Annotated in this window: 55 protein-coding genes (2 of these 55 running past the window's edge); 17 read left to right on the top strand and 38 right to left on the bottom strand. The window is 62.2% G+C overall.

The features are described 5' to 3' along the window. Together AC0Z2B_RS11225 and AC0Z2B_RS11220 are read left to right on the top strand one after the other, a co-directional pair. A protein-coding gene (locus AC0Z2B_RS11225; RefSeq protein WP_416421625.1) for a Tim44 domain-containing protein crosses the window boundary here: on the top strand, window positions 1-48 show its 3' portion. The gene continues 801 nt to the left of window position 1, outside the view; 48 of the gene's 849 nt are visible here — the last part of the coding sequence; the start codon falls outside the window, past its left edge; the stop codon is at window positions 46-48. 119 nt (window positions 49-167) lie between these two features. Continuing rightward, window positions 168-575, top strand: a complete 408-nt coding sequence (locus tag AC0Z2B_RS11220) for an SMI1/KNR4 family protein (RefSeq protein ID WP_416421626.1) — start codon at window positions 168-170, stop codon at window positions 573-575. Window positions 576-677: 102 nt separating this feature from the next. On the opposite strand, the gene AC0Z2B_RS11215 is transcribed toward AC0Z2B_RS11220, so the two are convergent. Next, complete coding sequence (locus AC0Z2B_RS11215) at window positions 678-2,435, bottom strand: cation:proton antiporter (RefSeq protein ID WP_476296677.1); 1,758 nt, start codon at window positions 2,433-2,435, stop codon at window positions 678-680. A gap of 187 nt (window positions 2,436-2,622) precedes the next feature. On the opposite strand from AC0Z2B_RS11215, the gene AC0Z2B_RS11210 reads away from it, so the two are divergent. Next, window positions 2,623-3,105, top strand: coding sequence for an acyl-CoA thioesterase (locus AC0Z2B_RS11210; RefSeq protein WP_476296675.1), 483 nt, complete (start codon window positions 2,623-2,625; stop codon window positions 3,103-3,105). Between the two features lie 134 nt (window positions 3,106-3,239). Beyond that, complete coding sequence (locus AC0Z2B_RS11205; protein ID WP_416421628.1) at window positions 3,240-3,725, top strand: acyl-CoA thioesterase; 486 nt, start codon at window positions 3,240-3,242, stop codon at window positions 3,723-3,725. Between the two features lie 111 nt (window positions 3,726-3,836). On the opposite strand, the gene pdxY is transcribed toward AC0Z2B_RS11205, so the two are convergent. After that, complete coding sequence (pdxY, locus tag AC0Z2B_RS11200) at window positions 3,837-4,709, bottom strand: pyridoxal kinase PdxY (RefSeq protein ID WP_476296673.1); 873 nt, start codon at window positions 4,707-4,709, stop codon at window positions 3,837-3,839. Between the two features lie 117 nt (window positions 4,710-4,826). Here pdxY and AC0Z2B_RS11195 point away from each other — a divergent pair, with 117 nt between their 5' ends. Further along, entirely contained in the window at window positions 4,827-5,216 is a 390-nt protein-coding gene (locus AC0Z2B_RS11195) for a DUF3301 domain-containing protein (RefSeq protein WP_416421630.1), read from the top strand. 36 nt (window positions 5,217-5,252) lie between these two features. Here the strand turns inward: AC0Z2B_RS11195 and AC0Z2B_RS11190 are convergent, their stop codons facing one another. Beyond that, entirely contained in the window at window positions 5,253-6,203 is a 951-nt protein-coding gene (locus AC0Z2B_RS11190; protein WP_476296747.1) for a CobW family GTP-binding protein, read from the bottom strand. Between the two features lie 28 nt (window positions 6,204-6,231). Between AC0Z2B_RS11190 and AC0Z2B_RS11185 the strand changes: the two genes are divergently transcribed. Next, a complete protein-coding gene (locus AC0Z2B_RS11185) occupies window positions 6,232-6,585 on the top strand; it encodes an NADH:ubiquinone oxidoreductase (protein WP_416421631.1) in 354 nt (117 codons plus the stop codon). On the opposite strand, the gene zigA is transcribed toward AC0Z2B_RS11185, so the two are convergent. The 3 genes from zigA to AC0Z2B_RS11170 all read right to left on the bottom strand — a co-directional run bounded on the left by zigA (window position 6,586) and on the right by AC0Z2B_RS11170 (window position 9,920). Beyond that, window positions 6,586-7,791, bottom strand: a complete 1,206-nt coding sequence (zigA, locus tag AC0Z2B_RS11180) for a zinc metallochaperone GTPase ZigA (RefSeq protein ID WP_476296671.1) — start codon at window positions 7,789-7,791, stop codon at window positions 6,586-6,588. A 101-nt stretch (window positions 7,792-7,892) separates the two neighbouring features. Then, window positions 7,893-9,137: an N-acetylmuramoyl-L-alanine amidase gene (locus AC0Z2B_RS11175; protein WP_476296669.1), complete on the bottom strand. Its 1,245-nt coding sequence runs from the start codon at window positions 9,135-9,137 to the stop codon at window positions 7,893-7,895. Window positions 9,138-9,392: 255 nt separating this feature from the next. Continuing rightward, entirely contained in the window at window positions 9,393-9,920 is a 528-nt protein-coding gene (locus AC0Z2B_RS11170; protein WP_475502543.1) for a DUF3617 domain-containing protein, read from the bottom strand. A gap of 146 nt (window positions 9,921-10,066) precedes the next feature. Between AC0Z2B_RS11170 and cls the strand changes: the two genes are divergently transcribed. After that, entirely contained in the window at window positions 10,067-11,506 is a 1,440-nt protein-coding gene (gene cls, locus AC0Z2B_RS11165) for a cardiolipin synthase (protein WP_476296667.1), read from the top strand. A 16-nt stretch (window positions 11,507-11,522) separates the two neighbouring features. On the opposite strand, the gene cfaB is transcribed toward cls, so the two are convergent. The 21 genes from cfaB to AC0Z2B_RS11060 all read right to left on the bottom strand — a co-directional run bounded on the left by cfaB (window position 11,523) and on the right by AC0Z2B_RS11060 (window position 31,679). Beyond that, window positions 11,523-12,707: a C17 cyclopropane fatty acid synthase CfaB gene (cfaB, locus tag AC0Z2B_RS11160; RefSeq protein WP_476296665.1), complete on the bottom strand. Its 1,185-nt coding sequence runs from the start codon at window positions 12,705-12,707 to the stop codon at window positions 11,523-11,525. 233 nt (window positions 12,708-12,940) lie between these two features. Then, window positions 12,941-14,776: a glutamine--fructose-6-phosphate transaminase (isomerizing) gene (gene glmS / locus AC0Z2B_RS11155; protein WP_476296663.1), complete on the bottom strand. Its 1,836-nt coding sequence runs from the start codon at window positions 14,774-14,776 to the stop codon at window positions 12,941-12,943. 11 nt (window positions 14,777-14,787) lie between these two features. Further along, complete coding sequence (locus tag AC0Z2B_RS11150) at window positions 14,788-15,555, bottom strand: DeoR/GlpR family DNA-binding transcription regulator (protein ID WP_476296661.1); 768 nt, start codon at window positions 15,553-15,555, stop codon at window positions 14,788-14,790. 200 nt (window positions 15,556-15,755) lie between these two features. Further along, window positions 15,756-17,123 (bottom strand): bifunctional UDP-N-acetylglucosamine diphosphorylase/glucosamine-1-phosphate N-acetyltransferase GlmU, encoded by a 1,368-nt coding sequence (glmU, locus tag AC0Z2B_RS11145; RefSeq protein WP_476296659.1) that lies wholly within the window; start codon window positions 17,121-17,123, stop codon window positions 15,756-15,758. A gap of 112 nt (window positions 17,124-17,235) precedes the next feature. Further along, on the bottom strand, window positions 17,236-17,661 hold the full coding sequence (locus tag AC0Z2B_RS11140; protein WP_416421642.1) for a F0F1 ATP synthase subunit epsilon: 426 nt from the start codon (window positions 17,659-17,661) through the stop codon (window positions 17,236-17,238). A 44-nt stretch (window positions 17,662-17,705) separates the two neighbouring features. Further along, a complete protein-coding gene (gene atpD, locus AC0Z2B_RS11135) occupies window positions 17,706-19,082 on the bottom strand; it encodes a F0F1 ATP synthase subunit beta (protein ID WP_027980916.1) in 1,377 nt (458 codons plus the stop codon). Window positions 19,083-19,109: 27 nt separating this feature from the next. Then, window positions 19,110-19,970, bottom strand: coding sequence for a F0F1 ATP synthase subunit gamma (gene atpG, locus AC0Z2B_RS11130; RefSeq protein WP_416421643.1), 861 nt, complete (start codon window positions 19,968-19,970; stop codon window positions 19,110-19,112). A gap of 50 nt (window positions 19,971-20,020) precedes the next feature. Next, window positions 20,021-21,565 (bottom strand): F0F1 ATP synthase subunit alpha, encoded by a 1,545-nt coding sequence (atpA, locus tag AC0Z2B_RS11125; RefSeq protein ID WP_416421644.1) that lies wholly within the window; start codon window positions 21,563-21,565, stop codon window positions 20,021-20,023. A 21-nt stretch (window positions 21,566-21,586) separates the two neighbouring features. After that, complete coding sequence (locus tag AC0Z2B_RS11120; protein ID WP_416421645.1) at window positions 21,587-22,123, bottom strand: F0F1 ATP synthase subunit delta; 537 nt, start codon at window positions 22,121-22,123, stop codon at window positions 21,587-21,589. Window positions 22,124-22,135: 12 nt separating this feature from the next. Further along, window positions 22,136-22,606, bottom strand: a complete 471-nt coding sequence (locus tag AC0Z2B_RS11115; protein WP_008367083.1) for a F0F1 ATP synthase subunit B — start codon at window positions 22,604-22,606, stop codon at window positions 22,136-22,138. Window positions 22,607-22,660: 54 nt separating this feature from the next. Continuing rightward, window positions 22,661-22,918 (bottom strand): F0F1 ATP synthase subunit C, encoded by a 258-nt coding sequence (atpE, locus tag AC0Z2B_RS11110; RefSeq protein ID WP_002555987.1) that lies wholly within the window; start codon window positions 22,916-22,918, stop codon window positions 22,661-22,663. Between the two features lie 146 nt (window positions 22,919-23,064). Further along, entirely contained in the window at window positions 23,065-23,934 is an 870-nt protein-coding gene (atpB, locus tag AC0Z2B_RS11105) for a F0F1 ATP synthase subunit A (RefSeq protein ID WP_027980922.1), read from the bottom strand. Between the two features lie 16 nt (window positions 23,935-23,950). Beyond that, window positions 23,951-24,358: a F0F1 ATP synthase subunit I gene (locus tag AC0Z2B_RS11100; RefSeq protein WP_027980923.1), complete on the bottom strand. Its 408-nt coding sequence runs from the start codon at window positions 24,356-24,358 to the stop codon at window positions 23,951-23,953. Window positions 24,359-24,505: 147 nt separating this feature from the next. Continuing rightward, window positions 24,506-25,378, bottom strand: a complete 873-nt coding sequence (locus tag AC0Z2B_RS11095; protein WP_416421646.1) for a ParB/RepB/Spo0J family partition protein — start codon at window positions 25,376-25,378, stop codon at window positions 24,506-24,508. A 9-nt stretch (window positions 25,379-25,387) separates the two neighbouring features. Further along, the gene (locus AC0Z2B_RS11090) at window positions 25,388-26,176 is read right to left on the bottom strand and encodes a ParA family protein (protein WP_416421647.1); all 789 of its coding nucleotides are present in this window, start codon (window positions 26,174-26,176) and stop codon (window positions 25,388-25,390) included. Window positions 26,177-26,194: 18 nt separating this feature from the next. After that, window positions 26,195-26,833 carry a 16S rRNA (guanine(527)-N(7))-methyltransferase RsmG gene (rsmG, locus tag AC0Z2B_RS11085; protein ID WP_416427507.1) on the bottom strand — a complete coding sequence of 213 codons (639 nt, stop codon included), beginning with the start codon at window positions 26,831-26,833 and terminating at the stop codon, window positions 26,195-26,197. 5 nt (window positions 26,834-26,838) lie between these two features. After that, window positions 26,839-28,731 carry a tRNA uridine-5-carboxymethylaminomethyl(34) synthesis enzyme MnmG gene (gene mnmG / locus AC0Z2B_RS11080; protein ID WP_476296655.1) on the bottom strand — a complete coding sequence of 631 codons (1,893 nt, stop codon included), beginning with the start codon at window positions 28,729-28,731 and terminating at the stop codon, window positions 26,839-26,841. Between the two features lie 484 nt (window positions 28,732-29,215). After that, window positions 29,216-29,896, bottom strand: a complete 681-nt coding sequence (gene msrA / locus AC0Z2B_RS11075) for a peptide-methionine (S)-S-oxide reductase MsrA (RefSeq protein ID WP_476296653.1) — start codon at window positions 29,894-29,896, stop codon at window positions 29,216-29,218. A 62-nt stretch (window positions 29,897-29,958) separates the two neighbouring features. Beyond that, window positions 29,959-30,234 (bottom strand): pentapeptide MXKDX repeat protein, encoded by a 276-nt coding sequence (locus tag AC0Z2B_RS11070; RefSeq protein WP_416421650.1) that lies wholly within the window; start codon window positions 30,232-30,234, stop codon window positions 29,959-29,961. A gap of 63 nt (window positions 30,235-30,297) precedes the next feature. Continuing rightward, complete coding sequence (locus tag AC0Z2B_RS11065) at window positions 30,298-31,059, bottom strand: molybdopterin-dependent oxidoreductase (protein WP_476296651.1); 762 nt, start codon at window positions 31,057-31,059, stop codon at window positions 30,298-30,300. After that, window positions 31,056-31,679: a cytochrome b/b6 domain-containing protein gene (locus tag AC0Z2B_RS11060; RefSeq protein ID WP_476296649.1), complete on the bottom strand. Its 624-nt coding sequence runs from the start codon at window positions 31,677-31,679 to the stop codon at window positions 31,056-31,058. The genes AC0Z2B_RS11065 and AC0Z2B_RS11060 overlap by 4 nt, the downstream gene beginning before the upstream one ends. A gap of 146 nt (window positions 31,680-31,825) precedes the next feature. On the opposite strand from AC0Z2B_RS11060, the gene AC0Z2B_RS11055 reads away from it, so the two are divergent. Continuing rightward, window positions 31,826-32,554 (top strand): response regulator transcription factor, encoded by a 729-nt coding sequence (locus AC0Z2B_RS11055; protein WP_476296647.1) that lies wholly within the window; start codon window positions 31,826-31,828, stop codon window positions 32,552-32,554. Continuing rightward, a complete protein-coding gene (locus AC0Z2B_RS11050) occupies window positions 32,551-34,011 on the top strand; it encodes a sensor histidine kinase (protein ID WP_476296645.1) in 1,461 nt (486 codons plus the stop codon). Before AC0Z2B_RS11055 ends, AC0Z2B_RS11050 begins: the two co-directional genes overlap by 4 nt. Window positions 34,012-34,014: 3 nt before the next feature. Here AC0Z2B_RS11050 and mnmE read toward each other — a convergent pair whose 3' ends face one another. The 5 genes from mnmE to rpmH all read right to left on the bottom strand — a co-directional run bounded on the left by mnmE (window position 34,015) and on the right by rpmH (window position 37,945). After that, entirely contained in the window at window positions 34,015-35,385 is a 1,371-nt protein-coding gene (mnmE, locus tag AC0Z2B_RS11045; RefSeq protein ID WP_416421655.1) for a tRNA uridine-5-carboxymethylaminomethyl(34) synthesis GTPase MnmE, read from the bottom strand. Between the two features lie 81 nt (window positions 35,386-35,466). Further along, complete coding sequence (gene yidC, locus AC0Z2B_RS11040; protein ID WP_476296643.1) at window positions 35,467-37,152, bottom strand: membrane protein insertase YidC; 1,686 nt, start codon at window positions 37,150-37,152, stop codon at window positions 35,467-35,469. 2 nt (window positions 37,153-37,154) lie between these two features. Then, window positions 37,155-37,400: a membrane protein insertion efficiency factor YidD gene (yidD, locus tag AC0Z2B_RS11035; RefSeq protein ID WP_416421657.1), complete on the bottom strand. Its 246-nt coding sequence runs from the start codon at window positions 37,398-37,400 to the stop codon at window positions 37,155-37,157. Further along, window positions 37,393-37,794, bottom strand: a complete 402-nt coding sequence (rnpA, locus tag AC0Z2B_RS11030) for a ribonuclease P protein component (RefSeq protein WP_476296641.1) — start codon at window positions 37,792-37,794, stop codon at window positions 37,393-37,395. The genes yidD and rnpA overlap by 8 nt, the downstream gene beginning before the upstream one ends. 16 nt (window positions 37,795-37,810) lie before the next feature. Next, entirely contained in the window at window positions 37,811-37,945 is a 135-nt protein-coding gene (gene rpmH / locus AC0Z2B_RS11025; RefSeq protein WP_003213577.1) for a 50S ribosomal protein L34, read from the bottom strand. Window positions 37,946-38,508: 563 nt separating this feature from the next. Between rpmH and dnaA the strand changes: the two genes are divergently transcribed. The 4 genes from dnaA to gyrB are packed head-to-tail and all read left to right on the top strand — an operon-like array spanning window position 38,509 to window position 44,711. Then, window positions 38,509-40,023 carry a chromosomal replication initiator protein DnaA gene (gene dnaA / locus AC0Z2B_RS11020; RefSeq protein ID WP_416421659.1) on the top strand — a complete coding sequence of 505 codons (1,515 nt, stop codon included), beginning with the start codon at window positions 38,509-38,511 and terminating at the stop codon, window positions 40,021-40,023. A 40-nt stretch (window positions 40,024-40,063) separates the two neighbouring features. Further along, the gene (gene dnaN, locus AC0Z2B_RS11015; protein WP_027980937.1) at window positions 40,064-41,167 is read left to right on the top strand and encodes a DNA polymerase III subunit beta; all 1,104 of its coding nucleotides are present in this window, start codon (window positions 40,064-40,066) and stop codon (window positions 41,165-41,167) included. An 18-nt stretch (window positions 41,168-41,185) separates the two neighbouring features. Further along, window positions 41,186-42,289, top strand: coding sequence for a DNA replication/repair protein RecF (gene recF, locus AC0Z2B_RS11010; RefSeq protein WP_476296639.1), 1,104 nt, complete (start codon window positions 41,186-41,188; stop codon window positions 42,287-42,289). A gap of 4 nt (window positions 42,290-42,293) precedes the next feature. Further along, window positions 42,294-44,711 carry a DNA topoisomerase (ATP-hydrolyzing) subunit B gene (gene gyrB / locus AC0Z2B_RS11005; RefSeq protein ID WP_416421662.1) on the top strand — a complete coding sequence of 806 codons (2,418 nt, stop codon included), beginning with the start codon at window positions 42,294-42,296 and terminating at the stop codon, window positions 44,709-44,711. 85 nt (window positions 44,712-44,796) lie between these two features. On the opposite strand, the gene AC0Z2B_RS11000 is transcribed toward gyrB, so the two are convergent. Further along, window positions 44,797-45,717 carry a LysR substrate-binding domain-containing protein gene (locus tag AC0Z2B_RS11000; protein ID WP_476296637.1) on the bottom strand — a complete coding sequence of 307 codons (921 nt, stop codon included), beginning with the start codon at window positions 45,715-45,717 and terminating at the stop codon, window positions 44,797-44,799. A gap of 163 nt (window positions 45,718-45,880) precedes the next feature. Here AC0Z2B_RS11000 and AC0Z2B_RS10995 point away from each other — a divergent pair, with 163 nt between their 5' ends. Both AC0Z2B_RS10995 and AC0Z2B_RS10990 read left to right on the top strand, forming a co-directional pair. Then, window positions 45,881-46,771, top strand: a complete 891-nt coding sequence (locus AC0Z2B_RS10995) for a TauD/TfdA family dioxygenase (protein ID WP_476296635.1) — start codon at window positions 45,881-45,883, stop codon at window positions 46,769-46,771. A 2-nt stretch (window positions 46,772-46,773) separates the two neighbouring features. Then, window positions 46,774-47,373 (top strand): LysE family translocator, encoded by a 600-nt coding sequence (locus AC0Z2B_RS10990; RefSeq protein ID WP_476296633.1) that lies wholly within the window; start codon window positions 46,774-46,776, stop codon window positions 47,371-47,373. A gap of 4 nt (window positions 47,374-47,377) precedes the next feature. Here AC0Z2B_RS10990 and AC0Z2B_RS10985 read toward each other — a convergent pair whose 3' ends face one another. Beyond that, window positions 47,378-48,268 (bottom strand): LysR family transcriptional regulator, encoded by an 891-nt coding sequence (locus AC0Z2B_RS10985; protein ID WP_476296631.1) that lies wholly within the window; start codon window positions 48,266-48,268, stop codon window positions 47,378-47,380. Window positions 48,269-48,385: 117 nt separating this feature from the next. On the opposite strand from AC0Z2B_RS10985, the gene AC0Z2B_RS10980 reads away from it, so the two are divergent. Both AC0Z2B_RS10980 and AC0Z2B_RS10975 read left to right on the top strand, forming a co-directional pair. After that, entirely contained in the window at window positions 48,386-50,035 is a 1,650-nt protein-coding gene (locus tag AC0Z2B_RS10980) for a GMC family oxidoreductase (RefSeq protein ID WP_476296629.1), read from the top strand. A gap of 96 nt (window positions 50,036-50,131) precedes the next feature. Beyond that, window positions 50,132-51,754 (top strand): MFS transporter, encoded by a 1,623-nt coding sequence (locus tag AC0Z2B_RS10975; RefSeq protein ID WP_476296627.1) that lies wholly within the window; start codon window positions 50,132-50,134, stop codon window positions 51,752-51,754. Between the two features lie 166 nt (window positions 51,755-51,920). Here AC0Z2B_RS10975 and AC0Z2B_RS10970 read toward each other — a convergent pair whose 3' ends face one another. From AC0Z2B_RS10970 to glyQ, 4 genes are all read right to left on the bottom strand, one after another. Beyond that, window positions 51,921-52,694, bottom strand: a complete 774-nt coding sequence (locus AC0Z2B_RS10970) for a lysophospholipid acyltransferase family protein (RefSeq protein ID WP_476296625.1) — start codon at window positions 52,692-52,694, stop codon at window positions 51,921-51,923. A gap of 112 nt (window positions 52,695-52,806) precedes the next feature. Further along, complete coding sequence (gmhB, locus tag AC0Z2B_RS10965; RefSeq protein ID WP_416421670.1) at window positions 52,807-53,340, bottom strand: D-glycero-beta-D-manno-heptose 1,7-bisphosphate 7-phosphatase; 534 nt, start codon at window positions 53,338-53,340, stop codon at window positions 52,807-52,809. Window positions 53,341-53,343: 3 nt separating this feature from the next. Then, a complete protein-coding gene (gene glyS / locus AC0Z2B_RS10960; protein WP_416421671.1) occupies window positions 53,344-55,398 on the bottom strand; it encodes a glycine--tRNA ligase subunit beta in 2,055 nt (684 codons plus the stop codon). After that, window positions 55,395-55,809 carry the end of a glycine--tRNA ligase subunit alpha gene (glyQ, locus tag AC0Z2B_RS10955; protein ID WP_008367129.1) on the bottom strand. Its footprint extends 533 nt past the window's final position, so the window shows 415 of its 948 coding nt (coding positions 534-948); its start codon lies off the right edge, out of view; it ends in the stop codon at window positions 55,395-55,397. Before glyQ ends, glyS begins: the two co-directional genes overlap by 4 nt.

Here is a 55,809-nt window from a genome sequence, read left to right as displayed (position 1 = left end):
GGCGACAACCAACCTTGGCTGATTGCCGGGATTCGCCAGAACGGCTGATCCACCGGTATTGCACGCCCGAACCCCGGCCCAGGCCGGGGTTTTTCATTTTTAACATTGCGAAAATATCCAGCTAATGTATAAACCGCACCGCGCAATTCGTTGAGAGGAAATACATCGTGGAAGAAGTGATCGAACAACTCCGGGAAGCCAATGAACCGGTACCCGTTCCACTCGAGTTGCCCGATGAGGACCAACTGGTCGAGGTTGAAGAGCAGCTGTTCATCAACATCCCGTTCGTCTTCAAGGAATTCCTGTTGACCGTCAGCGACGTGGTCTACGGCAGCCTCGAGCCCGTGACCGTCACCGACCCGCAGTCCCACACCTACCTGCCGGAAGTGGCGGCCAACGCCTGGGACGCCGGCGTGCCGCGCGACCTGATCCCTATCTGCCAGGACGGTGATGACTACTACTGCGTCGAGGAAGACGGCACCGTGGTGCTGTGGTCCGGCGAAGAAGAGCTGGTCACCGAGGAAAGCTGGGAGTCGGTGTGGCACTGGGCGCGGGACGTCTGGCTGGAAAGCTGATCCCCTTGTAGCCGCTGCCGAAGGCTGCGCTGGCCCGGTGCCCCACTGTAGATATCCAGTGTACTCGGAGCCCAGCGCAGCCTGGCGGCAGCGGCTACAGCGCTAGTGGCCGTCGGCGTTGTTGCCCAAGGTATCCAGCAACGCCACCTGCATGCGCGTGTGCACGCGTATGAACCAGCGCCATAGCACCGCCGCCACCGCCGCGGCCACCAGGCCCACCACTACCAGCAGCTCGCTGGTGGGCAGGATGCTGGCCGACAGCGCCGCCAGCAGCAGGAAAATCACCAGCAGCGACACCAGCGGGATCACCTCGGCGATCACCCGCCGCACCCGCTCGGTGTGCCTGCCCGCCATCTCCGGCTTCACTCCCATCTCCGCCAGCAACATCGACAGCGCCTTGAGCTTGCGGTAAGCAGCAATCAGGAACGCCAGGGACAGCAGCAGCGCCGCGCCCCAGATCAACGCGTTGTGCCAGCGTGCCTCGCTTACCCACGCCTGCAGGTGCACGGAGATAGGCTCGGCGAAATAGGCCGCGCTGAAGAAGATACCCATCACCAGCGCCAGGTTCACCCCCACCTGCAGCAGGATGCGCCGTATCAACGTCGCCAGCAGCGCGCCCTGCCCCTGGGGTTGAATGCTGCGCAGCCATTCGCCATAGAGGCCGAACACCCGCGCCATGCGCACTGGCACCCAGCCGGCGAGTTTTTCCGACAGCGGGTCGGCGGCGCGGATCAGGTAAGGGGTGGATAACGTGGTCAGCGCCGAGACGGCCACCGCCACTGGGTAGAGGAAATCGCTGGTCACCTGCAGGGTCATGCCCAGGGCGGCGATGATGAAGGAGAACTCGCCAATCTGTGACAGCCCCATGCCCACTCGCAACGAGGTGCGGCCGTCGTTGCCGGCGATGAAAGCGCCCAGGCCGCAGGAAATCATCTTGCCCAGCACCACGGCAACGGTGATGACGGCGATCGGCCAGGCGTACTGCACCAGGATGGCGGGGTCGATCATCAGGCCGATGGCGACGAAGAAGATAGCGCTGAACATGTCGCGGATCGGCTCTATCAGCCGCTCGATCTTCAACAGCTGCCGGGACTCGGCCATGATCGCGCCGATCAGGAAGGCGCCCAGCACCATGCTGTATTCCAGCTTCACCACCAGCAGGCAGAAGCCGAAGCACAGGCCCAGGACCGTCACCAGCAGCATCTCGTTGCTCTCGAATTTCGCCACGTAGGCCAGCAGCCGGGGCACCAGCAGGATGCCCACCACCAGCGCCACGATCATGAACAGCGACAGCTTGCCGACCGTGGAGAACACTTCGCCGGAGCTGACCGAACCGCTGACCGCTATGCCCGACAGCAGCGCGATGATGCCGATGCCCAGGATGTCCTCGACGATGAGCACGCCGAAGATCAGCTGCGCGAAGCGCTGGTTCTTCATCTTCAGGTCGTTCAGCGCCTTGACGATGATGGTGGTGGACGAAATCGCCAGGATGGCCCCCAGGAACAGCGAGTCCATGGCGCTCCAATCAAACCAGCGGCCAATCTCGTAGCCGATCCAGATCATCAGCACGATTTCCAAAAAGGCGGCGATGAACGCGGTGGCTCCGACCTTGAACAACTTACGCAGGCTGAACTCCAGGCCAAGGCAGAACATCAGGAAGATGACCCCCAGCTCGGCCAGGGTCTTGATGGTGTCTTCGTCGTGGATCAACCCGAACGGTGGAGTGTGGGGACCGATGACGAAGCCGGCGACGATGTAGCCCAGCACCACCGGTTGTCGCAGCCGGTGGAAAATTACCGTGACCACGCCGGCAATCAGCATGATGACTGCCAGGTCCTGGATGAAACTGATGGCATGCATGGGCTGATCTCCTTGATGGCGGCTGCGAATCCTCAGATTAACATCGGGAAACGATCGAACAGGCCGGCGCAACAAGTCGAAACAGATCCTCTGGAAAAACTGTCGGCGAGGCAGCTTTGCCCTCTGGCGAGCCACTGGACCGGGAGCTAGCGTTGGCGTCCCAATCGCCAACAAAGGCAGCACAATCATGGAAGATTTGCCCACTGAACTCAGCATCACCTTGCTGATGACCCCCAGCATGGCCAACTTCGCCGGCAACGTGCACGGCGGCACCATCCTCAAGTACCTGGACGAGGCAGCCTATGCCTGCGCCAGCCGCTATTCAGGCCTTTACGTGGTGACCCGCTCGGTAGACCATGTGGTGTTCCGCGAACCTGTTCGCGTTGGCGAGCTGGTCACCTTCCTGGCAGCGGTCAACCACACGGGCCGCACCTCCATCGAGGTAGGCATCAAAGTGATGACCGAGAACATCCGGGCACGCACGGTGCGTCACACCAACAGCTCCTTCTTCACCATGGTGGCGCTGGATGACGACCGCAAGCCCACCGCCGTGCCGGCGCTGCGCCCCGGCAACGAGGAACAGCGGCGCCGATATGCGCAAGCCTTGCAGCGGCGCAAGATTCGCCAGGAGATCGAGGAGCGCTATCGCCAGATCAAGGAAGGCGAGTAACCGCCCAGGCACGGATGGCTGGCTGTGACGCCAAGGCAATGGCCTGCGTCCCGACATAGATGGATTTGCCCAAGCGGGCAGCTGCCAACATAGGTGGCGCCCGTTAACTACAGCAACATTACCGTGAGCGCACTATGGAACCCGGAAACGCCCAGTTGTCGATGACTGTTCTGATGACCCCGGACATGGCCAACTTTTCAGGCAATGTGCACGGCGGCACTTTGCTCAAGTACCTCGACGAAGTCGCCTACGCCTGCGCCAGCCGCTATGCCGGCCGCTACGTGGTGACCCTGTCGGTGGACCAGGTGATTTTTCGCGAGCCGATTCACGTCGGCGAGCTGGTGACGTTCCTGGCGTCGGTGAACTACACCGGCAACACCTCCATGGAGGTGGGCATCAAGGTGGTCACCGAGAACATCCGTGAACGCTCGGTGCGCCACACCAACAGCTGCTTCTTCACCATGGTGGCCGTCGACGACCAGCGCAAGCCTGCCCAGGTGCCGCGCCTGGAGCCGCAGACCAGCGAAGAGAAACGCCGCTTCGTGCAGGCCCAGCAGCGCCGCCAGATCCGCCAGGAACTGGAAAAGCGCTACCAGGACATCAAGGACGACGGGCTGTAAAATTCTGTAGCCGCTGCCGCAGGCTGCGCTGGCCCTGCGGCTCACTGGGTATCTCCAGCACAGACAAAGGCCAGCGCAGCCTGGCGGCAGCGGCTACGGGGTCGTGACGCTTCAGAAGGCCAGGCGCTGCGCCTCGAAGCGCAGCCGTGGGTGCACGATGCGGTCCTGGGCCCGCACCAGCTCGAGTTCGTAGCTGGCGCAGGCCTGGGTTTCCAGCAGCACCTCATGCACGGCCGCAGCGGCGAACTCGAACGCCGCCACCTTGCTGTCACCCAGCAGCAGGCGCGCCAGGAACAACCCCGAGGTCAGGTCACCCACGCCTACCGGCTGGCGCGGGAAGGCCAGCAGCGGCCGGCGCAGGTGCCAGCTGCCTTCGGCGGTGACCAGCAGCATTTCGAAGTCCTCGGCAGCCTTGCCGGGGTACGCCAGGTGCTTGACCACCACGGCCTTGGGGCCGCGTTCCAACAGCGAGCGGGCCATGCCCACGCAATCTTCCAGCGACTGCGCCAGGCGGCCACAGAAGGTATTCAGCTCAAGCTGGTTAGGGCACACCAGGTCAGCCACGGCCACCGCTTCGTCGAGCAGGAACTCGCTGACCTCAGCGGGCACGATGCAGCCCTTCTCCGGGTGGCCCATGACCGGGTCGCACAGGTACAAGGCGTTGGGGTTGGCAGCCTTGACCTTGCGCACCACTTCCAGGATCGCCCGGCCCTGGGCAGCGCTGCCCAGGTAGCCGCTGAGCACGGCATCACAGTTGCCCAGCTCACCAATCGTCGCAATCCCTTCCACCAGTGCCGGAATTTGCGCTGGCGCCAACACTTCTCCGGCCCACTGGCCATACTGAGTGTGATTGGAGAACTGCACGGTGTTCAGTGGCCATACGTTGACCCCCACGCGTTGCATGGGGAACACCGCGGCGCCGTTGCCGGCATGGCCAAACACCACGTGCGACTGGATGGCGAGCAGGTGTGGAGTACGTTTCATGCAAATATCCCGCAGCGGTATCTGATTTTCGAGGGGCGCAGTATGGCGCCAAATACCGTCTGTACGACAGACCGACGTCGCAGTTAAGCTGGGCACACCTAGTTGGAGCATTCCTCGATGTTTACCCTCGGAAATCTGTTTGTGCTGATGGTGCTGGGCGCAGGCGCGGCCTGGCTGTGGCATAACCATGGCCTGCGCGAGCGGGCGCTGGAACGGGTCAAGCAGCATTGCGCCAAGCTGGACCTGGAATTGCTCGACGAGAACGTGGCATTCAAACGCTTCGGCTTCGTGCGCGATGCCAACGGCCGTCGCCGTTTTGCCCGTGTGTATAACTTTGAATTCACCGTGACCGGGGAGCAGCGTCACCCGGGCACCATCACCCAATTCGGCGGGCACGCAGTGCAGATCGAACTGGCGCCCTACCCGTTCGAGATCAAGACCCAGCCCACCGCCGAGGTCATCGAGATGGACCAGTGGCGGCAGGAGCACAAACGCTGGCGGCCTTGAGCTGCCGATGGCTGTGACGCGGCCTTGCGGCCGCTGCTACAGGCATTGCCTCAGGCCTTGCTCCAGGGCCTGTTCATCCTGCGCATGATCGAAGATCAACTCCACGCGCGAATCCTTGCGCCACTCGCTGGCGCGCCATTCCGGCACATTTTTATCCACAGCGTTGAATGACAGCCACCCACGGTCGCTGTGCACAACTCCTTTCGCCCGCCGCCAGGCCATTGTGGATAACCACATTTCCAGCTTCCGCGCATCGAACACCCGGTCCGGATGCCAGCGCCAGCCCATGCTCCAGCCCCCTTCGCCGTTATGCACAGCCCTGATCGGAACCTGCGGGTCTATCCACAGAAAAACCGGCTCCACGGGCGCTTTCGGCAGTTTATCCACAGCCCCAGAAAGCGTCTCGACTGTTCTCAATTCACTAATGGGCAGGTATCCAGCCTCTGTAAAATATATTGGAATATCAATAACTTGCGATTTTATCCACATTATTTTTTCCACAGCCAGCGCAGCTGACTTATTCACAACCACCAAGCCCATGCTGCCCAGCGCCTGCTGCTGGGCCTCCGGGAGAAGTTGTCCACAGGCCAGCGCCTGGCCGTCCAGCACCATGATCGGTGGTTGCACGGCCAGCACCCCGCGCCATGGCGCCTCGCGCAGCTGCGCCAGCAGTTGCAGCGGATGGCCCAGGCCCGAGGGTTCAATGAACAGCCGGTGCGGCTTGGCCTTGCGCAGCAGCCGGGCAAGGCCCACCTGGAACGGCGCGCCGTTGACGCAGCACAGGCAGCCTCCCGCCACCTCGCCCAGTGCGATACCATCGTCCGCGGTGCTCAACAACGCGGCGTCCAGGCCGACCTCGCCGAACTCGTTGATCAACACCGCCCAACGCTCCCCTGCAGGGCGCTGTGCCATCAGCTGGCGGATCAAGCTGGTCTTGCCGGCACCCAGGGGCCCGGCGATGACGTGAGTGGGTATGTTCTCAAGCATCATTGGTTTTCTTGAATGGAGGTAGTGGATGCGTCTTTGGGGTGTGCTGGCGCTAAGCCTCGCCAGCAGTCAGGTCTGGGCCCAGGCCTGCGTGGTGCACAGCCATGCCGAACGGCTCGACGTGAAGGTATGCCAGCAGAACCGCAACATACCGGAAAAAATGTTTCACGATGGTTTCTGCGAGCCGAACCTGCCGGGGCAGAAGGTCGAGGTGCAGTTCGTCGACCAGTGCCCGGCAGGTGCGTTTGGCGTGTGCAGCGACGCCCATGTGGACAATATGCCCTATCGCCAGGATATCCACTATTACGGCGTGGCCAGCGACGCCGCCTACCTCGAGCCGTTCTGCGAACAGAAGAGCCAGGGCACCTGGCTCAAGCCCTGATCAGGCCGCGTCTTCGTGCCAGGGGCCGAAGGGGTCGGGCAGCTGTTCCCAGGCGCCAGCGCCCAGGGCCATTTCCGCTTCGCTGAGCAGGCACTGGTCCAGCTCGGCGTTCAGGCGGGCGAAGTCCACGCCCTGGCCGATGAACACCAGCTCCTGGCGGCAGTCGCCGCTGTCGGCCTGCCAATGGGCCATGATCGATGCGGTGCTCTCGGCGTCCTGGGGCCAGTGGGCCTTGGGCACGAAACGCCACCAGCGCCCGGCGAAGCCATGGCGCACTAGCCCACCGGCCTGGGACCAGCTGCCAGCCTCCTGGGGTTTGCTGGCCAGCCAGAAGAAGCCCTTGGAACGCAGCAGCTTGCCGTTCTGCCACGGGCTGTTGAGCCAGTCGTAGAAGCGCTGCGGGTGGAACGGCCGGCGCGCGCGGTAGGCCCCCGAGCTGATGCCGTACTCATCACTCTCCGGCACGTGCTCCCCGCGCAGCTCTTTCAGCCAGCCCGGCGCCTGGCTGGCGCGCTCGAAGTCGAACAGCCCGGTGTCGAGGATCCGCCCCAGCGGCACCTGGCCCATCACCATGGGCAGGATCTGCGCCTGGGCGTTGAGACGCTTGAGGATGGCCATCAGCTCATCGCGGTCGGCGCTGCTGATCAGGTCAATCTTGCTGACGAGGATGACATCGGCGAACTCCACCTGCTCGATCAGCAGGTCGGTGATGGCCCGCTCGTCTTCCTCGCCCAGGGTCTCACCGCGGCTGGCCAGGCTTTCGGCGGCCTCGTAGTCGCGCAGGAAGTTCACCCCGTCCACGACCGTGACCATGGTGTCCAGGCGCGCCAGGTCGGCCAGGCTGCGACCCTGTTCATCACGGAAGGTGAAGGTCTCGGCCACCGGCAGCGGTTCGGAGATGCCGGTGGACTCGATCAGCAGGTAATCGAAACGGCCCTCGTCGGCCAGGCGCGCCACTTCTTCCAGCAGGTCTTCGCGCAGGGTGCAGCAGATGCAGCCGTTGCTCATCTCCACCAGCTTTTCTTCGGCGCGGTTGAGGCTCACATCACGCTGCACCTCGGTGCCGTCGATGTTGATCTCGCTCATGTCATTGACGATGACGGCCACGCGCAGGTTGTCGCGGTTGCGCAGCACGTGGTTGAGCAGGGTGCTCTTGCCCGCGCCCAGGAAGCCTGACAGCACGGTGACGGGAAGACGATGGGGCATGGTTCGATTCCTCAAGGCGCCTGGTCTTGTGGAATGAACTGCCAGGCTATCCTGTAATGTTATAGTATAACATTACAGGATAGCCAATACCGATTGTCTCCTCAGACGACGCGCTGGGCGTTCTGCTCCTGTTTCCAGGCAATGAAGGAGTCGCTGGGTGGATTTTTCTGGAAATAGGTGTTGATGCCGGCAAACAAGCGGTCGGCGACGGCCTGCTGGTGGCGCGCGGTCACCAGGCGCTGGGCATCGCTGGCATTGGAGATGAAGCCGGTCTCCACCAGGATGGACGGCACGTCCGGGGACTTCAGCACCGCGAAGCCTGCTTGCTCCACGCGGTTCTGGTGCAGGGTGGTGATGTCGGCCAGGCTGCCCAGCACCGTGTGGCCCAGTTGCAGGCTGGCGGCGATGGTGGCGTTCATCGACATGTCGATGATCACGTTGGCCAGCATCGGGTCCTTGTCCTTGAGATTGAGCAGGCTGGCGGCGCCGATCAGGTCCGCGCCGTTCTCGCGGTCAGCCATCATGCGTGCGGTGGCCGAGGTGGCACCGTTTTCGGACAGGGCGAATACCGAGGCACCCGACGCGGTGAGGCGCGGCGCCGCATCGGCGTGCACCGAGATGAACATGTCGGCGTTGCGCTGACGCGCGAAGTCCACGCGTTTGCGCAGCGGCACATAGAAGTCGTCGTTGCGCACCAGGTGCACGGTGTAGCCGTTCTCGCGCTTGAGGCGGCGCGCCAGCAACTGGGCGATGGACAGCACCACGTCTTTCTCGCGCTCGCCCTTGCCGCCGATGGCACCCGGGTCCTTGCCACCGTGGCCAGGGTCGACCACCACCACGATGTCACGCTTGGGGTGCGGGCCTCGGCTGGCCACAGCCTTCGGCGCCTCGACCGGCTCAGGCTCGGGTGCCGGCGCGCTGGCCAGCACCGCCGGCGCGGCAACATGGTTGCCCTGAACCAGGTCCAGCACCAGCCGGTGGCCCTGGCCCGCCTGCGGGCCCAACAGGAACGCGTTAGCCTGCATGGGCGCATTGAGGTCGAAGACGATGCGGGTGTCGCCGTGGCCGAACGGCCCGGAACGAATGGCCCGCACGCTGGTGCCAGCCAGGTTCAAGTGGCCCAGATCGCCGCTGAGCTGGGCGCCGGCCACGTCGACGATGAGGCGGTCGGGGGCCTGCAAGGTAAAGGTCTTGAATTGCACCGGACCGCTCAAGTCGAACACTACGCGCAGCTTGTCGTTGCTGCGCCACAAGCGTGCGTCGCGCACCAGCGCCGCGGAGGCGCCAAGTGGCAGTGCCAGCGTCGTGCTGGCCAGGATGAAGGTGAGCAGTTGGCGTCTATGCATGGCGGATCTTCATCAAAGGAAGTTACAATTTTCGCATCGTTATAATATAACACGCGGAATGTCGCCCAAGATGAAATAGCGCAGGCACAGGGTCCGCATGGTGGCGACTCTAAACCGGGCTCGCAATGCAGATTATGAAATTTTTTACATCTGAGTGTTCCACGTGGAACCTTGTAGCAGCGGCCGCCAGGCCGCGTCCCAGGCGCCTCGGTTGGCAGCCCTGGCGGTGACGCAGCCTTCGGCAGCTGCTACGGGTCAGGGGCGGGGGCGTACGGTGCCGCAGTCGTTGCCCAGCCATACGGCGCGGGTTTCCATGCTGCCTTTCTGCTGGGTGCCGGTGGCGTTGAACGTGCCGCTGACCTTGGTCAGGAACTCACGCTGGCTGAGGAAGGTGGCCTGGCCACTACCCTGGGCCTTGGGGCAGCTGAAGCGGAAGTCCCAGACGTTGCCATGGCGGGCGGTGATCTGCTGGGTGCAGCCCGACTGCGGGTCCTGCAGCGGTATGTTGTCGGACTGCACCTGCGCCTGGGTCAGGCAGCTGCGAATGCCCTTGCCGCCCACGCTGATGCCCTGCTTGGCCATGGCCTGCTCGACCATGGCTTTCTGTTCCGGCGCCAGCATCTGCATCTGCCCCAGCATCACGTTGAGGTCAGGCAAAGCGCTACCGTCCACCTGCATGTTGCTGGTGGTCAGCTCCCACAAGCCTGGTTGAAGCATTTGCGCCTGCACGAGGGGCGCCGACAGACACAGGGCCAAAGCCACGGCCGGCAAACGAATCTTCATGGATAACTCCTGGGGTGGGCCAGTCTTGGCTGGCTGATGATACTTGGATGCGGGTTTGCCGATTGCGTTGCATGCTGAATTATTTCGAGACAACCCGGGCTGAACGTGGTCTGTTAAGCACAACGCATTCGGGAGCATCGCTGCGCATGGATTATCACAGCCCCTGGTTTTTTGGCTACCTGTTTGGCCTGGTCCACCTGCTCGGCGTCATCGCCGCCATTCATGCGGTGTTCACTGTCCGCACCGCGCAGGGCTCGATCGCCTGGGCGCTGTCACTGGTCTTCGTGCCCTACCTGACCCTGATTCCCTACCTGGTGTTCGGCCGCAGTACCTTCGATGCCTATATCGAAGCACGCCGCCAAGCCAACCGGGAAATGCACAAGGCCATTGCCGACCTGGACTGGCGGCCCTGGGTGGAAGAAGCGCTGACCGCGCGCAACTCCAGTTCCTACGCTTCGCTGCGAGCCATGCCCAAGCTGGGACGCATGCCGTGCCTGGCCAACAACCAGGTCAGCCTGCTGGTCAACGGCAAGGCCACTTTCGACGCTATCTTTGCCGCCATTCGCGAGGCGCGCGAAGTGGTGCTGGTGCAATTCTTCATCATCCACGACGACCAGATCGGCCGCGAGCTGCAGGCGCTATTGCTGGAGAAAGCCGCTCAGGGCGTGAAAGTCTACGTGCTGTACGACAGCGTCGGCAGCCACGCCCTGCCCCACGAATACAGCGACGTGCTGCGCAAAGGCGGCGTGAAGATCCGTGCGTTCGCCACCCGCAGCGGCTGGCTCAACCGCTTCCAGGTGAACTTCCGCAACCACCGCAAGATCGTCGTGGTAGATGGCGTGGTGGGCTTCATCGGCGGCCATAACGTCGGTGACGAGTACCTGGGCGGCAACCCCAAGCTGTCGCCGTGGCGCGATACCCACATCCGTATCACCGGCCCGGTGGTGGCTTGCCTGCAGGAGTCCTTCGCCGAAGACTGGTTCTGGGCCTCGCGCAAACTGCCACCTTTGATCCTGCCCGACACCTATGAAGACGGCGGCGTGCTGTGCCAGGTGCTGGCCAGCGGCCCCGCGGACCCACAGGAAACCTGCTCGCTGTTCTTCGTCGAAGCCATCCATGCCGCGACCGAGCGGGTGTGGATCACCAGCCCCTACTACATTCCCGACGAGGCGGTGTTCGCAGCCCTGCGCCTGGCGGTGCTGCGCGGGGTGGACGTGCGCATCCTGCTGCCGTCGCGCCCGGACCATAAGGTGGTGTACGCCGCCTCCAGCCTGTTCGCCTTCGAGGCAGTGCGCGCCGGTGTGCGCATGTTCCGCTACGGGCCAGGCTTCCTGCACCAGAAGGTGGTGCTGGTGGACAACGAGATCAGCGCCATCGGCAGTGCCAACATGGACAACCGCTCGTTCCGGCTGAATTTCGAAATCATGCTGCTGACGGTGGACAGCGCGTTCGCAGGCCAGGTGGCGGAGATGCTTGAGGCGGACTTTGCCCTGTCACGAGAGATCACCGTGGAAGACAGCCGCCACACGCACCAACTGCAGAAGCTGGGCATGCGCATCGCCAGGTTGATTTCACCCATCCTGTGATGCGCACGCCCAGGGGTCAGCGGTACAGATCCTCACGTGTCCATGGCAGGCCGTGGGTGCCGTCGGAATAGGCTTTCACCGAGAGGATCTGGTGGATGTTGATCCAGCCACGGGCAAACGCATAAGAGCAGCCGGCCAGGTACAGGCGCCAGATGCGCAGTGCCTGCTCCGGCACCATGGCCGCCGCCTTGTCGAGGTTGGCCTCCAGGCGCTTGCTCCAGAAGTCCAGCGTCTTGGCGTAATGCAGGCGCAGGCTTTCCACGTCCACCACCTCGAAGCCAGCCTCGCTGATGCGCGCCGACATCATGGCCATGTGCGGCAGCTCGCCATGGGGGAACACGTAGCGCTCGATGAACTCCCCTGCCCCACGCCCGACCGGCCGGCCGTCGGTGTGCTTGGCGGTGATGCCGTGGTTCATCACCAGGCCGCCTTCGCGCACGGCGCCGAACAGGCGCTCGCAGTAGACCTGCAAGTTGGCGTGGCCAACGTGCTCGAACATGCCCACGCTGACCACCTTGTCGAAACGGCCGTCCTGCGGCAGGTCGCGGTAGTCCAGCAACTGCAGCTCCACCAGGTGGTCGAGGCCCTCGGCCTTGACCCGCTCGCGCGCCAGCTTCAGCTGTTCCTTGCTCAGGGTAATGCCGAATACCTTGGCGCCGTACTCGCGCGCGGCATAGCGTGCCAGGCCACCCCAGCCGCAGCCCACGTCCAGCAGATAGTCGCCGGCCTGCAGGCGCAACTTACGGCACAGGTGCTCGAACTTGGCGTGCTGGGCCTGCTCCAGGGTCTCGGTGCCGGTCTGGAAATAGGCACAGGAATAGGCCATGTCCTGGTCCAGCCATAGCTGGTAGAACTCGTTGGACAGGTCGTAGTGGTAAGAGATGGCAGCGGCGTCGGTGTCCTTGTCGTGGACGGTGCGAATCGGCTGATCGCCGTCATCGTCATCCACCAGGGCTTGGCTAAGCTCGTCACATACCCGGATTACCTCACCGATCGAACCTTCCATTTCCAGCTTGCCCTCGACGAAGGCAGTACCCAGGAGATCAAGGCTGGGGTGAGTGAACTGAGTCACCAGCTGTGGGTCTTTCACCACGATAGTGACACTGGGCGCGGGGCCCAGGTTGAACTCATGACCATCCCAGAGTCTCAGGCGCAGCGGGAGCTGAAGATTCTGTAAGGCCGGTGGTAATTGCGCGAGCATGTGTTTAACCCCCCTAAGTCAGACTTCTCTGAAATTAGGGTAGTCCAGAATTTGGCGCTGTCATGGGGTTCACTACTATGGTCTTAGACCATGCTGCGGATTTTGGTAGGTTTTCTTACGTTACACTTTGTTTCGCAACCCCTTGTAGCAGCGGCCGCCAGGCCGCGTCCCTGGCACCACAATTCGCGTGGCCAAGGGGACGCGGCCTTTGGCCGCTGCTACGGGGAATGCAGTTATTCCACGGTGACCGATTTCGCCAGGTTGCGCGGCTGGTCGACGTCGGTGCCTTTCAGCACGGCCACGTAGTACGACAGCAGCTGCAGCGGAATGGTGTAGAGGATGGGCGCCAGCGCATCGAGGATGTGCGGCATGGCGATCACGTGGGTGCCAGGCCCATCGCGGAACTCGGCCTGGGCGTCGGCGAAGACGATCAGCTCACCGCCGCGGGCGCGCACTTCCTGCAGGTTGGACTTGAGCTTCTCCAGCAGTTCGTTGTTCGGCGCCACGGTGACGATCGGCATGTCCTTGTCCACCAGCGCCAGCGGGCCGTGCTTCAGCTCGCCTGCCGGGTAGGCTTCGGCGTGGATGTAGGAGATTTCCTTGAGCTTGAGCGCGCCTTCCATCGCTACCGGGAACTGTGCGCCACGCCCCAGGAACAGCGTGTGGTGTTTCTCGGCGAACAGCTGGGCAACCTTCTCCACCGTGCTGTCCATGGCCAGGGCTTCACCCAGGCGGGTTGGCAGGCGGCGCAGTTCTTCTACCAGCTCGGCTTCGACGCCGGCTTCCAGGGTGCCACGTACTTGGCCCAGGGACAGGGTCAGCAGCATCAGCGCCACCAGCTGGGTGGTGAAGGCCTTGGTGGAAGCCACGCCGATTTCCGGGCCGGCCTGGGTCAGCAGGGTCAGGTCCGACTCACGCACCAGCGAGCTGATGCCGACGTTGCAGATAGCCAGGCTGCCGAGGAAACCCAGCTCCTTGGCGTTGCGCAGCGCGGCCAGGGTGTCAGCGGTTTCACCGGACTGCGAGATGGACACGAACAGGGTGTCAGGCTGCACCACCACGCGGCGGTAGCGGAACTCGCTGGCTACTTCCACCTGGCAGGGAATGCCCGCCAGGCCTTCGATCCAGTAACGCGCAACCATGCCGGCGTGGTAGCTGGTGCCACAGGCGACGATCTGCACGTTGCGCACCTTGGCGAACAGCTCGGCAGCTTGCGGGCCGAACGCTTGCACCAGCACCTGCTCCTGGCCCAGGCGGCCTTCCAGGGTGCGTTGCACCACTTTAGGCTGCTCGTGGATTTCCTTGAGCATGAAGTGACGGAACTCGCCCTTGTCGGCGGCTTCGGCGCCTTCGTGGTATTGCACGGTGTCGCGCTGCACTGGCTGGCCATCGGCGTTCCAGATGCGCACGGCTTCGCGAGTGATCTCGGCGATATCGCCCTCTTCCAGGTACATGAAGCGGTCGGTGACCTGGCGCAGGGCCAGTTGGTCGGACGCCAGGAAGTTTTCCCCCAAGCCCAGGCCGATGACCAGCGGGCTGCCGCTGCGCGCGGCTACCAGGCGGTCAGGCTGTTTCAGGCTGATGGCAGCCAGGCCATAGGCACCGTGCAGTTCCTTCACCGTGGCCTTGAGGGCATCGGTCAAGTCCGGCAGGGTCTTGAGGTGGTGGTGCAGCAGGTGCGCGATCACTTCGGTGTCGGTGTCCGAGCTGAACACATAGCCCATGCCTTTCAGGCGGTCGCGCAGCGCCTCGTGGTTTTCGATGATGCCGTTGTGCACCACCGCCACGTCGTCGCTGGAGAAATGCGGGTGGGCGTTGCGCTCGCTGGGCGCGCCATGGGTGGCCCAGCGGGTGTGGGCAATGCCCAACTGGCCGGCCAGCGGGTCGGCGGCCAGCGCGGCTTCAAGCTCGGCGACCTTGCCCACGCGGCGGCGGCGCTGCAGCGAACCGGTGTTGGTGTACAGCGCCACGCCGGCACTGTCGTAGCCACGGTACTCCAGGCGCTTCAGGCCTTCGAGCAGGATGGCGGTGATATTACGCTCGGCGATGGCGCCAACGATTCCACACATGGGTTGTTCTCCTAGCTTGCGGCGGCGCAGATGAGGTTGATACCGCGGGCCTGAATCTGTTCGCGTGCCGCGACGGGCAGGCGATCATCGGTAATAAGGGTATGGACACTGCTCCAAGGCAGTTCCAGGTTGGGGATCTTGCGGCCGACCTTGTCGGACTCCACCATCACGATCACTTCACGCGCCACGTCCGCCATCACCCGGCTCAAGCCGAGCAGTTCATTGAAGGTGGTGGTGCCACGCTCCAGGTCGATGCCGTCGGCCCCGATGAACAGTTGGTCGAAATCGTAGGAACGCAGCACCTGCTCGGCGACCTGGCCCTGGAAGGATTCCGAGTGCGGGTCCCAGGTGCCGCCGGTCATCAACAGCACCGGCTCGTGCTCCAGTTCGCTGAGGGCGTTGGCCACGTGCAACGAGTTGGTCATCACCACCAGGCCGGGCTGGTGGCCAAGCTCGGGGATCATCGCGGCGGTGGTGCTGCCGCTGTCGATGATGATGCGCGCATGCTCGCGAATCTTATCCACAGCCGCGCGGGCAATGGCCTGCTTGTGGATAGAAACGCTTTGGGCACTCTCGGCCATCATTTCCTGCGGCACCGGCACCGCCCCGCCATAGCGGCGCAGCAGCAGCCCATTGGTTTCCAGGGCGGCCAGGTCCTTGCGAATGGTGACTTCGGAAGTTTCGAAGCGACGGGCCAAGGCGTCGACGCTCACCTCGCCCTGTTCATTGAGCAAGGCGAGGATGTTGTGGCGGCGCTGGGGCGTGTTGCGTTTCGACATGGTGGCTTTTAAGTTTCGATTCGAAAGATAACGGAAGCAATCAAAACCTATCGGCGGGTTTTCGTCAAGTGAACAGTGGTTCAGGCTGACGGTGGGGAATTCATCTCAAACGCCAAAAGCCCCGCACGCTCACGTAGCAGCCGCCGAAGGCTGCGTCCGGAACGATGCGGGGCGCGTGGGACGCGGCCTCACGGCCGCTGCTACAGCTTCTTGATTTTCACCGGCCGCTTCCAGCCATCAATATTGCGCTGGCGCGCACGCCCTACCGCGAGTTGAGCTTCCTCCACATCCTGGGTAATGGTCGAGCCCGCCGCAGTGGTGGCACCCGCCTTGATATCCACAGGCGCCACCAACGAGTTGTTGGTGCCGATGAACGCATCCTCGCCAATGACGGTGCGCCACTTGTTGGCACCGTCGTAGTTGCAGGTGATCACGCCCGCACCGATGTTGCTGCGAGCACCAATGTCGGCATCGCCCAGGTAGGCCAGGTGGCCAGCCTTGGCGCCTTCGCCCATATGGGCGTTCTTCAGTTCGACGAAGTTACCCACATGGGCGCCCTGGTCCATCACGGTGCCCGGGCGCAGGCGCGCGAACGGGCCGGCGTCGCTGCCCTCGCCCATCACTGCACCGTCCAGGTGGGTGTTGGCCTTGAGGGTCACGCCTTTACGCAGGGTGCTGTCCTTGATGTAGCAGTTCGGGCCGATGACCACGTCGTCCTCGATGACCACCTTGCCTTCGAGGATGACGTTGACGTCGATCAGCACGTCGCGGCCCACGGTGACTTCACCGCGCACGTCGAAACGCGCCGGGTCGCGCAGGGTCACGCCCTGGGCCATCAGGCGGCGGCCTTCGCGCAGTTGGTAGTGGCGCTCGAGCTCCGACAGCTGGCGACGATCGTTGGCGCCCTGCACTTCCATGGCATCCAGCGGTTGCTCGGTGGCCACCACCAGGCCATCGCCCACGGCCATGGCAATCACGTCGGTGAGGTAGTACTCGCCCTGGGCGTTGTTGTTGGACAACCGCCCCAGCCACTCGGCCAGGCGCTTGCCCGGCACCGCGAGGATGCCGGTGTTGCCTTCCTTGATAGCACGCTGTGCTTCGCTGGCGTCCTTGTGTTCGACGATGGCGCTGACCTTGCCGGCGCCGTCACGCACGATGCGGCCGTAGCCGGTGGGGTCGTCAAGGTTCACGGTCAGCAGGCCCAACTGGTCCGGGGTGACCAGCGCCAGCAGCCGTTGCAGGGTCTCGACTTCGATCAGCGGCACATCACCGTAGAGGATCAAGACGGTTTCAGCGGTGATGGCCGGCACGGCCTGGGCCACGGCGTGGCCGGTGCCCAGTTGCTGTGACTGCAGCACGAAATTCAGGTCCGGCGCCGCCAGGCGTTCGCGCACCAGCTCCGCGCCATGGCCGATGACCACATGGATGCCTTGCGGCGCAAGCTGCCGGGCGCTGTGGATAACATGGCCGAGCATGGAGTTGCCCGCCACCGGGTGCAGGACCTTGGGGATGGCCGAACGCATGCGGGTGCCCTGGCCTGCGGCGAGAATGACGATATCGAGAGACATTGAGTGGCTACCAATCCGGGCTGGTCGGCGAACGCGACCGGGAGATAAAAAGCGGAAAAAGAAAAAGGGTAGCCGAGGCTACCCTTTTTCTCAATCGCTCAAAAGTTGCGGCTTATTTGCCGAACTTCTTGCGGATCTGCTGAACGGTACGCAGCTGCGCAGTGGCCTCGGCCAGGCGTGCAGCAGCAGCGCCGTAGTCGAAGTCCGCGCCTTGCTCGTTCAGGGCCTTCTGGGCAGCCTTGACGGCTTCCTGAGCAGAGGCTTCATCCAGGTCGGCAGCGCGCTGCACGGTGTCGGCCAGGACCTTCACCATGTTCGGCTGAACCTCGAGGAAACCACCGGAGATGTAATACACCTCCTCGTCTCCACCCTGCTTGATCAAGCGGATCGGACCTGGCTTCAGATTGGTGAGCAACGGTGCGTGGCCCAGGGCAACGCCCAGGTCACCCAGTTCACCGTGTGCAATCACCATCTCGACCAGACCGGAGAAGATTTCCCCTTCCGCGCTGACGATATCGCAATGGACTGTCATAGCCATCTGCTTGCCTCAACCTGATTAGCGCCCGTTGCCGGGCGCCAGGATTACAGTTTCTTGGCTTTCTCGATCGCTTCTTCGATGCCGCCGACCATGTAGAACGCTTGTTCTGGCAGGTGGTCGTAGTCACCGTTGAGGATGCCTTTGAAGCCAGCAATGGTGTCTTTCAGGGAAACGTATTTGCCCGATGCACCAGTGAAGACTTCAGCCACGAAGAACGGCTGCGACAGGAAGCGCTGAATCTTACGAGCGCGGGTAACGAGTTGCTTGTCGGATTCCGACAGCTCGTCCATACCCAGGATCGCGATGATGTCTTTCAGCTCTTTGTAGCGCTGCAGCACGTACTGAACGCCACGAGCGGTGTCGTAGTGTTCCTGGCCGATGACCAGTGGGTCCAGCTGGCGCGAAGTCGAGTCCAGTGGATCGACCGCTGGGTAGATACCCAGGGAGGCGATGTCACGGGACAGTACGACGGTGGCGTCCAAGTGGGCGAACGTGGTGGCTGGCGACGGGTCAGTCAGGTCGTCCGCAGGTACGTATACGGCTTGTACCGAGGTGATCGAGCCGGACTTGGTCGAAGTGATGCGCTCTTGCAGAGTGCCCATCTCTTCAGCCAGGGTCGGCTGGTAACCTACGGCCGATGGCATACGACCCAGCAGTGCCGAAACTTCGGTACCGGCCAGGGTGTAACGGTAGATGTTGTCGACGAACAGCAGAACGTCGTTACCTTCGTCACGGAATTTCTCGGCCATGGTCAGGCCGGTCAGCGCTACGCGCAGACGGTTGCCTGGTGGCTCGTTCATTTGACCGTAGACCAGGGCAACCTTGTCCAGAACGTTGGAGTCCTTCATCTCGTGATAGAAGTCGTTACCTTCACGAGTACGCTCACCCACACCGGCGAACACGGAGTAACCGCTGTGTTCCATCGCGATGTTACGGATCAGTTCCATCATGTTTACGGTCTTGCCTACACCGGCACCACCGAACAGACCAACTTTACCGCCTTTGGCGAACGGGCAGACCAGGTCGATAACCTTGATGCCAGTTTCCAGCAGGTCGTTGCCGCCTGCTTGTTCAGCGAACGAAGGAGCCGGCTGGTGGATACCACGGCGCTCTTCTTCACCGATCGGGCCGGCTTCGTCGATTGGGTTGCCCAGGACGTCCATGATACGGCCCAGGGTCGCTTTACCGACGGGTACCGAGATAGGCGCCTTGGTGTCGACAACGTCCAGGCCGCGTTTCAGGCCTTCGGTCGAACCCATTGCAATAGTACGAACCACGCCGTCGCCCAGCTGCTGCTGAACTTCCAGAGTGGTTGGCGCGCCTTGAACATTCAGCGCGCTGTAGATGCTCGGTACGCTGTCACGTGGAAATTCCACGTCGATGACGGCGCCGATGATTTGAACGATACGTCCGCTACTCATAGCAGGATCCTCTGAATATTTGAACCGTTAAACCGCGGCAGCGCCGCCGACGATTTCCGAGATCTCTTGGGTGATCGCAGCCTGACGCGCCTTGTTGTAGACCAGCTGCAATTCGCTGATCAGGTCGCCGGCGTTGTCGGTGGCGTTCTTCATCGCGATCATCCGCGCAGCTTGTTCAGCCGCGTTGTTCTCAACCACCGCCTGGTAGACCTGCGACTCCACGTAGCGAACCATCAAGCCGTCCAGCAGCTCCTTGGCGTCGGGTTCGTAGAGGTAGTCCCAGTGGTGCTTGAGCTCTTGATCCGGGGTTGCGACCAACGGAATCAATTGCTCGACCGTTGGCTTTTGCGTCATGGTATTCACGAACTTGTTGGACACCACGGACAGGCGATCAATACGGCCATCCAGGTAGGCATCCAGCATCACCTTGACGCTGCCGATCAGATCATTGATCGATGGCTCTTCGCCCAGGTGGCTGATCGCTGCAACGACGTTGCCGCCAAAGCTGCGGAAGAATGCCGCACCCTTGCTGCCAACCACGCACAGATCGATCTCGACGCCGCGCTCGCGGTTTACCGCCATGTCCTTGACCAGGGCCTTGAACAGGTTGGTATTCAAGCCGCCGCACAGACCACGGTCACTGCTCACTACCACATAACCTACGCGCTTTACTTCGCGTTCGATCATGAAGGGGTGGCGGTATTCCGGGTTGGCGTTGGCCAGATGACCAATCACCTGGCGGATATGCTCCGCGTAAGGACGGCTGGCTGCCATGCGCATTTGAGCCTTGCGCATTTTGCTGACCGCCACTTTTTCCATGGCGCTGGTAATTTTTTGCGTGCTTTTGATGCTCGCAATCTTACTGCGAATCTCTTTTGCGCCTGCCATGTAACACCTATCAGGTTAGCAAGCGGGAGCCTCGCGGCTCCCGCTGCGGCTTACCAGGTTTGGGTGGCCTTGAACTTCTCGATACCGGCTTTGATGCCAGCGTCGATTTCGTCATTGAAGTCACCCTTCACGTTGATCTTCGCCATCAAATCGGCGTGATCGCGGTTGAAGTAAGCAATCAGGGCCTGCTCGAAGCTACCGATCTTGGCGATTTCGACGTCAGTCAGGAAACCACGCTCAGCGGCGTACAGCGACAGCGCCATGTCCGCGATGGACATAGGAGCGTATTGCTTCTGCTTCATCAGCTCGGTAACGCGCTGACCGTGCTCCAGTTGCTTGCGGGTGGCTTCGTCCAGGTCAGAAGCGAACTGGGCGAATGCAGCCAGTTCACGGTACTGAGCCAGAGCGGTACGGATGCCACCGGACAGCTTCTTGATGATCTTGGTCTGAGCGGCACCACCCACACGGGATACCGAAACACCGGCGTTCACTGCAGGGCGGATGCCCGAGTTGAACATGGCCGATTCCAGGAAGATCTGACCGTCGGTGATGGAAATCACGTTGGTCGGAACGAACGCGGAAACGTCGCCAGCCTGGGTTTCGATGATCGGCAGTGCGGTCAGGGAACCGGTCTTGCCAGTCACTGCACCGTTGGTGAACTTCTCTACGTACTCTTCCGAAACGCGCGATGCACGCTCCAGCAGACGGGAGTGGAGATAGAACACGTCACCTGGGTAGGCTTCACGGCCTGGTGGACGGCGCAGCAGCAGGGAAATCTGGCGGTAGGCCACTGCTTGCTTCGACAGATCGTCATAGACGATCAGCGCGTCTTCACCGCGGTCGCGGAAGAATTCACCCATGGTGCAGCCGGAGTACGGCGCCAGGTATTGCAGTGCGGCGGATTCCGAAGCGCTGGCGGCAACAACGATGGTGTTGGCCAGGGCGCCGTTCTCTTCCAGCTTGCGCACGATGTTGGCGATGGTCGATTGTTTCTGACCGATTGCCACGTACACGCAGAAGATGCCGCTGTTTTTCTGGTTGATGATCGCGTCGATCGCCATGGCGGTCTTGCCGATCTGGCGGTCACCGATGATCAGCTCACGCTGGCCACGGCCGACAGGGATCATGGCGTCAACCGACTTGTAGCCAGTCTGTACAGGCTGGTCTACCGACTTACGCCAGATCACGCCCGGTGCAACTTTCTCGACCGCGTCGGTCTCGGTGTTGCCCAGTGGACCTTTGCCGTCAACAGGGTTACCCAGTGCGTCGACGACGCGACCCAGCAGTTCCTTACCAACCGGAACCTGCAGGACGCGGCCAGTGCACTTGGCGCTCATGCCTTCGGCCAGGGACTGGTAAGCACCGAGGATAACGGCACCTACGGAGTCCTGCTCCAGGTTGAGGGCCATGCCGAAGACGCCGCCCGGAAACTCGATCATCTCGCCGTACATGACGTCGGCCAGACCGTGAATCCGCACGATACCGTCAGATACGCTGACGACAGTGCCTTCGTTACGGGCTTGGGAGGTCACATCGAGCTTTTCGATGCGGCCCTTGATAATTTCACTTATTTCGGAAGGATTGAGTTGCTGCATTGCTCTGCTGCCCCTTCAAACTCAAGATTTCAATGCTTCGGCCAGCTGCGCGAGTTTGCCACGCACTGAACCATCGATTACCAGGTCGCCAGCGCGAATGACAACACCCCCGATGAGGGAGGCATCTTGCGCGGCGTGCAGTCGCACTTCTCGGCCGAGCCGTGCACTGAGAACCTTGGCGAGTTTGTCTTGCTGTTCGTCGTTCAATGCAAAAGCACTGGTTACTTCCACGTCCACGGATTTCTCGAGCTCGGCCTTGTACAGGTCGAACTGAGCGGCGATCTCCGGCAACAGCAGGAGACGGTCGTTTTCCGCGACAACATGAATGAAATTCTGTGCCTGGCTATCAAACTTTTCACCGCACACTTCAATGAAAGTGGCGGCCTTTTGTGCGCTCGTCAGTCGCGGGGCCTTGAGCAGGCGCTGCATGGTGTCGTCTTCCGACACCGCAGCAGCCAGGCCGAGCATGGCTGACCAATTGGCCAGTTGCTGGTGGGCCTGGGCATGCTCGAAGGCTGCCTTAGCGTAAGGTCGGGCCAACGTGGTCAGTTCTGCCATGATCGCCCTCGCTTAGATTTCTGCAGCCAGTTTGTTAACCAGCTCCGCGTGCGCGTTTTGATCGATTGTGGCGCCCAGGATCTTCTCGGCACCGCCTACGGCCAGAGCACCCACTTGGGCACGCAGCGCGTCTTTGACACCGTTCAGTTCCTGCTCGATCTCGGCCTGAGCCTGAGCCTTCACGCGATCAGCTTCGACACGGGCCTGTTCACGGGCCTCGTCGACGATCTGAGCGCCGCGTTTCTTGGCTTGCTCAATGATTTCGGCTGCCTGAGCTTTAGCATCGCGCAGTTGCTGACCCGCTTTGTCTTGGGCCAGCTCCAGGTCGCGAGCTGCTCGTTGTGCAGCGTCCAGTCCATCCGCGATCTTCTTCTGACGTTCTTGCAAAGCCGCGATGACCGGAGGCCACACGAACTTCATGCAAAACAGTACAAAAATGAAGAACGCAACGGACTGGCCAATCAGGGTTGCATTAATGTTCACGCCAACACCTCGCTCGTTCTTTGTTCACACCAATCAGCTCGAAGGTTCGAGAGATTAGCCAGCGAGTTGACCAACGAAGGGGTTCGCGAAGGTGAAGAACAGAGCGATACCAACACCGATCATGGTTACGGCGTCGAGCAGACCGGCAACGATGAACATTTTAACTTGCAGCATTGGAACCATTTCTGGCTGGCGAGCTGCGCCTTCCAGGAATTTGCCGCCCAGCAGGCCGAAGCCGATAGCAGTACCCAGAGCGCCCAGGCCGATCAGCAGAGCAACAGCGATAGCGGTTAGACCAACTACAGTTTCCATCTTTCCTCCCGACTTTTACGTCGTATTGGTTAGGTTTTTTAGATTAAAGCGGTAAAACAAATCGTTTTTGCAGCAGCCCCGGCAGACTCCCCCCAAGGGCACCCTTCCACCGGGGTGGAAGGGTCATCAGACACGCCAGGCGGGTCTTAATGGTTCTCTTCGTGCGCCATCGACAGGTAGACGATGGTCAGCATCATGAAGATAAAGGCCTGCAGGGTGATGATCAGGATGTGGAACACAGCCCACGCCCACTGCAGTACAACGCCCAGACCGCTCAGCCACAGCAGACCGCTGCCGAACATCACTGCGATCAGGATGAACACCAGCTCGCCGGCATACATGTTGCCGAACAGTCGCAGGGCCAGAGAGATTGGCTTGGCGATCAGGGTCACGAATTCAAGCAGGAAGTTGACCGGGATCAGGATGATCTGAACCAGCATGTTCTTGCTGCTGAACGGGTGCAGGGTCAGTTCGCCCAGGAAGCCACCGATGCCCTTGATCTTGATGCTGTAGAAAATGATCAGCGCGAACACCGACAGGGCCATGCCCAGGGTGGCGTTCGGGTCAGTGGTGGACACTGCGCGGAACGGAATCTCGTGATCGCCAGAGATAGCGGCGGCCAGATGAGGAATCCAGTCGACCGGGATCAGGTCGATGGCGTTCATCAGGAACACCCAGGCGAAAATGGTCAGTGCCAGGGGAGCGATCACGGCGCTACGGCCGTGGAAGCTGTCCTTGACGCTGCCGTCGACGAACTCTACCAGCACTTCGACGAAGTTCTGCAGCGCGCCAGGCTGGCCGGAAGTCGCCTTTTTCGCCGCCATGCGGAAAATCAGGACGAAAATCAGGCCCAGGGCCACAGACCAGCCGAGGGTGTCGACGTGGAATGCCCAAAAGCCCATTTCCTTGGCTTGTGCTGCGGAGTGGGCAAAGCCCCAGCCGCCGTCTGGTAGTTGACCGAAGGTCAAGTTCTGCAAGTGGTGCTGGATATAGCCCGAAGCGGTTTCTGCTGCCATGGTTGCCTCAAACGCCCTAAGGTCTCGAAAGTCTTGTTTTCATCAGCAGGGGTGCGAACCAGCTGACCAGTTGGGTCAGCACGAAGACACCGAATACTGCCAACGGCGCCAATGGCTTCACTCCTGCAAACGTCAGCGCGAACAGCACTGCCGTCAAAATCAATTTGCCTGCCTCGCCAGCGTAGAACGACCGGACGATGGCTTGCGCGGCTCGGGCTCCGGTAAACCGGAACGCCTTGTGAGCAAAATACAAATTCGGCAACCAGGCAATCAGTCCCCCGAGGAGGCCTGAATATCCAGTGACTGCCCCGCGCCACTGCCACAACGCCAAGGCTGCCAACAGAAACACGACACATTGAGCCAGCAATACCGGAAATACCGCCAAGCGATGGAAGGGCAGGCGGTTTGGCGTGCGGGTTTCCATCACAATTGCTCCTCGTGAGTCGGCTCGCCAAAATCAGTGACTTGGCATAATTTGTGCCGACAAAATGCGCGCAGAGTATAGGGGCGGTTCAGCCCCTATTCAACTGCTCGGTAGTGATTTCCGACTGCGCGCTACAGAAGGATTGTTTCAGCGAATGTGGGCGAGCACGCCCTGAAGCTCATCCAGGGAGTTGTAACGGATCACCAGCTGGCCCTTGCCCTTCTGCCCGTGGCGTATCTGCACATCAGAGCCCAGACGCTCTGCCAGGCGCTGCTCAAGGCGGGTTATGTCCGGATCAGGTTTGCTCGATTCGACCGGCTCAGGCTTGCCGCTGAGCCATTGGCGAACCAGTGCCTCGGTTTGGCGCACGGTGAGGCCACGTGCGACAACATGTCGCGCCCCCTCAACCTGCTGTTCATCCGGCAGACCGAGCAGAGCACGGGCGTGGCCCATCTCCAGGTCGCCGTGGGCGAGCATGGTCTTGATGACTTCGGGCAGCGTGATCAGGCGCAGCAGGTTGGCCACGGTGACCCGCGACTTGCCCACCGCATCGGCGACCTGTTGCTGGGTCAGCTGGAATTCCTGCTGCAGGCGCTGCAACGCGATGGCTTCTTCCACCGGGTTGAGGTCTTCGCGCTGGATGTTCTCGATCAGCGCCATGGCGATGGCCGCTTCATCGGGCACGTCGCGGACCATGGCCGGGATGGTGTCCATGCCGGCCTGCTGGCTCGCGCGCCAGCGGCGTTCACCGGCGATGATCTCGAAACGGTTGTTGCCGATCGGACGCACCACGATCGGCTGCATCACGCCCTGGCTCTTGATCGAGTGGGCGAGTTCTTCCAGCGCCTGCGGGTCCATGTCCCGGCGTGGCTGGTATTTGCCGCGCTGGATCACGTCCAGGGGCAGGTGCTGCAATTCTCTCTGGTCGACCTTGACGGCCTGTTCTTCCAGTGCGCTGACGGTAGGCCCGCTAAGCAGGGCATCCAGTCCACGTCCGAGACCACGTTTCTTCACGGCCATGTGGATTCCTTAGGCTTTTTCAGCGCGAGTTTGGCGGCGCTGGCGACGAACCATCTCGCCCGCCAGGGCCAGGTAGGCCAGCGCACCACGCGATTGCTTGTCGTAGGCCAGTGCCGGCATGCCGAAGCTCGGCGCCTCTGCCAGGCGTACGTTGCGCGGGATCACCGTGTCGTACAGCTGGTCGCCGAAGTGCTCCTTGAGCTGCGCGGACACATCGTTGATCAGGCTCAGGCGCGGGTCGTACATGGTCCGCAGCAGGCCTTCGATCTTCAGTTCCGGGTTCAGCAGCTCGGCGATGCGCTTGATGTTATCCACAAGGTCGCTCAAGCCTTCCAGGGCGAAGTACTCGCACTGCATGGGGATGATCACGCCATCGGACGCCACCAGGGCGTTGAGGGTGAGCATGGACAGCGACGGCGGGCAGTCGATCAGGATGTAGTCGTAGCTTTCGCGGATAGGCGCCAGCGCGGTACGCAGGCGGCTCTCCTTCATCTGCATTTCCAGCAGCACCACTTCGGCCGCGGTGAGGTCGCGGTTGGCCGGCAGCAGCTGGTAGCCGCCGTGTTCGGAGAAGTGCATGGCCTGGTTCAGGTCGCACTCGCCGATCAACAGGTCGTAGACCGAGTTTTCCAGGCCGTGCTTATCCACACCGCTACCCATGGTGGCGTTGCCCTGTGGATCGAGGTCGATCAGCAGCACGCGGCGCTTGGTCGCGACCAGCGATGCTGCGAGGTTGATGCAGGTGGTGGTCTTGCCCACACCACCTTTCTGGTTCGCTATCGCGAATACCTTAGCCATTCTTGCGTGTGTTCCCAATCATGCCGTGCGGCGCAGTATCAGCAGATGACGTTGGCCTTGGCAACCCGGTACGGTCAAGGCCTGTGCGCTTTCGAGGTGAAAATCTGCCGGTAATGCTACCAGCTCATCGGCAGGATGCAGCCCTTTCATTGCCAACCAGCGCGTATTCGTGTCGCCCAGGTGGCGTGTCCAGTTGCTGAAGTCTTCCAGGCTGCTGAAAGCCCGCGAAATAATTCCGTTGAACGGCAGCTCGGGCTGGAACGCTTCGACCCGGCTGTGGATAACCTGCAGGTTGTCCAGCTTCAGCTCCAGCTTGACCTGGGTGATGAAGCGGGTCTTCTTGCCGTTGCTGTCCAGGCAGGTGATTTTCTTTTCCGGGAACAGGATGGCCAGCGGCACGCCAGGCATGCCGCCACCGCTGCCCACGTCCAGCCAGCGCTCGCCTTCACCGATGTGGGCGATCACGCTGAGGCTGTCCAGCAGGTGGCGCGACACCATCTCGTCGGGGTTGCGCACGGCGGTCAGGTTGTAGGCCTTGTTCCACTTGATCAACAGGGCCAGGTAGGCCAGCAGCTGATCGTGCTGGGCCTGGCTCAGTTCGACGCCCAGTTCCCGTGCCCCTTGGGCCAATTCCTGCGAGTGGTGTGGGGTGACCATAGAACTCAAGCGCTTTGCTCCAACTCACGGCCAGCGCCGCGTTTTTTCAAATGAATCATCAACAGGGAAATCGCCGCCGGGGTCACGCCCGGGATGCGCGAAGCCTGGCCCAGGGTCTCGGGCCGAGTTATCCCCAGCTTGCCCTGGATTTCCTTGGACAGGCCGGAAATCGCAGCGTAGTCGATATCCACAGGCAGCTTGGTGTTTTCGCTGGCGCGCAGGCGGGCGATCTCGTCCTGTTGACGGTCGATGTAGCCGGCGTACTTGGCCTTGATCTCGACCTGTTCGGCCACGGTCGGATCAACGGCACCTTCACCGGTCACCTCGATCAGGCCGTTGTAGTCGATTTCCGGGCGAGTCAGCAGGCTCATCAGGTTGTATTCGTGGCCCAGTGGCGTGCCGAATTTCTCGGCAATGGCATCACCGCGCTCGGTGCCCGGGCGAACCCAGGTACTTTTCAGCCGCTGTTCTTCCAGCTCGATGGCTTCGCGCTTGGCGCAGAAGGCCGCCCAGCGGGCGTCGTCGACCAGGCCCAGTTCGCGACCTTTCTCGGTCAGGCGCAGGTCGGCGTTGTCTTCGCGCAGGATCAGCCGGTATTCGGCGCGCGAGGTGAACATGCGGTACGGCTCCTGGGTACCCAGGGTAATCAGGTCGTCGACCAGCACGCCGATGTACGCCTCGTCGCGGCGCGGGCACCAGGCATCACGGCCCTGGGCACGCAGCGCGGCGTTGGTCCCGGCCAGCAGGCCTTGGGCACCGGCTTCTTCGTAACCCGTGGTGCCGTTGATCTGGCCCGCGAAGAACAGGCCGCCGATGACCTTGGTCTCCAGGCTGTACTTCAGGTCGCGCGGGTCGAAGTAGTCGTATTCGATGGCGTAGCCAGGGCGAACGATGTGGGCGTTTTCCATGCCGCGGATCGAACGCACGATCTGCAGTTGCACGTCGAAAGGCAGCGACGTCGAGATGCCGTTCGGATACAGCTCATGGGTGGTCAGGCCTTCCGGCTCGATGAACACCTGATGGCTTTCCTTGTCGGCAAACCGATGGATCTTGTCTTCGATGGACGGGCAGTAACGCGGGCCGACGCCTTCGATCACGCCCGAATACATGGGCGAGCGGTCGAGGTTGGCGGCGATGATCTCGTGGGTACGGGCGTTGGTGTGGGTGATCCAGCAGCTGACCTGGCGTGGGTGCAGTTCCTTGGAGCCCATGAACGACATGACCGGAATCGGCGTGTCGCCAGGTTGCTCGGTCATTACCGAGAAATCTACCGAACGGCCATCGATGCGCGGCGGCGTACCGGTTTTCAGGCGGCCCACGCGCAGTGGGAATTCACGCAGCCGACGCGCCAGCGCGGTGGAGGGTGGGTCCCCTGCGCGGCCGCCCGAGTAATTTTCCAGGCCGATGTGGATAAGTCCGGCCAGGAAGGTACCGGCGGTCAATACCACGGAGTCGGCAAAGAAACGCAGGCCCATCTGGGTAACCACGCCACGCACCTGGTCCTGCTCGACGATCAGGTCGTCGCACGACTGCTGGAATATCCACAGGTTGGGCTGGTTTTCCAGGATTTCGCGTACCGCTGCCTTGTACAGGATGCGGTCGGCCTGTGCCCGGGTGGCACGCACGGCCGGGCCCTTGCGGTTGTTCAACACGCGGAACTGAATGCCGCCCTTATCGGTGGCCAGCGCCATGGCGCCGCCGAGCGCATCGATCTCTTTGACCAGATGGCTCTTGCCGATGCCGCCAATCGCGGGGTTGCAGCTCATTTGCCCGAGGGTTTCCACGTTATGTGTCAACAGCAGGGTTTTTGCGCCCATGCGTGCTGACGCAAGCGCAGCCTCGGTTCCGGCATGGCCGCCGCCGATGACGATCACTTCAAAACGGGAAGGGAAATCCACCACGCACCTCGTGCCTGTTCATTGATGGGTAATTGGGATAGCTCACCAGTATAGGGACTTACCCCCCTCTATAGGAACCTTTTGCACAAAATTTAACCAGCTGGGGATGAGCGGCAGGATCGGGATCTAAAAATAAAAAAAGAGAAAGAAATTTATTAAAGCTTTGTTTTTATGTTTATTCTTATGCACCGCCCTATCTGTGGATAAAGTTCTACAGCCCTTTAACGGCGTACTGTACAGAGAAATTGAACCCTGTGGTCATGTGGCCATGAGGCCCTTGGATAAGCGCTTTAAACCTGTGGATGAAAACACCACTTACCCACAGGGCCGGTTGTCACCAGCTTTGAGGCGTGCTTATCACCAGAGCTGAAGCGGGGTTTTCCACAGGGCTTATTTCGGGGTTGTTGATAGATTTGCGTGACCGCCGGGCACAAAAAAGCCGCCCGAAGGCGGCTGGTATTTCATCCACAGGTGGATAACCGGGCTAGCGGCTGACCAGCACCGGGTCTTCGCGGTAGCGATTGGCGAACAGCTTGGCCAGGTTGGCGATTTTTGGCTGGTCGTTGACCATGATGTAGAAGCTGCCAGGGTTCTGCACCAGGTAGTCCTGGTGGTAGGCCTCGGCCGGGAAGAAGCCATTGAGGTTTTCCACCGTGGTGGCCAGCGGTTTGCCAAAGGCGTGGGCCGCATCCAGCTGGGCGATGTAGGCCTGGGCCACCTGACGTTGCTCGGCATCGGCGACAAAGATGGTGGAACGGTACTGGGTGCCGCTGTCCGGGCCCTGGCGGTTGAGCTGGGTCGGGTCGTGGGCTACCGAGAAGTAGATCTGCAGCAGTTGCCCGTAGGTGATCTGCGTGGGGTCATAGGTCACCTTTACCGACTCGGCGTGGCCAGTCTCGCCCGAGCCCACCTCTTCATAGTGGGCGGTACGCGCCAGCCCACCGGCATAGCCGGACACCGCCTGGCTCACCCCTTTCACATGTTCGAATACGCCCTGCACGCCCCAGAAGCAGCCGCCGGCGAATACCGCGGTCTCGCTGTGGACAGTTTTTGTGCTCTCATCGACCTTGGGTGGGTCGATCACCACGGCCGACTCCGCCGCCTGGGCACAGGCGGCTGTGGACAAGATGGCGGCGGCCAGCACGCTACGGAAAATCGCTTTCATCGCAGTCTCCAACGAAGGGGCGCCAGCCGGGGTGTGGATAACCGCGCCGGCGCCCCGTCAGCTCACTGATCCTTGCTCATGGAATCCTTGCTCATCCCGTCCTTGGACATGCTGTCTTTCTTCATTGCATCCTTTTTCATGCTGTCCTTGGTCATGGCATCCTTCTTCATGGTGGTGTCTTTCTTCATGCTGTCCTTGCTCATGGCGTCCTTGGACATCGAGCCGCTGGACATGCTGTCGTTGCTCATGGAACCGCTGCTCATGGTGTCTGCCGCGTAGGCGCCAGCAGTGCCCAGTGCCAGGCACATGGTCAGTACGACTGTGGATATTTTTTTCATGGTAGTGCTCCTTGTCGCGTGGGTTGAAAGCACCGCGGATGCCGTGCTGTGGATAACGAGCCGTCAGCTGCCGCCGAACCAGTTGTAGCCCTGGTCCTCCCAGTAGCCGCCGGGGTAGGTGTTGGTGACGAAGATCGCCTGGATATGCTTGGGGTTCTTGTAGCCAAGCTTGGTGGGCATGCGCAGCTTCATCGGGAAGCCGTACTGGCGCGGCAGGGTCTGGCCGTCGTAGGTCAACGCCAGCAGCGTCTGCGGGTGCAGGGCGGTGGCCATGTCGATGCTGGTGTAATAGTCGTCGGCGCATTTGAAGCCGACAAAGCGGGCGCTGGTGTCGGCGCCTACCCGCTGCAGGAAATCGCTGAAACGCACGCCGCCCCAGCGGCCGATGGCGCTCCAGCCTTCCACGCAGATATGCCGGGTGATCTGGTCGACCTGGGCCATGGCATGCAGCTCCTCAAGGCGCCAGCTGCGCTTGTCCGCCACAAGGCCGGTGACCTCCAGGCGGTAGCTCGCCGCTTCCACGCTGGGGGCTTCGTCCTCGCCGTAGAACGCGTTGAACGGGAATGGCCGGGTGATCATTGCCTCGTCATACACCGGCGCCAGCGCCTTGGGGTCGAACAGCCAGCCCTGGACCCGGTCGTTGAAGCGCGACATACCCGCCAATGCGCTTTCCACGTGCTTGTCGTCGCTGATGTTACAGCCGCTAAGCATGGCTACCCCGCCCAGGGTCAGGCTGCGCACCAGGAATTTGCGCCGGCTGAGGTCATGGATACGCGGCGCCAGCAGCTTGCGGGCTTCATCGAGGATGGACTTATCCACAGTCATGATGCCTTGCCCCCTTTGCCGGTAATCATCAGCAGCAGGGTGCGCGGCACCACGGCTACCATCACCAGGTGCACCGCCACGAAGGCCATCAGCAGGGCCATGGCGATGAAATGCACGCGGCGTGCGGCTTCGTAGCCGCCCAGCAACTCGCGTAGCAGGCCGAACTGCACGGACTTCCACAGCACCAGCCCGGACATTATCAACAGGGCGACATCGACAATCGCGAACAGATAGGCCAGCCGTTGCACCTGGTTGTAGTGGCTGAGGTCATCATGGGCGAGCTTGCCGCGCAGTGCTGTGGATAAATCCCTCAGCACGCCACGGGGCGACAGTGGAAAGAAGCGCGTGAACAAACGGCCGGTGGCAATGTTAAGCATCAGGAACAACACGCCGTTGAGAAACAGCAGCCACATCCCCGCGAAATGCCATTGCAGGGCCCCGCCCAGCCAACCGCCCAGGGTCAGGGCAGCCGGGAAGCTGAAGTCGAAGAACGGCGAGGCGTTGAAGATGCGCCAGCCGCTGGTGACCATGACCAGCACCGCCAGCGCGTTCAACCAATGGGTCAGGCGCAGCCAGCCGGGGTGGCTGGAATAACGCTGCAGGGTTGCTGTGCGGGCCATGGCGGGCTCCAGGTAGCAAAGGTGATGGGAGCCATTGTTGGTGGCGCCCGGTCGCCAAGTCCTCACGCAGAGTTAAATTAAATGTGATAACTGCGGCGCGGTTTTTTCGCCACAATGAGCTATCAGCTGCCTGGGGATAACTGCATATGGAACGGCCAAAACGCGTGCTCATCGTCGAGGACGACGCCCACATCGCCGATTTGCTGCGCCTGCACCTGCGCGACGAAGGCTACGTGGTGGAACACGCCGCCGACGGCAACCTGGGGGTGCGCATGCTTGAGGAGGGCCAGTGGGATGCCCTGGTGCTCGACCTGATGCTGCCGGGCATCGACGGCCTGGAAATCTGCAAGCGCGCCCGGGCCATGGCGCGCTACACGCCGATCATCATCACCAGCGCGCGGTCCAGCGAGATGCACCGCATCCTTGGTTTGGAACTGGGCGCCGACGACTACCTGGCCAAGCCGTTCTCGATGCTCGAACTGGTGGCGCGGGTGCGTGCCCTGCTGCGCCGCACCGATGCCATGGCGCGCAACGCACGGCTGGAATCGGGCCTGTTGATAACTCATGGCTTGAGCATCGACCCGGTAGCCCGGGAAATCAGCCTCGACGGCAAGGCCCTGGGCCTGACGCCACGGGAGTTCGACCTGCTGTATTTCTTCGCTCGCCACCCCGACCAGGTGTTTTCGCGCATGGACCTGCTCAACGAGGTGTGGGGTTATCAACATGATGGCTATGAACACACGGTAAATACCCACATCAACCGCCTGCGCACCAAGATCGAGGAAGACCCGGCAGCCCCGCGGCGCATCCTCACGGTGTGGGGGCGCGGCTACAAGTTCGCCGCCATGCCGGCGGCTGCGGAGGCCACCTCGTGAAGTTCCTGTCCCTCAGCCAGCGCCTGTCGCTGGTATTCGCTGCACTGCTGCTGGCGTGCAGCGGCGTGGCCATCTGGCTGCAGATCAGCGCCAGCACGCGGCATGAGCAGGAAGTGGTGCAGCGCCTGTCCAGCGGCCTGGCGGCGCACATCGCCGGCACCGCGCAGCTCATGGATGCCAGCGGCTGGCGCCCGGAGGCGGTGCATGAGCTGTTCGACAAGCTGATGGCGGTGAACCCCTCGGTCGAACTGTACTTGCTGTCCAGGGACGGCAGAATCGTCGGCAACGGCGCCCCGGACGATAACCTCAAGCGCAAGACCGTGGATCTTGGCCCTGTGCATAAGTTTCTGGAGGGGGCGGCGCTGCCTGTGCTGGGCCAGGACCCGCGCAACCTGGCTGTGGATAAAGTATTCAGCGCCGCACCGGTGCAGGTGGGTGGCCGCGACGGTGGGTATGTGTACGTGGTGCTGCAGGGCGAAGCGCACGATGCCCTGGCTGCCGCACTCGCCCGGGACTCAACGTTGCGCGTGGCCCTGTGGACAATGTGTTTCATGGTAGTGCTGAGCCTGATCATGGGCCTGGTGGCGTTCCGGCTCATCACGCGGCCGTTGAAAGCACTGACGCAGACTGTGCGTGAGTTCGACGCCAACGGCCACAAAGCTGCGGCCCTCACCGCCCAGCCTGTGGATAAAGGTGACGAGATTGGCGTGCTCAGCGCAGCGTTCGCCCAGATGGGCCAGCGCATCGCCGAGCAATGGCAGGAATTGACCCGCCAGGACCAGCAGCGCCGCGACCTGGTGGCCAACATTTCCCATGACCTGCGCACCCCCCTGACCTCGTTGCACGGGTATTTGGAAACATTGCGAATCAAAGATGAGAGCCTCAGCGCCGACGAGCGCCGCCATTACCTGGACGTGGCACTGGGGCAAAGCCGCAAGGTGGGACGGCTGGCGCAGGAGTTGTTCGAGCTGGCGCGGCTGGAGTCAGGGCTGGTTCATCCACAGGCAGAGACCTTTGCCCTGCCCGACCTGGTGCAGGATGTGTTGCAGAAGTTCGAACTGGCGGCCGAGGCGCGCCAGCAACGCCTGGAAGTGGACATGCCCCAGGCCCTGCCGGCAGTGAATGCCGACCTGGGGATGATCGAACGGGTGCTGACCAACCTGCTGGACAACGCCATCCGCCACAACCCACCCGGCACACGGATTATCGTGCGTCTGTTGGGCCAGGCGGCGGAAGTCCAGGTGGCGATCATCGACACCGGTAAGGGCATCGCCCCTGAATTGCGTGCCGGGCTGTTCACCCGCGCCTCGGCCATGTCGCGCAGCTCGCCGGAAAGCGGCGGGCTGGGGCTGATTATCGTCAAGCGCATGCTGCAGCTGCATGGCAGTGATATCCAGCTGGGCGCGGGCACGCCCAGTGGCACGGTGATGAGCTTTCAGTTATCCACAGCGCAGTGACGGTTACTTCCCGATACAAAAACTCGAGAAGATCCGGCCCAGCAGGTCGTCGGAGCTGAAGGCACCGGTGATCTCACCCAGGGAATGCTGGGCCTGGCGCAAATCCTCGGCCAGCAGTTCACCGGCGCCCGCCAGGGTCAGCTGGCTACGGCCGTGCTCCAGGGCCTGGCTGGCGTGGCGCAGGGCGTCCAGGTGCCGGCGGCGGGCGCTGAAGCTGCTTTCGGCGGTCTGTTCATACCCCATGCACGCCTTCAGGTGCTCGCGCAGCAGGTCCAGGCCCTGGCCTTCGTCCTTGGCGCTGAGGCTGATGGTCACGTGGCCATCGGCGCTTTGCTGCATATCCACAGCCTCACCGGTGAGGTCAGCCTTGTTGCGAATCAGCGTGACCTTGGCCATGTCCGGGCGGGTTTCGAGAAATTCCGGCCACAACGCGAACGGGTCATTGGCTTCGGGGGCGCTGGCGTCCACCACCAGCAGCACGCGGTCAGCCTCGCCGATGGCCTTGAGCGCCCGTTCCACGCCAATCTTTTCCACCTGGTCGTCGGTGTCACGCAGGCCTGCGGTGTCCACCACGTGCAACGGCATGCCGTCGATGTGGATATGTTCGCGCAAGATATCCCGGGTGGTGCCGGCGATGTCGGTGACGATGGCCGCTTCGCGGCCTGCCAGCAGGTTCAGCAGGCTGGACTTGCCAGCGTTCGGGCGGCCAGCGATGACCACCGTCATGCCGTCGCGCAGCAATGCGCCCTGCCCCGCTTCGCGCATCACTGTGGACAAGTTGTCGCGCACGTCGTCGAGCATGCTCAGCACATGACCATCGGCGAGGAAGTCGATTTCCTCCTCCGGGAAATCGATGGCCGCCTCCACGTAGATACGCAGGGCGATGAGTTTCTCGGTGAGGTTGTCCACACGGCGGGAAAACGCACCCTGCAGGGAGCGCACGGCGTTGCGCGCGGCCTGGGCAGAGCTGGCCTCGATCAGGTCGGCGATGGCTTCGGCCTGGGCCAGGTCGAGCTTGTCGTTGAGGAACGCCCGCTCACTGAACTCCCCCGGCCGCGCCAGGCGGCAACCCAGCTCCAGGCAGCGCTGCAACAGCATGTCCAGCACCACCGGGCCGCCGTGGCCCTGCAGTTCCAACACGTCTTCGCCGGTGAACGAGTTGGGGCCCGGGAAATACAGCGCCAGGCCTTCATCGATCACCTCGCCGTCGGCGGTGCGCATGGGCCCGTAGTGGGCGTGGCGCGGGGTCAGCTGGCGGCCGGCGATGGCTTGCGCCGCGGCGCTGGCCAGTGGCCCGGAAATGCGCACGATACCCACGCCGCCGCGGCCCTGGGCGGTGGCGATGGCGGCAATGGTTTCACGGGGAGTGTTCATGGGGCAGGCCTCAATAAATCGACAGATAGCAAAACGCCCCACGAATGGGGCGTTTATCCACAGGTTAGATGATCAACCTGTTCAGGCGGCAGCTTTCTTGCTTTTCGCCTCGATACCACGAGTGATGTACCACTGTTGCAGGATCGACAGGGTGTTGTTGGTCACCCAGTACATCACCAGACCTGCAGGGAACCACAGGAAGAAGAAGGTGAAGACGATCGGCATCAGCTTCATCACCTTGGCCTGCATCGGATCCGGCGGCGTCGGGTTCAGGCGCTGCTGGATGAACATGGTCGCGCCCATGATGATCGGCAGGATGAAGAACGGGTCCTTGATCGACAGGTCGGTGATCCACAGCAGCCAAGGCGCCTGGCGCATCTCGACGCTTTCCAGCAGTACCCAGTACAGCGACAGGAAGACCGGCATCTGCACCACGATCGGCAGGCAGCCACCCAGCGGGTTGATCTTCTCTTTCTTGTACAGCTCCATCATGGCCTGGGACAGTTTCTGACGGTCATCGCCGAACTGTTCCTTCAGCTGGGCCAGGCGCGGGGCCACGGCACGCATGCGCGCCATCGACTTGTAGCTGGCAGCCGACAGCGGGAAGAACAGCAGCTTGATCATCAGGGTCAGGACGATGATCGAGAAGCCCCAGTTACCCAGCAGCATGTGGATATGTTTCAGCAGCCAGAAGATTGGCTGGGCAATGAACCACAGGATGCCGTAGTCGACGGTCAGTTCCAGGCCAGGCGCCAGCTCTTTCAGCTTGTCCTGGATCTTGGGACCTGCGTACAGCACGGCGCTGGTTTCCACCTTGGCGCCAGGTGCGGCGGTCAGGGTCGGGCCAGTGAAGCCGATGATGTAGTTGCCCGCGCTGTCCTTGCGGGTCGACATGGCGTTGTTGTCCGAATGGTTCGGAATCCACGCCGTGACGAAGTAGTGCTGCAGCCAGGCTACCCAACCACCCTGAACGGTTTCCTTCAGGTAGCCCTTGTCGATATCTTTCATCGATATCTTCTTGTAGGGCTCGGCCGGAGTACCCAGGGCGGCGCCCAGGTAGGTCGCGGTGCCGGTGGCGGTGCTCGACGATGGGTCGGCGCTGTTGTCACGCTTGAGTTGTGCGAACAGGTTGCCCGACCACGGCGTGGTGCCCTGGTTGTCGATCAGGTAGCTGACCTTCAGGTCGTACTCGCCACGGTCCAGGGTGAAGCGCTTGATGTAGTTGACGCCATTGGACGAGAACTTCAGGTCCACGACCAGTTCGTTCTGGCCGTCAGCCAGTTGGTAGCTCTTCTGTTCGGTGCTGTACAGCGGGCGACCGGTGGAACGCGAGTCCGGGCCGTCGGTGCCGACCAGGCCGCTCTGGGCCAGGTAGGTGCGCTCGCCGCCGTTGTCGAACAGCTGGAACGGCACGTCAGGATGGTCCTGGCGGCGCGGGTATTCCGGCAAGGTCAACTGGGCGATGTCGCCCCCGTTTGGATCGATAGCCAGATCCAGGACATCGGTCTTGATGCGGATCAGGTTCTTGCTGCCGGCATCCGGGGCCAGGGTTGGCGCGGGCGCGTTGGCAGAAGGGGCGCTGGGTACGTCGGCACTCGCTTGAGCATTGTTAGCCAACGGGGCTTCGGGCAAATCCGATGCGCCAGTGCTGGTAGCAACATTCTGAGTCGGCAAGGCAGCCTGACCATAGTCCTGGTTCCATTTCAGGACCATGGAGTAGGACACGACTGCCAGGGCGGCGATCAGGATCGTGCGTTTAATATCCATGATTACTCGGCTATCGAAGAATTACGGGGAGATGGGGCTGGCGGAACCGGGTCAAGACCACCGGCGTGCCAGGGGTGGCAACGACCCAGACGACGTAGGGTCAGCCAGCTGCCGCGTAGGAGTCCATGGATTTCGATGGCTTCCAGCGCGTAGCAGGAACAACTGGGGTAGAAACGACAGTGATTGCCCATCAAAGGGCTGATGGCATAGCGGTAAAACTGGATCGGAACGATGGCCAGTTTACGCATCTTGACTGTCTACCCCTTCAGTTTCGGTCTTCACTGCTGGGGCGGGCCGACTGCGGGCTAGTCGCTTCCAGAGCTTGCCAAAATGCTGGTGCAGTTCCGGGTTTTCGACGTCACCCAAACCTTTCCGCGCGACGATGACGATATCCCAGCCAACCAGGAGCTCCTGGTGCAGGCGGAACGAGTCGCGCATCAAGCGTTTGAGTCGGTTGCGCTGAACGGAGAGCTTGACGCTCTTTTTCCCGATCACTAACCCCAGACGAGGGTGATCGAGCTCGTTTTCGCGCGCAAGGAGCAGCAGGTTTTTCCCTGGAACCTTGCCGGTTGGGGAGTCAAAGACCGCTTTGAAGTGTCGGGCTGTCAGAAGACGCTTTTCCCGACTGTAGTCCTGACTCACCCCCAGTGCCGAGTGATCAAACTGCCAGACGCGCACGGCCTTTGGCACGGCGACGCGACAGAACGGCACGGCCGTTTTTGGTGGCCATGCGAGCACGGAAGCCGTGGGTGCGGGCGCGTTTGATGGTGCTGGGTTGGAAAGTACGTTTCATGGCGTGTTACCTGGTTCGTCCACAACGGGCCGGAATGGTCCCCGTTTTAAGAGACCGGCGATTCTAGTGAAAGCAAGGCCTCAGGTCAATTTCCAACCAGCTTTTCCTTTACATAGGCATGACCGTCGGTCTGACTGGCAAAACCCGCGGTAAACATAAAAATAAGAAGGAGCGTATTTAAAGCTTTTTTGAAGAGCTTATAGAACTTAGGCACGCACCTTTCTGTGGATAACACCCTGCAGGCCTTTGTTTACGTAGCATACAGGGAATGGTAACCCTGTCGAGAAGCGGTGCTGCGGCTGTGCTGTGACCTCGGAAAAGCTGTGCATGAAAGGCGTACTTATACACAGGCGAGTTATGCACAGTTTTCGACCCCCACTTGTGCAGAAAGCTCAGTGGTGGTTATCCACAGAGTTTATTCACAGCCCGGCAAAACTATTTTTCTTCGTGCACGTGCTGATTTGCCTCTATGTACACCCCACCTACATGTGGATAAGTGTGCTCGGCGCCGGTACAATGGGGATCGTTTTTTGCCTCTCCGGCTTTCAACTCAGGGGATATCCGTGTCAGTGGAACTTTGGCAGCAGTGCGTGGAGCTTCTGCGCGATGAACTGCCTGCCCAGCAATTCAACACCTGGATCCGTCCGCTACAGGTCGAAGCCGAAGGCGACGAGTTGCGTGTGTATGCGCCCAATCGCTTTGTGCTGGACTGGGTCAATGAAAAGTACCTGGGACGCCTGCTTGAACTCCTGGGCGAGCACGGCAGCGGAATCGCGCCGGCGCTCTCCTTATTAATAGGCAGCCGTCGCAGCTCGGCGCCTCGTGCCGCCCCCAACGCACCGTTGGCCGCCGCCGTGGCTGCCTCGCAGGCGGCGCAGCAGCAACCCGCGCCCGTCGCCGCTCCGGTTCAGGAACCTGCAGTTGCGCCCGCCGCCGTGGCCAGCGTCAGCGAAGAGCCTTCGCGTGACAGCTTCGACTCCATGGCCGGCGCCGCTTCGCAGCAGGCACCCGTGCGCGCGGAACAGCGCAACGTCCAGGTAGAAGGTGCGCTCAAGCACACCAGCTACCTGAACCGCACGTTCACGTTCGAGAACTTCGTCGAAGGTAAATCCAACCAGCTGGCCCGTGCGGCCGCCTGGCAGGTTGCCGACAACCCCAAGCATGGCTACAACCCGCTCTTCCTTTATGGGGGCGTAGGTTTGGGTAAGACTCACTTGATGCACGCCGTGGGTAACCACCTGCTCAAGAAGAACCCCAATGCCAAGGTTGTGTACCTGCACTCCGAGCGTTTCGTCGCCGACATGGTCAAGGCCCTGCAGCTGAACGCGATCAACGAGTTCAAGCGCTTCTACCGGTCGGTGGACGCGCTGCTCATCGATGACATTCAGTTCTTTGCCCGCAAGGAGCGTTCCCAGGAAGAGTTCTTCCACACCTTCAACGCCCTTCTTGAAGGCGGCCAGCAGGTGATCCTCACCAGCGACCGCTACCCGAAGGAAATCGAAGGCCTGGAAGAGCGTCTCAAGTCCCGCTTCGGCTGGGGCCTGACGGTGGCCGTCGAGCCGCCGGAACTGGAAACCCGTGTCGCCATTCTGATGAAGAAGGCAGACCAGGCCAAAGTCGAGCTGCCGCACGACGCGGCGTTCTTCATTGCCCAGCGTATTCGTTCCAACGTGCGTGAGCTGGAAGGTGCGCTCAAGCGCGTCATCGCCCACTCGCACTTCATGGGGCGTGACATCACCATCGAGCTGATTCGCGAATCGCTCAAGGACTTGCTGGCGCTGCAGGACAAGTTGGTGAGTGTGGATAACATCCAGCGCACCGTGGCCGAGTACTACAAGATCAAGATTTCCGATCTGCTGTCCAAGCGCCGCTCGCGTTCGGTGGCCCGCCCGCGTCAGGTAGCCATGGCCCTGTCCAAGGAACTGACCAACCACAGCCTGCCGGAAATCGGCGATGTGTTTGGCGGCCGCGACCACACCACCGTGTTGCACGCCTGCCGCAAGATCAACGAACTCAAGGAATCCGACGCGGATATCCGCGAGGACTACAAGAACCTGCTGCGGACGCTGACTACTTGATGAACGTCAGCGCAGCTTATTAAAGGCAAGGGACTAGACCATGCATTTCACCATTCAACGCGAAGCCCTGTTGAAACCCCTGCAACTGGTCGCGGGCGTCGTCGAGCGCCGCCAGACCTTGCCGGTATTGTCCAACGTACTGCTAGTGGTCGAAGGCCAGCAGCTGTCGCTTACCGGTACCGACCTTGAAGTCGAACTGGTTGGCCGCGTGCAACTGGAAGAGCCTGCCGAGCAGGGCGAAATCACCGTGCCTGCGCGCAAGCTGATGGACATCTGCAAGAGCTTGCCCAACGACGCGCTCATCGACATCAAGGTCGACGAGCAGAAGCTGGTGGTCAAGGCCGGTCGCAGCCGTTTCACCCTGTCGACCCTGCCGGCCAACGACTTCCCGACTGTTGAAGAAGGCCCGGGCTCGCTGACCTGCAGCCTGGAGCAGAGCCGCCTGCGCCGCCTGATCGAGCGCACCAGCTTCGCCATGGCCCAGCAGGACGTGCGCTACTACCTCAACGGCATGCTGCTGGAAGTGTCCAACGGCCTGATGCGCGCCGTGGCCACCGACGGCCACCGTCTGGCCATGTGCTCGATGAAAGCCGACATCACCCATGACGGCCGCCACCAGGTCATCGTGCCGCGCAAGGGTATCCTTGAGCTGGCGCGCCTGCTGACCGAGCCGGATGGCACCGTCAGCATCGTCCTGGGCCAGCACCACATCCGTGCTACCACCGGCGAGTTCACCTTCACCTCCAAGCTGGTCGACGGCAAGTTCCCGGACTACGAGCGCGTGCTGCCAAAAGGCGGTGACAAGCTGGTGCTGGGCGACCGCCAGGCCCTGCGCGAAGCGTTCAGCCGTACCGCGATCCTGTCCAACGAGAAGTACCGCGGCATCCGTCTGCAACTGGCCGCCGGCCAGCTGAAGATTCAGGCCAACAACCCTGAGCAGGAAGAAGCGGAAGAAGAAGTGGGCGTGGACTACAACGGTGGTTCGCTGGAAATCGGCTTCAACGTCAGCTACCTGCTGGACGTGCTGGGCGTGATGACCACTGAGCAAGTGCGTCTGATCCTGTCCGACTCCAACAGCAGTGCGCTGGTACAGGAATCGGACAACGATGACTCCGCGTACGTCGTCATGCCGATGCGCCTGTAACTTGCCCAGCAGACTCTAATGTCCCTCAGTCGTGTCTCTGTCACCGCGGTGCGCAACCTGCACCCGGTGACCTTCTCCCCCTCCCCCCGCATCAACATCCTGTACGGCACCAATGGCAGTGGCAAGACCAGCGTGCTGGAGGCCATCCACCTGCTGGGGCTGGCGCGTTCGTTCCGAAGTACCCGGCTGTTGCCCGTCATCCAGTACGAGCAAGGCGCGTGCACGGTGTTCGGCCAGGTCGAATTGAACGAAGGCGGCCACGCCGCGTTGGGTGTCTCGCGGGAGCGGCAAGGCGATTTCACCATCCGGATCGACGGGCAGAACGCCCGCAGTGCGGCGCAGCTGGCGGAAATCCTGCCGTTGCAGCTGATCAACCCGGACAGTTTTCGCCTGTTGGAAGGGGCTCCAAAAATACGCCGGCAGTTCCTGGACTGGGGTGTGTTCCACGTGGAACCGCGCTTCATGGCCACCTGGCAAAGACTGCAGAAGGCCCTGAAGCAAAGAAACTCATGGCTGCGGCATGGTACACTGGACGCTGCTTCGCAAGCTGCATGGGACCGGGAGTTATGCCTGGCCAGTGCTGAAATTGATGAATACCGCCGGGCCTATATCAAGGCATTGAAGCCGGTGTTTGAGCAGACCCTCAGTGAGCTCGTCGAGCTGGAAGGTTTGACCCTCAGTTACTACCGCGGCTGGGATAAGGAGCGGGACCTCTCCGAGGTGCTCGGTACTTCCCTGCTTCGTGACCAACAGATGGGCCACACCCAGGCTGGACCGCAACGCGCTGATTTGCGCTTGCGACTGGGCGCCCACAACGCTGCGGATATCCTTTCCCGTGGCCAGCAGAAGCTGGTGGTGTGCGCGTTGCGTATTGCCCAGGGGCATCTCGTCAGCCAGGCACGCCGCGGTCAATGTATTTATCTTGTGGACGACTTGCCGTCAGAACTCGACGAGCAACACCGCCGCGCGCTTTGCCGCTTGCTTGAAGAATTACGCTGCCAGGTGTTCATCACCTGTGTAGACCACGAATTATTGAGGGAAGGCTGGCAGACGGAAACGCCAGTCGCTTTGTTCCACGTGGAACAGGGCCGTATCACCCAGACCCACGACCATCGGGAGTGAAGGCATGAGCGAAAATCAAACGTACGATTCCTCCAGCATTAAAGTGCTGAAAGGGCTGGATGCCGTACGCAAACGTCCCGGTATGTACATTGGCGACACCGATGATGGTAGCGGTCTGCACCACATGGTGTTCGAGGTCGTCGACAACTCCATCGACGAAGCCTTGGCCGGCCACTGCGACGACATCACCGTCATTATCCATCCTGACGAATCCATCACCGTCCGTGACAACGGTCGCGGCATCCCGGTTGATGTGCACAAAGAAGAAGGCGTATCGGCAGCCGAGGTCATCATGACCGTGCTGCACGCCGGCGGTAAGTTCGACGACAACTCGTACAAGGTTTCCGGCGGCCTGCACGGTGTAGGTGTGTCCGTGGTGAACGCCCTTTCCGAGACGCTGGTGCTGACCGTGCGCCGCAGCGGCAAGATCTGGGAACAGACCTACGTGCATGGCGTGCCACAGGCACCGATGAAGATCGTGGGCGACAGTGAAACCACCGGTACCCAGATCCACTTCAAGCCTTCGGCTGAAACCTTCAAGAACATCCACTTCAGCTGGGACATCCTGGCCAAGCGTATTCGCGAACTGTCGTTCCTGAACTCGGGCGTGGGCATCTACCTGAAGGACGAGCGTTCGGGCAAGGACGAAACCTTCAAGTACGAAGGCGGCCTGCGTGCGTTCGTTGAATACCTGAACACCAACAAGACCCCGGTCAACCAGGTGTTCCACTTCAACGTGCAGCGTGAAGACGGCGTGGGCGTGGAAATCGCCCTGCAGTGGAACGACAGCTTCAACGAGAACCTGTTGTGCTTCACCAACAACATCCCCCAGCGCGACGGCGGCACTCACCTGGTGGGCTTCCGTTCGGCGCTGACGCGTAACCTGAACAACTACATCGAACAGGAAGGCCTGGCCAAGAAGAACAAGGTAGCCACCACCGGCGACGACGCCCGTGAAGGTTTGACCGCGATCATCTCGGTGAAGGTGCCTGATCCGAAGTTCAGCTCGCAGACCAAGGACAAGCTGGTTTCTTCCGAAGTGAAGACCGCGGTCGAGCAGGAGATGGGCAAGTACTTCTCCGACTTCCTGCTGGAAAACCCCAACGAGGCCAAGGCCGTCGTCGGCAAGATGATCGACGCTGCCCGTGCCCGTGAAGCTGCGCGCAAAGCCCGTGAGATGACCCGCCGCAAAGGCGCGCTGGATATCGCCGGCCTGCCAGGCAAGCTGGCTGACTGCCAGGAGAAGGATCCTGCCCTCTCCGAACTGTACCTGGTGGAGGGTGACTCCGCAGGTGGCTCGGCCAAGCAAGGTCGCAACCGTCGTACCCAGGCGATCCTGCCGCTGAAGGGCAAGATCCTCAACGTCGAGAAAGCTCGTTTCGACAAGATGATCTCGTCCCAGGAAGTGGGCACGCTGATCACCGCGCTGGGCTGCGGCATCGGCCGCGAAGAGTACAACATCGACAAGCTGCGTTATCACAACATCATCATCATGACCGATGCTGACGTCGACGGTTCGCACATCCGTACGCTGCTGTTGACGTTCTTCTTCCGCCAGCTGCCCGAGCTGATCGAGCGTGGCTACATCTACATCGCCCAGCCGCCGCTGTACAAGGTCAAGAAGGGCAAGCAGGAGCAGTACATCAAGGACGACGAGGCCATGGAAGAGTACATGACCCAGTCGGCCCTTGAAGACGCCAGCCTGCACCTGAACGACTCGGCACCGGGTATCTCGGGCGCGGCGCTGGAGCGCCTGGTCAACGATTTCCGCATGGTGATGAAGACCCTCAAGCGCCTGTCGCGCCTGTACCCGCAAGAGCTCACCGAGCACTTCGTGTACCTGCCGGCGGTGTCGCTGGAAGACCTGTCGGACCACGCTGGCATGCAAGCCTGGCTGGCCAAGTTCGACGCGCGCCTGCGCACCAGCGAGAAGTCGGGCCTGGTCTACAAGGCCAGCCTGCGCGAAGACCGCGAACGCAACGTGTGGCTGCCGGAAGTGGAAATCACCTCCCACGGCCTGGCGAGCTACATCACCTTCAACCGCGACTTCTTCGGCAGCAACGACTACCGCACCGTCACCGCACTGGGCGCGCAACTGGCGACCTTGCTGGACGAAGGTGCCTACGTGCAGCGTGGCGAACGCAAGAAGCCGGTGGTGGAGTTCAAGGAAGCCCTCGAGTGGCTGATGACCGAGAGCACCAAGCGCCACACCATCCAGCGCTACAAAGGGCTGGGTGAGATGAACCCGGACCAGCTGTGGGAAACCACCATGGACCCAACCGTGCGCCGCATGCTCAAGGTGACCATCGAAGACGCGATCGCTGCCGATCAGATCTTCAACACCCTGATGGGCGATGCGGTCGAGCCGCGTCGCGAGTTCATCGAGAACAACGCCTTGGCGGTCTCGAACCTGGACTTCTGATTCTGGTGCAATAAAAAACCCGGCCATCGTGCCGGGTTTTTTATTGCCTGTAGCCGCTGCCGCAGGCTGCGGCTACAGAGTGGGATCAGTCGAGCATGAGGATGTTCGAAGTGTTGATCGCCGGCACGTTCGCCAACAAATAATCCCGCACCCGTTCCAGCAGGTAATGCTCCGGATTACGCTGCGACCAGATCAGGTAATAGCTGTCCCCCGTCTTCACCGCAGTGGGTATAGGCAGCACCAGCGAACCATCCTTCAACTGTGGCCCCACCAGCGCCAGGTCGCCGATCGATACCCCGTGCCCGCCCGCGGCGGCGGTCATGCCCAGTTCCAGGGTGTCGAAGCGCTTGCCTTCGTTCCAGTCCACGGCATCGCCCTGCCCCTGCCGTTCCAGCCAGCGGCGCCAGTCGCGGCAGTCGCGCGAGGGGTGGATGAGTTCGGCCATGCCCAAGTGCTCGATGTTCCAGGGGCCCTTGCGGTACACCGAGGGCGCACACACCGGCACCAGCCACTCATCGAACAGCTTGATGAAGTTCCAGTCCTTGGGGAAGTCGCCGTTGCTCAGCAGCACGGCGCAGTCGAACGGCTCGTTGCGGAAGTCCACGGTGTCCAGGTCCATCCAGGCGCTGGTGAGCTGCACCCGGTCGGCCACGTTGTCGGCCTGGAAGCTTTCCAACGTGCTCATCAGCCAGCGCATGGTGATGGTGGAGGGGGCCTTCACCCGCAAGGTGCCCTTGGGGCGGCGGGCGGTGGCGCAGGCGTTCTCGATGGCGTTGAAGCTGCGCTCCAGCTCGTGGGCCAGCAGCCGGCCGGTGTCGGTCAGCGCCAGCTTGGGCCCCTTGCGTTCGAACAGCGGGGAACCCAGGTGGTCCTCGAGGGTTTTCACGTGGCGGCTCACCGCACTCTGGGTAATGCACAGGTTTTGTGCCGCAACGGTGAACGATCCATAGCGCGCCGCGACTTCAAAGGCTCGCAGGGCATACAGCGGGGGTAGCCGCGAAGTCATGACACTTTCCTTAACCATGATTTTTGCTCATGCAACCCGGACACTTTATCCGTTTTTCAAGGCCATGGCCGCCCCCCTACTCTGATCGGCTCCAAGGGATGCCCCACCCACTTCAGGAGAAAGGAGGTGACCTGGACTGCCAATGGATCAAGAGAACGAAGTCATGCCAAATACCAACATTGATGAGCTGCTGGCCGCGAGCATAACCAGTGGGGGATTGAGTCAGGAACAGATCGCGCAAATCCTCAACTTCAGGGTTTTCGGCAACCAGGCCGGTTACCTGCACCTGCAAGACCTGCCCATCGGCCAGATTCCGGCCACCCCAACCAGCCGCGATGCGTTGGCCAAGCCCGACGATGCCAGCGAACAGTGCCTGCTGCAAGCCACATCACTGCTGGGCCAGGCGATTGGTTACCCGCAGGAATCCAAGGGCGCCATCATCAACAACTTCTTTCCCCACCAGGCGCATTCCAAGGCTGCCAGCTCCGACAGCTACGACACCGAGCTCGACCTGCACACCGAGAACGCCTTCCACCCCGTGCAGCCCGATTACCTGCTGCTGTTGTGCCTGCGCCAGGACCCGCTGGGCGAGGCGATTACCTATGTCACGTCCATCGACAACATGCTGGCGCACCTCACCCATGAAGAGACCGCCTTCTTCCTGGACGAGCCCTACAACTTCCTGTCCGACTACAGCGCCACCGAGAAGAACTGCCGCATCGACATCGGCAAGCACCAGACGATTTTCTACGGTGACCCCAACGCCCCCTACTTCCGCTTCGACCCGCAGTTCATGGTGGCGCGCAGCGAGCAGGCCCAGGCCCAGTTGCAGCACCTGCACAACATTGCCTGGGAAGTGAAGCAGCCGGTCAAGCTGGCCACCGGCGACCTGCTGATCATCGACAACCGCAAGACCGCCCACGCGCGCAGCCCCTTCACCGCCCTGCTCGACGGCAGCGACCGCTGGATTCAGCGCACCTTCGCTATCACCGGGCAACACCACTACACCGAGATGCTGGGCACCAACCAGCGTGTCTTCGACCTGGTAATCTGACTATGAGCACCACCTACCTCTCCTTTGCCCTAGCCGTGCTGCTGTTGATTGCCTCGCCCGGCCCCATTGTCGCCATGGTCATCGCCGATGCGCGACGCGCCTGGCCGGCGTGGACCATCGCCGGCGGCGTGGTGTCGGCGCAAGTGCTGCTGGTGTGCGCGCTGGTGGCGATCTACACCACCCTGCACATCAACGCCGCGGTGCTGAACTGGGGGCAGATCCTGGGCGGCGTGTACCTGGCGTGGTTGGGTGGCAATGCGCTGGTCAGCAGCTCGTCGGAGTCGGTGCAATGCTCCGGCAAGGCCTACGGCTTCTGGAAGACCATGGGCGTGGGCCTGTCCAACCCCAAGGACATCCTGTTCTTCCTGGCCTTCCTGCCGGGCTTCATTTCGCCCCACGAGCCCTTCACCGTGCAGGCGGCAGCGCTGATCCTGATCTGGGCAGCCATCGACGTCTCCATCCTGATTGCCTACAGCCTGCTGTCACGGCGCCTGGACCGCTACCGCCGGGTGCGCCGCCTGCTCGATTGCGCCCCAGGCATCGTCCTGTTGGGGTTGGGCCTGCTGTCGTTCTCGCTGGGCGTCTACCGGGTGTTCCAGTAAGCCTTCACCCGCGGTTGAGCAGCTGTGCCTGCTCGGCCGCGCACAACTGCAGCAGGTAGTCCCACACCACCCGCAGCCGCACTGACTTGTGCAGCTCGCGGCGGGTGCTCATCCAGTAGCTGCGCTGGATGGTCTCCGCCGGCACCACCCGCACCAGCGCCTGGTCCTCCTCGGCCATGTACATGGGCAGCACCGCCACGCCCAGGCCCGCCCTCGCCGCCTGTTGCTGGGCAATCACGCTGGTGCTGCGGAACACCACGTTGGGGGCGCGGCAGAAGCTGTTGAGGAACAGCAGTTCCTGGCTGAACAGCAGGTCGTCCACATAGCCGATCCAGTCATGGCCGGCGAGGTCTTCGCGGTTCACCAGCACGGGGGCCCGCTGCAGGTAGGCGGGGCTGGCGTACAGCGCCAGGCGGTAATCGGTGAGCTTGCGGGTTATCAACAGGTCGGCCGAGGGCCGGTCCAGGTGAATGCTGATCTCCGCCTCGCGGTTGAGGATGCTGACGAAGCGCGGCACCGCCACCAGTTCCACTTCCAGCCCCGGGTAGCGTTCGAACAGGCCGCCCAGGCGCGGGGTAAGGAACATGATGCCGATGCCTTCGGTCACCCCCAGGCGGATCTTGCCCAGCGGCATCATCGGCTGGGTCATCTCCTCCTGGGCCAGCAGCGCGACATTTTCCATGGCCTCGGCATGCTTGAGCAGCGCCTGGCCGGCGGGCGTCAGCTCATAGCCTTGGGCGTGCTGCACGAACAGCGCGTTGCCCAGGCTCTGCTCGATGGCTTCGATGTGCCGTGCCACCGTGCTGTGGGTGGTGTTCAAGCGCTTGGCGGCGGTCAGCAGGCGGCCGCTGCGGTGCAATTCGAGAAAAAACCGCAGGTCGTTCCAATCGAACATGGGTATTCATCCGTTGCTCAAAAACGCACAGCCGGTGGGTGAAATTTCGCGTTTTCATCTCGAAGCTAATCAATACCATGGGGGAAGACAAGAATAAAAATCGGTGCGAGGTTCCCCATGCCATCAGCCCCAAGCGCCTACGACTACGTGATAGTCGGCGCCGGCCCCGCAGGTTGCCTGCTGGCCAATCGGCTTTCTGCCGACCCCGCTGTGTCCGTCCTGCTGCTGGAAGCCGGCGGCCGCGACAACTACCCCTGGATTCACATCCCCGTCGGCTACCTGTTCTGCATCGGCAACCCGCGCACCGACTGGTGCTTCAAGACCCAGCCGCAGCCCGGTCTCGATGGCCGCGCCCTGAGTTATCCACGGGGCAAGGTGCTGGGCGGCTGCTCGTCCATCAACGGCATGATCTACATGCGTGGCCAGGCCAGCGACTACGACGGCTGGGCGGCCCAGGGCAACGCCGGCTGGGGCTGGCAGGACGTGCTGCCGCTGTTCCGCCAGAGCGAACAGCACTATGCCGGCGATTCCGCCGCCCATGGCGGCAAGGGCGAATGGCGCGTCGAGCTGCAGCGCTACCGCTGGCCGATTCTCGACGCCTTCCGCAGCGCGGCCGCCCAGTGCGGCGTGGAGAGCGTGGATGACTTCAACACCGGGGACAACCAGGGCTGTGGATATTTTCAGGTCAACCAGCGCTCGGGCATTCGCTGGAACTCTGCCAAGGCCTTCCTGCGGCCCGTGCTCAAGCGCGCCAACCTGACGGTGCTCACCGGCGTACAGGTGGACCGCCTGGCTGTGGATAACGGCCGGGCCACCGCGGTGCATGCCCGCCATGCAGGCTTGGCGCAGTTATACACAGCTCGCAAGGAGATACTGCTGTGCGCTGGGGCGATTGGCTCGCCGGGCATTCTCCAGCGTTCCGGCATCGGCCCGCGCCCGCTGCTCGAGCGCCTGGGGATAACGGTGCAGCACGAGCTGCCCGGCGTGGGCGGCAACCTGCAGGACCATCTGCAGCTGCGGCTGATCTACAAGGTCAGCAACACCCGTACTCTCAACCAGGTGGCCAACAGCCTGTGGGGCAAGTTCGGCATGGGCGTGCGCTACCTGTACGACCGCAGCGGGCCGCTGGCCATGGCGCCCAGCCAGCTGGGCGCGTTCATCAAGTCTGACCCGCAGCAGCCCAGCGCCAACCTCGAATACCATGTGCAGCCGCTGTCCCTGGACCGCTTCGGCGAGCCCTTGCACAGCTTCCCGGCGTTTACCGCCTCGGTGTGCAACCTGCGGCCCAAGAGCCGCGGGCGCGTGGATATCAGCTCGGCCAGCCCGGACGATGCGCCCATCATCGACCCCAACTACCTCAGCCACCCGGAAGACCTGCGCGTCGCCGCCCAGGCCATCCGGCTTACCCGGCGCATCGTCGACGCCCCTGCCCTGCGCATCTTCAGCCCCACCGAATACCTACCGGGGCCGCAGCTGGAAAGCGAAGAACAGCTGCAACAGGCGGCAAGTGCCATCGGCACGACTATATTTCATCCGGTGGGCACCTGCCGCATGGGCAACGGCCCCCAGGACGTAGTGGATGCCACCCTGCGCGTGCACGGTATCGAAGGCCTGCGCGTGGTGGATGCCTCGATCATGCCCGAGATAGTGTCAGGCAACACCTGCACTCCTACCTTGATGATCGCGGAAAAGGCCGCGCAGATGATTCTGCAAGGCACCCCGCGTGCGGAGGATAGAACCAGGCAAATTGCCCAGCCTGTCGCCTGACAGGCCGGGAACGGCGATGGCCGCCGCAGTCCGCGGCCATCGACAGTGGACAACAACAATAATCACTGTGCCCTCAGGGCGGGAAGGACCAAGACTATGGCGGACTACATACAGGGTCAGGGCGCGGGGGTCGTGCCGACTACAGCCAGCGAAGATCGCAAGATCATCTTTGCGTCGTCCCTGGGGACGGTGTTCGAGTGGTACGACTTTTTTCTGTACGGCGCCCTGGCGGCGGTCATCAGCAAGCAGTTCTTCGCCGGGGTCAATGAGACCACCGCCTTCATCTTCGCCTTGATGGCCTTCGCCGCAGGTTTCCTGGTGCGCCCGTTCGGGGCGCTGGTGTTCGGCCGGCTTGGGGACATGATCGGCCGCAAGTACACCTTCCTCATGACCATCGTGCTGATGGGCCTGTCCACCTTCGCCGTCGGGCTGTTGCCCACCTACGCCAGCATCGGCATCGCCGCGCCCATCATCCTGGTGTGCCTGCGCATGCTCCAGGGGCTGGCGCTGGGGGGTGAATACGGTGGCGCCGCCACCTACGTGGCTGAACACGCACCAAAAGACAAACGTGGCCTGCACACCGGCTGGATTCAGTCCACGGCCACCCTGGGGCTGTTGCTGTCGCTGCTGGTGGTGCTGGGTTGCCGCTACCTGACCGGCGACGCCTTCGAGACCTGGGGCTGGCGCCTGCCCTTCCTGCTGTCGATCATCCTGCTGGGCGTCTCCACCTGGATACGCATGAGCCTGCACGAATCGCCGACCTTCGCCCGCATGAAGGCCGAAGGCAAGGCCAGCAAATCGCCCATCAAGGAGTCGTTCGGCTCCTGGCAGAACCTCAAGATCGTCTTCACGGCCCTGTTCAGCATCAACGCCGGGCAGGCGGTGACCTTCTACTGCGCGCAGTTCTACGTGCTGTTCTTCATGACCCAGATGCTGAAGATGGACCCCAACCAGGCCAACAGCCTGCTGATCATCAGCGTGATCATTGGCGCACCGTTCTTCGTGATCTGCGGCTGGCTGTCCGACCGCATCGGCCGCAAGCCGATCCTGATGACCGGCCTGCTGCTGGCCACCGTGCTGTACTTCCCGCTGTTCAAGGCCCTGAGCCACTACGCCAACCCGCAGATCGACCAGGCCAGCCGCCAGGCGCCGATCACCGTGATGGCCGACCCCAAGGGCTGCACCTTCCAGTTCGACCCGGTGGGCAAGGCACGCTTCGACAGCCCCTGCGACAAGGTCAAGACGTTCCTGGTGAAGCAGGGCCTACCCTACTCGTCCGCGCCGGCCGATGCGGCGAGCCCGGTGGTGGTGACCATCGGTGACAAGCGCATCGACGGCTACGACGAAGCCGCCATGCGCGCCGCCGTGACGGCCGCTGGCTACCCGGCGAAAGCCGACCCCAGCCTGGTGAACCAGCCCATGGTGGTGCTGCTGATCGTGGCCATGATCCTGATCGCCACCATGACCTACGGGCCACTGGCGGCGGTGATGGTCGAACTGTTCCCCACGCGCATCCGCTATACCTCGCTGTCGCTGCCCTACCACATCGGCAACGGCTGGTTCGGCGGGTTCCTGCCCACGGTGTCGTTCGCGCTGGTGGTGTACACCGGGGATATCTTCTACGGGCTCTGGTACCCAGTGCTGGTGACGGGCGTGAGCCTGATAGTGGGGATTTTCTGCCTCAAGGAAACCCGCGGCGTGGACCTGGACAAGGTGTAAACCACAGGCATGAAAAAACCGGCGATCAACGCCGGTTTTTTTATGCCTCGAAAAACTTATGCACGTTTTGCATTGCGCCATCGCGTGTCGAAATAAGCTTTTAAATTAATCACTTACGAACGCTTTTGGGAAAATATCAAAATACTGTACACAAGTTATCCACAGATCAGCCGACGGCCGGCGTGTCTTTGACTTCCGGGTTTTCCGGCAGCGAACCCAGCGTCCGCTGGGTGGCTTCGTTCCACGCCGCCACGCGGTCGTTCAGCTCGGCAATGGCCCGCGGCCCGGTGCCGTTGGCGTACATCGGCTCGCCAATCACCACCTCGATGGTCCCGGCGCGCTTGCCCCAGCCTTCCTTGGGCCAGAACTTGCCGGCGTTGTGGGCAATGGGCAATACCGGCAGCTCGGCGTTCACCGCCAGGGCCGAGCCGCTGCGCGAGAACTTGCCGATCTGGCCGAATGGCACGCGGGTGCCCTCGGGGAAAATCAGCACCCAGACGTTGTCCTTCAGCAGCTCGTCGCCCTTGCTGGCAACGACCTTGAGGGCCGCCTTGGGGTTGTCGCGGTCAATGGCGATAGGCCGCAGCATGGCCATCGCCCAGCCGAAGAACGGCACGTACAGCAGTTCGCGCTTGAGCACCTGGCTCAAGGGCTGGAAATAGGCAGAGAGGAAAAAGGTTTCCCATGTGCTCTGGTGGTTGGAGACGATCACGCAGCGTTGCGCCGGCACGTGCTCGGCACCGGTGACCTTCACCTGGATGTTGAGGATGGTGCGGGTCAGGAACAGCGCGCAGCGGCACCAGTACACGTTGATGAAACGGTAGCGGGCCGGAAACTTGAGAAAGGGAGCAACGAAGAAGCTCAGGGTGCACCACAGCAGCGAGCTGGTGCCCAACAGCAAGTAGAAGACGAAAATGCGGATCGCCTGCAGTATCGACATAGCGGCTTGTACCGTTGCGGGCGAACCCGCCTGTTAGAAGCGCGCCTTCGAATCGACCCAAGCCTGCCGCGCCATCCGGTGGTGCGGCAGTGTTCAGGGATTCAACGGCGCCCTAGGTGTGGATAAGTGCTCTGGCTACAGCAGCCAGATCATCGAAAATCAGCGTCCCCTCGGGCAAGCCCTTGTCCAGGGTCTTGCAGCCTTTTCCGGTTTTCACCAGAACAGGCTGAGAGTCGACGGCCAACGCAGCCTCCAGGTCACCCTTGCTGTCACCCACGAACCACACACCGGCCAGGTCGGCCTGGTAGTGCGCGGCGATGGCCTGCAGCATGCCCGGGCGCGGTTTGCGGCAGGCGCAACCCTCGTCCGGACCATGGGGACAATAGACGATCAGCCCGACTTCGCCACCCTGCTCCGCCACCAGCGTGCGCAGGCGCGCATGCATGGCGTCGAGGGTGGCCAGGTCGTAGTAACCGCGGGCAATGCCCGACTGGTTGGTTGCCACGGCAACCGTCCAGCCGGCCTTGCTCAACTGCGCGATGGCGTCGATGGACCCGGGGATGGGCATCCATTCCTGCACCGACTTGATGTAGGCGTCGGAGTCTTCATTGATGACTCCGTCGCGGTCCAGTATCACCAGCTTCAAGGCTTACCCCAGCAGCGAAATGTCGGCAACGCCCAGGAACAGCCCACGCAGGCGCGACAGCAAGGCGTAGCGGTTGGCGCGTACCTTGGCGTCTTCGGCGTTGACCATCACGGCTTCGAAGAACGCATCCACCGGTTCGCGCAGGGCGGCCAGGCGGGTGAGCGCTTCGTTGTACTGGCGGGCAGCTGCCATCGGTTGCACGGCCTGGTCGGCCTGCTGGATGGCCGAGTACAGCGAGAACTCGTGGGCGTTGTCGAAGTACTTGGGCTCCACGGTAGTGGCGATCGAGCCTTCGGCCTTGCCCAGCAGGTTCGACACGCGCTTGTTCACCGCGGCCAGGGCAGCGGCTTCCGGCAGCTTGCGGAAGGCCTGCACGGCCTGCACGCGCTGGTCGAAGTCCAGTGCCGAACCCGGGTTCAGGGCACGTACCGACAGGTAGGTGGCGACGTCGGTGCCTTCGTCTTCGTAACGCGCACGCAGGCGGTCGAAGATGAATTCCAGCACCTGGCCAGCCAGGCCGGCGGCCTTGACGTTGGCACCGAACGCAGACACGGCGAAGGCCACGGCCTTGTCCAGGTCCAGGTCCAGCTGCTTCTCGATCAGGATACGCAGCACGCCCAGGGCGGCACGGCGCAGCGCGTACGGGTCCTTGCTGCCGGTAGGCAGCATGCCGATGCCGAAGATGCCGACCAGGGTGTCCAGCTTGTCGGCGATGGCCACGGCGGCACCGGTGAGGGTGCTTGGCAGCTCGGCGCCAGCGCCACGCGGCATGTACTGCTCGTTCAGGGCCAGGGCGACGTCGTCGGGCTCACCGTCGTTCAGGGCGTAGTAGTAACCGGCCACGCCTTGCATTTCGGGGAACTCGCCGACCATCTCGGTGGCCAGGTCGCACTTGGACAGCAGGCCGGCACGGGCGGCGCGCTGGGCGTCGCCGCCGATCAGCGGGGCGATGAAGGCGGCGAGCTTGGAAACGCGCACAGCCTTGTCGTAGACGCTGCCCAACTGGGCCTGGAACACCACGTTCTGCAGGCGCTCGTTGAAGCTTTCCAGCGGCTGCTTCTTGTCCTGCTTGAAGAAGAACTCGGCGTCGGTCAGGCGGGGGCGCACGACTTTCTCGTTGCCCAGCACGATCTGGCTCGGGTCCTTGCTCTCGACGTTGGCCACGGTGATGAAGCGCGGCAGCAGCTTGCCGTCCACGTCCAGCAGGCAGAAGTACTTCTGGTTGTCCTGCATGGTGGTGATCAGGGCTTCCTGGGGCACTTCCAGGAAACGCTCCTCGAACGAGCACACCAGCGGCACTGGCCATTCGACCAGGGCGGTCACTTCGTCCAGCAGGGCCGGCGGCACGATGGCGGTGCCTTCCTGCTGCATGGCCAGCTCGGCGGTGCGCTTGCTGATCAGTTCACGACGCTCGCCGGCGTCGGCCAGCACGTAGGCCTTGCGCAGGTCTTCGGCGTAGTTGGCCGGGGCGCTGATGCGCACGTTTTCCGGGTGGTGGAAGCGGTGGCCACGCGATTCACGGCCGGCTTTCTGGGCCAGGATGGTGCAATCCACCACCTGGTCGCCCAGCAGCATCACCAGCCACTGGGTCGGGCGCACGAACTCGACCTTGCGGGCACCCCAGCGCATGCGCTTGGGAATCGGCAGGTCGTTGAGCGAGTCTTCGACGATGGTCGGCAGCAGCGAGGCAGTCGGCTTGCCGACGATGCGCTGGCTGAAACGCAGCTTCGGGCCGCTCTGGTCGATTTCGGCCAGGTCTACACCGCACTTCTTGGCGAAGCCCAGGGCCGCCTGGGTAGGGTTGCCTTCGGCGTCGAAGGCGGCCTGGCGTGGCGGGCCGTCGAGGTTGATGCTGCGGTCAGGCTGCTGGGTGTCCAGGCCGCTGATCAGCACGGCCAGGCGACGCGGCGCGGCGTAGACCTTCTTGGCGGTGAAGTTCAGGCCGGCGGCCTGCAGGCCTTTCTCGATACCGCCCAGGAACGCATCGCCCAGGGTGTTCAGGGCTTTTGGCGGCAGCTCTTCGGTGCCCAGTTCAACCAGGAAATCTTGAGCACTCATTGTGCAGCCTCCAGCTTAGCCAACACTTCATCACGCAGATCAGGGGACGCCATGGGGAAGCCCAGCTTGGCGCGGGCTTGCAGGTAGCTTTGCGCCACGGCGCGGGCCAGGGTGCGCACGCGCAGGATGTACTGCTGGCGGGCGGTGACCGAGATCGCGCGGCGGGCATCGAGCAGGTTGAAGGTGTGCGACGCTTTCAGGACCATTTCGTAGGTCGGCAGCGGCAGCTCCAGCTCGATCAGGCGGTTGGCCTCGCTTTCGTAGAAGTCGAACAGTTCGAACAGCTTCTCGACGTTGGCGTGCTCGAAGTTGTAGGTCGACTGCTCCACTTCGTTCTGGTGGAACACGTCGCCATAGGTGACCTTGCCGAACGGGCCGTCGGTCCACACCAGGTCATAGACCGAGTCCACG

The sequence above is a fragment of the Pseudomonas sp. GYB4201 genome, from assembly GCF_056312595.1.
The sequence above is the reverse complement of the archived record's forward strand: the minus strand, read 5'-3'. Positions and strand labels throughout refer to the sequence as shown.

Excerpts from the sequence above, each read along its gene's own strand:
- AC0Z2B_RS11215 (WP_476296677.1), bottom strand. The coding sequence starts at position 2,435 with ATGCATGCCATCAGTTTCATCCAGGACCTGGCAGTCATCATGCTGATT.
- AC0Z2B_RS11210 (WP_476296675.1), top strand. The coding sequence starts at position 2,623 with ATGGAAGATTTGCCCACTGAACTCAGCATCACCTTGCTGATGACCCCC.
- AC0Z2B_RS11205 (WP_416421628.1), top strand. The coding sequence starts at position 3,240 with ATGGAACCCGGAAACGCCCAGTTGTCGATGACTGTTCTGATGACCCCG.
- pdxY (WP_476296673.1), bottom strand. The coding sequence starts at position 4,709 with ATGAAACGTACTCCACACCTGCTCGCCATCCAGTCGCACGTGGTGTTT.
- AC0Z2B_RS11195 (WP_416421630.1), top strand. The coding sequence starts at position 4,827 with ATGTTTACCCTCGGAAATCTGTTTGTGCTGATGGTGCTGGGCGCAGGC.
- AC0Z2B_RS11190 (WP_476296747.1), bottom strand. The coding sequence starts at position 6,203 with ATGCTTGAGAACATACCCACTCACGTCATCGCCGGGCCCCTGGGTGCC.
- AC0Z2B_RS11185 (WP_416421631.1), top strand. The coding sequence starts at position 6,232 with ATGCGTCTTTGGGGTGTGCTGGCGCTAAGCCTCGCCAGCAGTCAGGTC.
- zigA (WP_476296671.1), bottom strand. The coding sequence starts at position 7,791 with ATGCCCCATCGTCTTCCCGTCACCGTGCTGTCAGGCTTCCTGGGCGCG.
- AC0Z2B_RS11175 (WP_476296669.1), bottom strand. The coding sequence starts at position 9,137 with ATGCATAGACGCCAACTGCTCACCTTCATCCTGGCCAGCACGACGCTG.
- AC0Z2B_RS11170 (WP_475502543.1), bottom strand. The coding sequence starts at position 9,920 with ATGAAGATTCGTTTGCCGGCCGTGGCTTTGGCCCTGTGTCTGTCGGCG.
- cls (WP_476296667.1), top strand. The coding sequence starts at position 10,067 with ATGGATTATCACAGCCCCTGGTTTTTTGGCTACCTGTTTGGCCTGGTC.
- cfaB (WP_476296665.1), bottom strand. The coding sequence starts at position 12,707 with ATGCTCGCGCAATTACCACCGGCCTTACAGAATCTTCAGCTCCCGCTG.
- glmS (WP_476296663.1), bottom strand. The coding sequence starts at position 14,776 with ATGTGTGGAATCGTTGGCGCCATCGCCGAGCGTAATATCACCGCCATC.
- AC0Z2B_RS11150 (WP_476296661.1), bottom strand. The coding sequence starts at position 15,555 with ATGTCGAAACGCAACACGCCCCAGCGCCGCCACAACATCCTCGCCTTG.
- glmU (WP_476296659.1), bottom strand. The coding sequence starts at position 17,123 with ATGTCTCTCGATATCGTCATTCTCGCCGCAGGCCAGGGCACCCGCATG.
- AC0Z2B_RS11140 (WP_416421642.1), bottom strand. The coding sequence starts at position 17,661 with ATGGCTATGACAGTCCATTGCGATATCGTCAGCGCGGAAGGGGAAATC.
- atpD (WP_027980916.1), bottom strand. The coding sequence starts at position 19,082 with ATGAGTAGCGGACGTATCGTTCAAATCATCGGCGCCGTCATCGACGTG.
- atpG (WP_416421643.1), bottom strand. The coding sequence starts at position 19,970 with ATGGCAGGCGCAAAAGAGATTCGCAGTAAGATTGCGAGCATCAAAAGC.
- atpA (WP_416421644.1), bottom strand. The coding sequence starts at position 21,565 with ATGCAGCAACTCAATCCTTCCGAAATAAGTGAAATTATCAAGGGCCGC.
- AC0Z2B_RS11120 (WP_416421645.1), bottom strand. The coding sequence starts at position 22,123 with ATGGCAGAACTGACCACGTTGGCCCGACCTTACGCTAAGGCAGCCTTC.
- atpE (WP_002555987.1), bottom strand. The coding sequence starts at position 22,918 with ATGGAAACTGTAGTTGGTCTAACCGCTATCGCTGTTGCTCTGCTGATC.
- atpB (WP_027980922.1), bottom strand. The coding sequence starts at position 23,934 with ATGGCAGCAGAAACCGCTTCGGGCTATATCCAGCACCACTTGCAGAAC.
- AC0Z2B_RS11100 (WP_027980923.1), bottom strand. The coding sequence starts at position 24,358 with ATGGAAACCCGCACGCCAAACCGCCTGCCCTTCCATCGCTTGGCGGTA.
- AC0Z2B_RS11095 (WP_416421646.1), bottom strand. The coding sequence starts at position 25,378 with ATGGCCGTGAAGAAACGTGGTCTCGGACGTGGACTGGATGCCCTGCTT.
- AC0Z2B_RS11090 (WP_416421647.1), bottom strand. The coding sequence starts at position 26,176 with ATGGCTAAGGTATTCGCGATAGCGAACCAGAAAGGTGGTGTGGGCAAG.
- rsmG (WP_416427507.1), bottom strand. The coding sequence starts at position 26,833 with ATGGTCACCCCACACCACTCGCAGGAATTGGCCCAAGGGGCACGGGAA.
- msrA (WP_476296653.1), bottom strand. The coding sequence starts at position 29,896 with ATGAAAGCGATTTTCCGTAGCGTGCTGGCCGCCGCCATCTTGTCCACA.
- AC0Z2B_RS11070 (WP_416421650.1), bottom strand. The coding sequence starts at position 30,234 with ATGAAAAAAATATCCACAGTCGTACTGACCATGTGCCTGGCACTGGGC.
- AC0Z2B_RS11065 (WP_476296651.1), bottom strand. The coding sequence starts at position 31,059 with ATGACTGTGGATAAGTCCATCCTCGATGAAGCCCGCAAGCTGCTGGCG.
- AC0Z2B_RS11060 (WP_476296649.1), bottom strand. The coding sequence starts at position 31,679 with ATGGCCCGCACAGCAACCCTGCAGCGTTATTCCAGCCACCCCGGCTGG.
- AC0Z2B_RS11055 (WP_476296647.1), top strand. The coding sequence starts at position 31,826 with ATGGAACGGCCAAAACGCGTGCTCATCGTCGAGGACGACGCCCACATC.
- mnmE (WP_416421655.1), bottom strand. The coding sequence starts at position 35,385 with ATGAACACTCCCCGTGAAACCATTGCCGCCATCGCCACCGCCCAGGGC.
- yidC (WP_476296643.1), bottom strand. The coding sequence starts at position 37,152 with ATGGATATTAAACGCACGATCCTGATCGCCGCCCTGGCAGTCGTGTCC.
- yidD (WP_416421657.1), bottom strand. The coding sequence starts at position 37,400 with ATGCGTAAACTGGCCATCGTTCCGATCCAGTTTTACCGCTATGCCATC.
- rpmH (WP_003213577.1), bottom strand. The coding sequence starts at position 37,945 with ATGAAACGTACTTTCCAACCCAGCACCATCAAACGCGCCCGCACCCAC.
- dnaN (WP_027980937.1), top strand. The coding sequence starts at position 40,064 with ATGCATTTCACCATTCAACGCGAAGCCCTGTTGAAACCCCTGCAACTG.
- recF (WP_476296639.1), top strand. The coding sequence starts at position 41,186 with ATGTCCCTCAGTCGTGTCTCTGTCACCGCGGTGCGCAACCTGCACCCG.
- gyrB (WP_416421662.1), top strand. The coding sequence starts at position 42,294 with ATGAGCGAAAATCAAACGTACGATTCCTCCAGCATTAAAGTGCTGAAA.
- AC0Z2B_RS11000 (WP_476296637.1), bottom strand. The coding sequence starts at position 45,717 with ATGACTTCGCGGCTACCCCCGCTGTATGCCCTGCGAGCCTTTGAAGTC.
- AC0Z2B_RS10995 (WP_476296635.1), top strand. The coding sequence starts at position 45,881 with ATGCCAAATACCAACATTGATGAGCTGCTGGCCGCGAGCATAACCAGT.
- AC0Z2B_RS10990 (WP_476296633.1), top strand. The coding sequence starts at position 46,774 with ATGAGCACCACCTACCTCTCCTTTGCCCTAGCCGTGCTGCTGTTGATT.
- AC0Z2B_RS10985 (WP_476296631.1), bottom strand. The coding sequence starts at position 48,268 with ATGTTCGATTGGAACGACCTGCGGTTTTTTCTCGAATTGCACCGCAGC.
- AC0Z2B_RS10980 (WP_476296629.1), top strand. The coding sequence starts at position 48,386 with ATGCCATCAGCCCCAAGCGCCTACGACTACGTGATAGTCGGCGCCGGC.
- AC0Z2B_RS10975 (WP_476296627.1), top strand. The coding sequence starts at position 50,132 with ATGGCGGACTACATACAGGGTCAGGGCGCGGGGGTCGTGCCGACTACA.
- AC0Z2B_RS10970 (WP_476296625.1), bottom strand. The coding sequence starts at position 52,694 with ATGTCGATACTGCAGGCGATCCGCATTTTCGTCTTCTACTTGCTGTTG.
- glyS (WP_416421671.1), bottom strand. The coding sequence starts at position 55,398 with ATGAGTGCTCAAGATTTCCTGGTTGAACTGGGCACCGAAGAGCTGCCG.